General features: G+C 62.2%; 47 protein-coding genes, 1 pseudogene and 1 riboswitch (2 of these 49 cut by a window edge). Of the genes and pseudogenes, 17 read left to right on the plus strand and 31 right to left on the minus strand.

Going from position 1 to position 57,671, the window contains the following annotated elements:
• Positions 1–465 carry the 5' portion of a SulP family inorganic anion transporter gene (locus tag HJB91_RS00765; RefSeq protein ID WP_210632649.1) on the minus strand. It extends 1,197 nt beyond the left edge of the window, so 465 of the gene's 1,662 nt are visible here — the first part of the coding sequence; its start codon is at positions 463–465; its stop codon lies off the left edge, out of view.
• 750 nt (positions 466–1,215) lie between these two features.
• Between HJB91_RS00765 and HJB91_RS31210 the strand changes: the two are divergent.
• Positions 1,216–1,380 (plus strand): annotated as a pseudogene (locus HJB91_RS31210) (serine hydrolase); the annotation flags it as partial.
• A 197-nt stretch (positions 1,381–1,577) separates the two neighbouring features.
• On the opposite strand, the gene HJB91_RS00770 reads toward HJB91_RS31210, so the two are convergent.
• From HJB91_RS00770 to HJB91_RS00805, 8 genes are all read right to left on the minus strand, one after another.
• A complete protein-coding gene (locus HJB91_RS00770) occupies positions 1,578–1,934 on the minus strand; it encodes an RT0821/Lpp0805 family surface protein (protein WP_210632572.1) in 357 nt (118 codons plus the stop codon).
• Positions 1,935–2,093: 159 nt separating this feature from the next.
• Positions 2,094–3,107: a methyltransferase gene (locus HJB91_RS00775; RefSeq protein ID WP_210632573.1), complete on the minus strand. Its 1,014-nt coding sequence runs from the start codon at positions 3,105–3,107 to the stop codon at positions 2,094–2,096.
• 278 nt (positions 3,108–3,385) lie between these two features.
• Positions 3,386–4,132, minus strand: coding sequence for a ribonuclease activity regulator RraA (locus HJB91_RS00780; RefSeq protein WP_210632574.1), 747 nt, complete (start codon positions 4,130–4,132; stop codon positions 3,386–3,388).
• Between the two features lie 21 nt (positions 4,133–4,153).
• Entirely contained in the window at positions 4,154–5,314 is a 1,161-nt protein-coding gene (locus tag HJB91_RS00785; protein WP_210632575.1) for a mandelate racemase/muconate lactonizing enzyme family protein, read from the minus strand.
• Between the two features lie 33 nt (positions 5,315–5,347).
• The gene (locus tag HJB91_RS00790) at positions 5,348–6,445 is read right to left on the minus strand and encodes an ABC transporter ATP-binding protein (RefSeq protein ID WP_210632576.1); all 1,098 of its coding nucleotides are present in this window, start codon (positions 6,443–6,445) and stop codon (positions 5,348–5,350) included.
• A 10-nt stretch (positions 6,446–6,455) separates the two neighbouring features.
• Positions 6,456–7,346 (minus strand): carbohydrate ABC transporter permease, encoded by an 891-nt coding sequence (locus tag HJB91_RS00795; RefSeq protein WP_210632577.1) that lies wholly within the window; start codon positions 7,344–7,346, stop codon positions 6,456–6,458.
• A complete protein-coding gene (locus HJB91_RS00800) occupies positions 7,343–8,302 on the minus strand; it encodes a carbohydrate ABC transporter permease (RefSeq protein WP_210632578.1) in 960 nt (319 codons plus the stop codon). Before HJB91_RS00800 ends, HJB91_RS00795 begins: the two co-directional genes overlap by 4 nt.
• Positions 8,303–8,374: 72 nt before the next feature.
• The gene (locus HJB91_RS00805) at positions 8,375–9,853 is read right to left on the minus strand and encodes a sugar ABC transporter substrate-binding protein (RefSeq protein ID WP_221153294.1); all 1,479 of its coding nucleotides are present in this window, start codon (positions 9,851–9,853) and stop codon (positions 8,375–8,377) included.
• 209 nt (positions 9,854–10,062) lie between these two features.
• On the opposite strand from HJB91_RS00805, the gene HJB91_RS00810 reads away from it, so the two are divergent.
• From HJB91_RS00810 to HJB91_RS00825, 4 genes are all read left to right on the plus strand, one after another.
• Complete coding sequence (locus tag HJB91_RS00810) at positions 10,063–10,773, plus strand: GntR family transcriptional regulator (protein ID WP_210632580.1); 711 nt, start codon at positions 10,063–10,065, stop codon at positions 10,771–10,773.
• 39 nt (positions 10,774–10,812) lie between these two features.
• Positions 10,813–11,979 carry a mandelate racemase/muconate lactonizing enzyme family protein gene (locus HJB91_RS00815; RefSeq protein ID WP_210632581.1) on the plus strand — a complete coding sequence of 389 codons (1,167 nt, stop codon included), beginning with the start codon at positions 10,813–10,815 and terminating at the stop codon, positions 11,977–11,979.
• A gap of 61 nt (positions 11,980–12,040) precedes the next feature.
• Complete coding sequence (locus HJB91_RS00820) at positions 12,041–13,402, plus strand: mandelate racemase/muconate lactonizing enzyme family protein (RefSeq protein ID WP_210632582.1); 1,362 nt, start codon at positions 12,041–12,043, stop codon at positions 13,400–13,402.
• 12 nt (positions 13,403–13,414) lie between these two features.
• Positions 13,415–14,614 carry a mandelate racemase/muconate lactonizing enzyme family protein gene (locus HJB91_RS00825; RefSeq protein WP_210632583.1) on the plus strand — a complete coding sequence of 400 codons (1,200 nt, stop codon included), beginning with the start codon at positions 13,415–13,417 and terminating at the stop codon, positions 14,612–14,614.
• Positions 14,615–14,674: 60 nt separating this feature from the next.
• Here the strand turns inward: HJB91_RS00825 and HJB91_RS00830 are convergent, their stop codons facing one another.
• The 7 genes from HJB91_RS00830 to HJB91_RS00860 form a co-directional block, all read right to left on the minus strand.
• Positions 14,675–14,974: a hypothetical protein gene (locus HJB91_RS00830; protein ID WP_092751436.1), complete on the minus strand. Its 300-nt coding sequence runs from the start codon at positions 14,972–14,974 to the stop codon at positions 14,675–14,677.
• Positions 14,975–15,241: 267 nt separating this feature from the next.
• Entirely contained in the window at positions 15,242–16,219 is a 978-nt protein-coding gene (locus HJB91_RS00835) for an alpha/beta fold hydrolase (RefSeq protein WP_221153295.1), read from the minus strand.
• Positions 16,220–16,440: 221 nt separating this feature from the next.
• Positions 16,441–17,331, minus strand: coding sequence for a LysR family transcriptional regulator (locus HJB91_RS00840; protein ID WP_210632650.1), 891 nt, complete (start codon positions 17,329–17,331; stop codon positions 16,441–16,443).
• A gap of 139 nt (positions 17,332–17,470) precedes the next feature.
• Positions 17,471–17,788 (minus strand): hypothetical protein, encoded by a 318-nt coding sequence (locus HJB91_RS00845; RefSeq protein WP_247241788.1) that lies wholly within the window; start codon positions 17,786–17,788, stop codon positions 17,471–17,473.
• Positions 17,789–17,818: 30 nt separating this feature from the next.
• Positions 17,819–18,283, minus strand: a complete 465-nt coding sequence (locus tag HJB91_RS00850; RefSeq protein WP_210632586.1) for a DUF1348 family protein — start codon at positions 18,281–18,283, stop codon at positions 17,819–17,821.
• A 141-nt stretch (positions 18,284–18,424) separates the two neighbouring features.
• Positions 18,425–20,491 (minus strand): pyridoxamine 5'-phosphate oxidase family protein, encoded by a 2,067-nt coding sequence (locus tag HJB91_RS00855; protein ID WP_221144917.1) that lies wholly within the window; start codon positions 20,489–20,491, stop codon positions 18,425–18,427.
• Between the two features lie 60 nt (positions 20,492–20,551).
• Positions 20,552–21,163, minus strand: a complete 612-nt coding sequence (locus tag HJB91_RS00860; protein WP_221153296.1) for a glutathione S-transferase family protein — start codon at positions 21,161–21,163, stop codon at positions 20,552–20,554.
• 384 nt (positions 21,164–21,547) lie between these two features.
• On the opposite strand from HJB91_RS00860, the gene HJB91_RS00865 reads away from it, so the two are divergent.
• Both HJB91_RS00865 and HJB91_RS00870 read left to right on the plus strand, forming a co-directional pair.
• Complete coding sequence (locus HJB91_RS00865; RefSeq protein WP_221153297.1) at positions 21,548–21,736, plus strand: hypothetical protein; 189 nt, start codon at positions 21,548–21,550, stop codon at positions 21,734–21,736.
• Between the two features lie 214 nt (positions 21,737–21,950).
• Entirely contained in the window at positions 21,951–24,068 is a 2,118-nt protein-coding gene (locus tag HJB91_RS00870; protein ID WP_221153298.1) for a carboxy terminal-processing peptidase, read from the plus strand.
• A 131-nt stretch (positions 24,069–24,199) separates the two neighbouring features.
• On the opposite strand, the gene HJB91_RS00875 is transcribed toward HJB91_RS00870, so the two are convergent.
• From HJB91_RS00875 to HJB91_RS00905, 7 genes are all read right to left on the minus strand, one after another.
• The gene (locus HJB91_RS00875; RefSeq protein ID WP_210632591.1) at positions 24,200–24,541 is read right to left on the minus strand and encodes a cupin domain-containing protein; all 342 of its coding nucleotides are present in this window, start codon (positions 24,539–24,541) and stop codon (positions 24,200–24,202) included.
• Positions 24,534–25,202, minus strand: coding sequence for a cysteine hydrolase family protein (locus HJB91_RS00880; RefSeq protein ID WP_210632592.1), 669 nt, complete (start codon positions 25,200–25,202; stop codon positions 24,534–24,536). Before HJB91_RS00880 ends, HJB91_RS00875 begins: the two co-directional genes overlap by 8 nt.
• The gene (locus HJB91_RS00885; RefSeq protein WP_221153299.1) at positions 25,202–26,752 is read right to left on the minus strand and encodes an ABC transporter ATP-binding protein; all 1,551 of its coding nucleotides are present in this window, start codon (positions 26,750–26,752) and stop codon (positions 25,202–25,204) included. Before HJB91_RS00885 ends, HJB91_RS00880 begins: the two co-directional genes overlap by 1 nt.
• A complete protein-coding gene (locus HJB91_RS00890) occupies positions 26,749–27,450 on the minus strand; it encodes a cysteine hydrolase family protein (protein ID WP_210632594.1) in 702 nt (233 codons plus the stop codon). Before HJB91_RS00890 ends, HJB91_RS00885 begins: the two co-directional genes overlap by 4 nt.
• Positions 27,451–27,521: 71 nt before the next feature.
• Complete coding sequence (locus tag HJB91_RS00895; RefSeq protein WP_210632595.1) at positions 27,522–28,448, minus strand: ABC transporter permease; 927 nt, start codon at positions 28,446–28,448, stop codon at positions 27,522–27,524.
• Positions 28,448–29,578, minus strand: coding sequence for an ABC transporter permease (locus HJB91_RS00900; protein ID WP_210632596.1), 1,131 nt, complete (start codon positions 29,576–29,578; stop codon positions 28,448–28,450). Before HJB91_RS00900 ends, HJB91_RS00895 begins: the two co-directional genes overlap by 1 nt.
• A 21-nt stretch (positions 29,579–29,599) precedes the next feature.
• Positions 29,600–30,727 (minus strand): BMP family ABC transporter substrate-binding protein, encoded by a 1,128-nt coding sequence (locus tag HJB91_RS00905; protein WP_210632597.1) that lies wholly within the window; start codon positions 30,725–30,727, stop codon positions 29,600–29,602.
• A gap of 340 nt (positions 30,728–31,067) precedes the next feature.
• Here HJB91_RS00905 and HJB91_RS00910 point away from each other — a divergent pair, with 340 nt between their 5' ends.
• A complete protein-coding gene (locus HJB91_RS00910; protein ID WP_210632598.1) occupies positions 31,068–31,760 on the plus strand; it encodes a GntR family transcriptional regulator in 693 nt (230 codons plus the stop codon).
• Between the two features lie 247 nt (positions 31,761–32,007).
• Here HJB91_RS00910 and atzF read toward each other — a convergent pair whose 3' ends face one another.
• From atzF to HJB91_RS00945, 7 genes are read right to left on the minus strand one after another with little or no spacing between them, the layout of a single operon-like run.
• Positions 32,008–33,819: an allophanate hydrolase gene (atzF, locus tag HJB91_RS00915; protein ID WP_221153300.1), complete on the minus strand. Its 1,812-nt coding sequence runs from the start codon at positions 33,817–33,819 to the stop codon at positions 32,008–32,010.
• Between the two features lie 3 nt (positions 33,820–33,822).
• Entirely contained in the window at positions 33,823–37,362 is a 3,540-nt protein-coding gene (gene uca, locus HJB91_RS00920; RefSeq protein ID WP_221153301.1) for an urea carboxylase, read from the minus strand.
• Between the two features lie 2 nt (positions 37,363–37,364).
• Complete coding sequence (locus HJB91_RS00925) at positions 37,365–38,015, minus strand: urea amidolyase associated protein UAAP2 (protein WP_221153302.1); 651 nt, start codon at positions 38,013–38,015, stop codon at positions 37,365–37,367.
• Between the two features lie 10 nt (positions 38,016–38,025).
• Entirely contained in the window at positions 38,026–38,847 is an 822-nt protein-coding gene (locus HJB91_RS00930; RefSeq protein WP_221153303.1) for an urea amidolyase associated protein UAAP1, read from the minus strand.
• Entirely contained in the window at positions 38,844–39,668 is an 825-nt protein-coding gene (locus tag HJB91_RS00935) for an ABC transporter ATP-binding protein (RefSeq protein WP_221153304.1), read from the minus strand. Before HJB91_RS00935 ends, HJB91_RS00930 begins: the two co-directional genes overlap by 4 nt.
• Complete coding sequence (locus HJB91_RS00940; protein ID WP_221153305.1) at positions 39,665–40,483, minus strand: ABC transporter permease; 819 nt, start codon at positions 40,481–40,483, stop codon at positions 39,665–39,667. Before HJB91_RS00940 ends, HJB91_RS00935 begins: the two co-directional genes overlap by 4 nt.
• A gap of 57 nt (positions 40,484–40,540) precedes the next feature.
• Positions 40,541–41,614 (minus strand): putative urea ABC transporter substrate-binding protein, encoded by a 1,074-nt coding sequence (locus tag HJB91_RS00945; protein WP_221153306.1) that lies wholly within the window; start codon positions 41,612–41,614, stop codon positions 40,541–40,543.
• A 74-nt stretch (positions 41,615–41,688) separates the two neighbouring features.
• Positions 41,689–41,800: riboswitch (guanidine-I (ykkC/yxkD leader) on the minus strand.
• A 325-nt stretch (positions 41,801–42,125) separates the two neighbouring features.
• Here HJB91_RS00945 and HJB91_RS00950 point away from each other — a divergent pair.
• On the plus strand, positions 42,126–44,714 hold the full coding sequence (locus tag HJB91_RS00950; RefSeq protein WP_221153307.1) for a caspase family protein: 2,589 nt from the start codon (positions 42,126–42,128) through the stop codon (positions 44,712–44,714).
• 22 nt (positions 44,715–44,736) lie between these two features.
• On the plus strand, positions 44,737–45,408 hold the full coding sequence (locus HJB91_RS00955; RefSeq protein WP_210632607.1) for a tail fiber domain-containing protein: 672 nt from the start codon (positions 44,737–44,739) through the stop codon (positions 45,406–45,408).
• 68 nt (positions 45,409–45,476) lie between these two features.
• Here the strand turns inward: HJB91_RS00955 and HJB91_RS00960 are convergent, their stop codons facing one another.
• Positions 45,477–47,081 carry a hypothetical protein gene (locus HJB91_RS00960; RefSeq protein ID WP_221124010.1) on the minus strand — a complete coding sequence of 535 codons (1,605 nt, stop codon included), beginning with the start codon at positions 47,079–47,081 and terminating at the stop codon, positions 45,477–45,479.
• Positions 47,082–47,329: 248 nt separating this feature from the next.
• On the opposite strand from HJB91_RS00960, the gene HJB91_RS00965 reads away from it, so the two are divergent.
• From HJB91_RS00965 to HJB91_RS00995, 7 genes are all read left to right on the plus strand, one after another.
• A complete protein-coding gene (locus HJB91_RS00965; protein WP_210632609.1) occupies positions 47,330–47,920 on the plus strand; it encodes a hypothetical protein in 591 nt (196 codons plus the stop codon).
• A 150-nt stretch (positions 47,921–48,070) separates the two neighbouring features.
• Positions 48,071–48,448: a hypothetical protein gene (locus HJB91_RS00970; RefSeq protein ID WP_210632610.1), complete on the plus strand. Its 378-nt coding sequence runs from the start codon at positions 48,071–48,073 to the stop codon at positions 48,446–48,448.
• Positions 48,449–48,660: 212 nt separating this feature from the next.
• Positions 48,661–50,610, plus strand: coding sequence for a DUF4384 domain-containing protein (locus tag HJB91_RS00975; protein ID WP_221123116.1), 1,950 nt, complete (start codon positions 48,661–48,663; stop codon positions 50,608–50,610).
• A 21-nt stretch (positions 50,611–50,631) separates the two neighbouring features.
• Complete coding sequence (locus tag HJB91_RS00980) at positions 50,632–52,248, plus strand: caspase family protein (RefSeq protein WP_221153308.1); 1,617 nt, start codon at positions 50,632–50,634, stop codon at positions 52,246–52,248.
• Positions 52,245–54,791, plus strand: a complete 2,547-nt coding sequence (locus HJB91_RS00985) for a trypsin-like serine protease (RefSeq protein ID WP_221153309.1) — start codon at positions 52,245–52,247, stop codon at positions 54,789–54,791. Before HJB91_RS00980 ends, HJB91_RS00985 begins: the two co-directional genes overlap by 4 nt.
• Positions 54,792–54,805: 14 nt before the next feature.
• The gene (locus HJB91_RS00990) at positions 54,806–55,987 is read left to right on the plus strand and encodes a serpin family protein (protein WP_210632614.1); all 1,182 of its coding nucleotides are present in this window, start codon (positions 54,806–54,808) and stop codon (positions 55,985–55,987) included.
• 41 nt (positions 55,988–56,028) lie between these two features.
• Positions 56,029–57,671 carry the 5' portion of a protein kinase domain-containing protein gene (locus HJB91_RS00995; RefSeq protein WP_221153310.1) on the plus strand. 763 nt of this gene lie beyond the right edge of the window, so the window shows 1,643 of its 2,406 coding nt (coding positions 1–1,643); the start codon lies at positions 56,029–56,031; its stop codon lies off the right edge, out of view.

Raw genomic sequence — 57,671 nt, forward strand, 5'->3', positions numbered from 1 at the left:
AATGTGTATCCCGAGCAGTTTCGGGATTTGATCGACCACGATCACGAGCCCGATGCCCGCCTTGAAACCGGTTAGCACGGGAGATGATATGAAATTCGCGACGAATCCGAGGCGAAGTACGGAGGCTGCAATGAGGAGGGCGCCGGTCAGTGCCGTGAGGGTTGCGAGGGCAGTGATCAGCTTAGCGGGATCGCCATCCGGAACGGCGATGCCAAGCTCGGTCCCCGCCAAGATGGCAAGAGTCGTCGTTGAACTGACACTCAACACGCGTGACGTGCCGAGTAATGCGTAGACAATCATTGGCACGAATGCCGTATAGAGGCCGACGCTTACTGGCACGCCGGCAACCGTGGCATAAGCCATCGCTTTGGGCAGAACAATTGCAGCGGCCGTCAGGCCAGCCACGATGTCGAGTCGAAGGAACGCTACGGGCGAGGCATCGCCTTTGTCTCCGCCGATTGTCATGTTCGTTTCGGGGGTCACGACTGCTGCTCCATTCGACAATTTGTCTCTCGCCTTGCATTTTGACAACTGTCGCCGCTTCGTCCCAGCGAAGACCTGAGGCAACGCTTCAGCAAAGGCGGTCCCAGCCATCTTCGATCCACTCAATACAACCGAATAAACGATCCTCCGCACCGTGCCCGAGAGGGGGTCGTCGGCCGTAGCACCAAGCCGAGGTTCTCCGACCGACATGTCACTGTCCACTCTAAGTCGCGGCTCAATATTTTATGTCCCTCGCGTCCTGTCGACCGGTTTGCTTGGTCTGGCGCTTGTCTTGTCGGCAGGCGGCGTTGCTCTTCTCGTCGGCGGCGCGACATGCTTGTTTTGTACTGCGCGCGCCCTGCCGCGTCTCTTGCTTGACGTCTCGTCCGGCGCGCCGCTGTTGTGCCTGCTCTGTGGACCACGATAGATCCGGCAGCGTTGCGAGGAACATTGAGGCTAGCAAAGTGACAAACAGAGGCCTTGATCCGACCACTGCCTTACCTCCCTCGAATGCCGATCAACCGATGGAGATCGAACCAGACTATTATGCATCAACCAGCGGCGTGGAGGGCGTATATTACGGTATCGAACACCAGACGAGTCGGAATAGCTCGTCAGATGTGGACCGGCGGCGGGCTGACCGTGCCGAGCATATAAGGGTGAGTTGCCCTCGAAATCGGAAAGCAACTCAAATTAGCAGCGACGCTTTGGCTGCGACGGGGTCGCGACAACAAGGTTTCGGCCTGGCGGCAAGGTAAGGTCGATACTTTTTGCGGCGGAGGCGGGCTAGTTGGAACCATCGACGACTATTGGCGGTTCGCCGAAATGCTACGTGCTGGAGGTGAGCTCGACGGCGAACGCATCCTTAGTCCCCGCACTTTGAAATTCGGGCGTTGCTTGATGTCAAAAAAGCGCTCCGTCCTGACCGCCCCACTACAAAGCGGGTTGTTCAGATCCCCTGAGATGCTCGCGAGATTTGGGTCGGAAGCGATGGAGATTTCTATCTGGGCGCCGTTTCGCGATGCCACCTGTGTGGTGTGAACGCCGCCCCCGGGAAAAGGACCGTCTTTGGCAAAACGCCGCCCGTGGTTACGCTAGTGGGTCGTTGCTGCTAACTTCCAAGAATTCCCAGAAGGACAAACGACGCCATCGAAGCGCGCAGTACCCTCTAGGGACTGGCGACTTGTTACGAAACCACGGCATCCATCAACCCTGTCGTGGGTGTCGATCTGTTCGATAACTCCGGCGCTCCCGGTCGACGGATTTGCCCACGCGAGAGCTTTCGTTCCGACAGTTCCGCGGCCGACCACCTCTGCAATTACAGCTTGATCGCTGACTGGGGCGGCGCCGGGTGAAACGGAGGGCGCGGCAGACACTTCGAGAGGTTCGGTGCGTGAGCAGGCGGCGAGAAAGGCCATGCACGTGCACGCGATGACGACAATTCGTTTCATGCAGAGAATGATGGATATGAAGAAGACTATTTCAACCCACCGCGCATCAACTTTGGGGGAGGGCAGCGCCGCCTTCCCTGGTCCGGGTCAGGGCAAAGGCGATCGACATCGTGCCATTGATCGATCTTGCTGAACAACGGCCGAGGTCGCCGCTTCCGCTCAGCCGGGCTTGAATCCGATCACCATCGAGTCCGGCCCCAGCAACGGCTCGACGCGCGTGGACACGAAACCGGCGTCGCGCATCCAGGCTTGGCAGTCGGCGCCGGTGTAGTCGAACCCTCCGCGGGTCTCGATCAGCATGTTCAAGCTCATCAGCAGGCCGAAGGCGTTGCTTCGGCGCTCATCGTCGATGACGGCGTCGTAGACGATCAGGGCCCCGCCGTTCGGCAGCGCGGCGAAGGCTTTTTCCAGCAGCATCCTCTTCTCGGCAAGATCCCAGTCGTGGAGGATATGCCCCATTACGATCACATCCGCATTCGGCATCGGGCTGTCGAAGAAATTGCCCTGTTGGAAGCGGATGCGGTCGGCAAGGCCGTGCCGGGCGACGAACTCGTCAAATATCGGCTGCACGGCGGGCAGGTCGAAGCCGAGACCCTGGAGATGCGGATGAGCTCGGGCGATCACCACCGGCACCATGCCTTGCGCCGCGCCCACATCGGCGAAGGTCGTGTATTTCGACCAGTCGAACTTGGCGGCGATCGCCTGCGCCGCACCGGCGCTGATCCCGCTCATCGCCTCGAGGAACCCGCGCAGTCGTGCCGGCTCCGCATATATCGCCGCGAAGAAGTCCTCGCTGTGCTTGGCTTCGTTCTGCGGTTCTCCCGTGTGCAGGGCTTCGGTAAGCGAACCCCAGAAACCGTATAGCCGTGCATTGGCCATTTCGAGGATGCCGCCGATATAGGATGGCTTGGCCTTGTCGAGGAAGAGATCCGTATCAGTGGCATTGCGATAGCGGCCGTCCTCGCGTTCGAGCAGCTTCAGGGCCACCAGGGTGTCGAGGAAGTCGCGGGCTGAGCGGGGATGCAGTTTCAGCCTGGCCTGCAGCTCGGGCAGGTCGGCCGAGCCGGCCGCGAGCTCGGTGAAGACGCCGAGCTCGACCGCGCTGAGCATGGCTTTGGAGGCCCAGAACCCCATGCCAAGCCGCATGATGTTGTCTGGCGTGGTTGCGCCCATCGCTCGTCTCCTCGTAGATCGTGTCGTCGAACGGCACCCGGGATTGGTGCGGTAACCGAAGTGGTCCGACGGCGCTGTGAAGCAGAACGTTCCGTCTCGTCGAGGCACCCCGCAAGAAAAATAGAGCGTTTTAAGTTGGGGCACAATTAATCAAGAATCACTAGCCAAGAGCCCGCGGCTGAGCGGTGATTCCGACACCTGACGTTCACTGCGAAGTAGGCTCGCAGATCGCCGGCAACGCCTCACAAAGTTCGCCGCCCTCTGGAGCAATGCATTGTCTAGATTGTTCCCAGGCGGTGTGTTTTGCGCCATTCTTCGTATTCTGTCCGGGCATCGTCATGCAGCGGATAGTAGCGCTGCAACGAGCCGCCCTCCATAAGTTTCGCTCGCGAGAACTCCTCCCAATCGTGATGCATTTGCGATTCTTCGATTACCTTCGGGGCCATTGCGACTGGAAGCACCACCACCCCGTCATCGTCGGCGACGATGATGTCTCCGGGGATCACGGTGACACCGCCGCAGGCAATCGGAACGTTGACGGCGTTGGGATAGATGCCAGTCTGCACATGATAGTTGGGCGTCCAGCCGCGCAGCCACAAAGGGAGATCGAGCTTCTCGACATTGGGCCGATCGCGCATGCACCCATCGATCACGATGCCGGCGCCGCCTCTGCCTTTGAAATAGGTCGACATCATATCGCCAAAGACGCCCGAGCTCATGTCACCGCGCGCGTCGACCACGACCACATCGCCCTCCTGCACGTGATAAAGCACATGGCGGTGCAACTGCGTCTCCGGATCTGCATATTCTCCCTCGGTGAAAAGGTCGGGCCGCTGCGGCAGGAATTGAAGCGTCAGCGCCGGGCCGACGATGGACTTCCCGCGGCTCTGCGATACCGGGCCGACCATATGCGGATTGCGGAAGCCCATATGGCCGAGCGTACCGGCAATGGTCGCGGCGCCGATCTCCTTCAGTGCGTCGATCATGTCTCTGGGCGGTCGCGGAATATCGGGCGTATGCGTCATCTTAGGCTCCGGTGGATGAAACTACCAGTTTGTAACAGAACCGTCGCGGCGCTTGAGGTGAGGCGCTTCCCAGAAACGAAAGCTCTCCGCCTTGATCGCTTCTTCGTTGACCTCGACCCCGAGCCCCGGCAGATCGCTGACCGGATAGTCCGGGCCGTCGAGCCGTGGTTGCACGGGAAAGAAATCGGAATTGTCGAAGCCGAGCTTCGCTTCGGGCGCCCTGGTCTCGAGCCATGCGAAATTCGGCACCGCGGCGGCGAGATGGATGGTCGCGGCCGTGCAGACTGGGCCGAGGGGATTGTGCGGCATCAGGTCCACATAGTGCGCCTCGCTCCAGCCCGCGACCTTCATCGCTTCGGTGAGCCCGCCCACATTGCAGATGTCGAGCCGGTTGAACTGATGGATGCCACGCTCGATATAGGGCAGGAATTGCCACTTGCTGGCAAATTCCTCGCCGATGGCGAAGGGGATGTCGGTCATGGTGCGCAGGGATTCGTAGGCCTCTGGTGTCTCGTCTCGTATTGGCTCCTCGAGGAAATCAAGCACGCCACGGTCGAGCTTGTTACAGAAGCTCGCCGCCTCGGCCACCGACAGCCGATGATGATAATCGATGCCGAGGACGACGTCGTCGCCCAGCGCCTCGCGCGCCTTGTTCAGCATCGCTGCGGTAACGCCGATCGACTCCCGCGGCTCAAAGATGTCCTTGCTGTTTTGCCCGATGGGGAAGAAGCGGATCGCCTGCCACCCTTGTGCGCGGAGTTCGCGGGCTCGTTCGATGGCAACCTCGCCCTCGGCCTCGTCGCCGGTCGAGGCGAAGGTCGGAATGCGGTCGCGCTGCTTGCCGCCCAGCAGTTCGTAGGCTGGAACCCCCAGCGCCTTGCCCTTGATGTCGTGAAGGGCGATGTCGATCGCGGAAATCGCCGCCTGCAGAACGCGCCCGCCTTCGAAATATTGGCTGCGATAAATTTCCTGCCAAATCCGACCAGTCTGCATCGCGTCACGGCCCATGAGAAATTCGCGATAGTGTTCGATCGCACCGGCGACGGCCTTTTCGCGACCGCTCAAGCCGCTCTCGCCCCAGCCGAAGATGCCGCTGTCGGTCTCGACCTTGACCAGCATCTGGTTGCGCGTTCCTACCCATACTGGGTAGGGCTTGATCGCCGTGATTTTAAGCTTCGTCATCCACGCCCTCGTTTCACCCGCATCCGCCTGCTCTCAGTTGGCCTTGAGGGCCATTTCCGTTTCGCCGTCAAACAGATGCATTCGCTCCTGATCGAACTCGAGCCAAATCTGTTCGTCGGGCGTGACCGCAATGGTCGGCGGCACGCTGACATTGACGATGGCGCCTGATAGGAACGCCTGCACGAAGGTGACATCACCGGTCGGCTCCACCGTGTAGGCTTTGGCAGGGACGCTCCCAGGCGTCGCACTCTTGTGCAGCTTGATCGTCGAGTGGCGCGCGCCGAGCACGACTTTCTTGGTGGATGACCTTGCAACTTTCTGGGCATTTTTTGGCGAAAGCTCGAGGCGCCATCCCTCCGCGCTGATCAACACATTGTCGCCGCTTGCCGTTGATGCCTCCAATGGGACTAGGCTCATGGCCGGGCTGCCGACGAAGCTGGCGACGAACATGTTCACCGGATTGGCAAAGACCTGCGCCGGAGTATCGTATTGCTGCAGATAGCCGCCGTTCATCACCGCCATCCTGTCGGCCATGGTGACCGCTTCGAGCTGATCGTGGGTCACATAGATGATCGTCGCCTTGAGATCCTGGTGGAAACGCTTGATCTCCGACCGCATCTGCACCCGCAGCTTTGCGTCGAGGTTGGAAAGCGGTTCATCCATCAGGAATACGGCCGGATCGCGAACGAGCGCACGGCCGAGCGCCACGCGCTGCTGTTGGCCGCCCGAAAGTTCGCGCGGCTTGCGCTCGAGGAGCTGCGTCATGTCGAGCACCCGCGCTGCTTCCCTGACCTTCTTGTCGATCTCGTCGCGTGGCAGTTTGCGCATCTGCAGCGGGAAAGCCAGGTTTTTGTACACGGATTTCTGCGGGTAGAGCGCGTAGTTCTGGAACACCATTGCGATGTCCCGGTCCTTGGGGTCGAGGTCGTTGACCACCCGCTCGCCGATGACGATGTCGCCGGATGTGATAGGGATGAGCCCCGCCACAAGATTGAGCGTGGTTGTCTTGCCGCAGCCTGAAGGACCGACGAGCGCAACGAATTCGCCGTCATTGACCGTCAGCGAAACATCGTTGACAGCTTTGAAGCTGCCATAGGTCTTGACCAGATCTTTGAGGACCACGTGGGCCACCGGCAACTCCCTAGTGCTTGACCGCGCCTTCGGTGAGGGCGCGTACGAAGTATCGTTGAAGGACAAGGAACAGGACGACGACCGGCACGCTCATCATGAAGCTGGCCGCCATAAGACCCGGAAAGTCCGTCGTGTTTTCCGAGAAGAAGCGCTGGATGCCGACCGGCAGAGTCAGCTGCTCGTTCTTGGAGAGGAAGGTGTAGGCGTAGATGTACTCATTCCATGCGCCGATGAAGGAATAGATCGCGGTGGCGATGATTCCCGGCGCCGAGAGCGGCATGACGATCAGGAGAAAGGCCTGGAACCGTGTTGCCCCGTCGATGCGCGCCGCTTGTTCGAGTTGCACCGGGATGTTGTCGTAGAAGCCCTTGAGGAGCCAGATTGCCAGCGGCAGGCCGAATGTGAGGTAGGTCAGGACAAGCGACCCGTGCGTGTTCACCAGCCCGATCGCGCGCATCAGGATGAAGAGCGGCACGAGGAAGATCACTGCCGGGAACATGTTGCGAAGCAAAACGGCAAAGAACAGAAAGTTCCGGCCCGGGAAGGTGAAGCGCGAAAACGCGTAGGCCGCAGGAACGGCCACGATCACCGAAAGGATGGTCGTGGCGGTGGAGACGAAAAGGCTGTTCCAGAAGAAGCGCAGGAAGTCCTGGCCGACGCTGTTTTGCGGATCGAGCAATTTCTGGTAGCTGGCGAGGGTGGGTTGGTCCGGCCACCATTGCGGCGGAAACTGCATGGCCGCGAAGCCGGATTTGATAGAGGTGATCAACATCCAGATCATCGGTAATGCAGTGTAAAGCAGCATGAACACAAGGAAGATGCGTCCACCCCACCGCCATCCGTCGATGCGGATACGGCGACGGGCCTGGCTTCGATGAGCAGTCTCGGCGATCGCGCTCATGCGCTCCCATCCTTCTGCTCATTCCCGCTCAGCGCGCGGACGTAGAAGTAGCCGAGCGACATCAGGATCAAGAACAGCAGCACCGAATAGGCCGATGCCACCCCCCAGCGCTGGCGGCCGAAGGCGAGTTCATAAATGTGGGTGATCCAGATGTGCGATGCGTTCGAGGGCCCGCCGCCGGTCATGATCCAGGGGATGATGAAAGAATTGAAGTTGGCGACTGCCAGCAGAAGGATCGTCACCGTCGAGACGTTTCTCAAGTGTGGAAAGGTGACGTGCCAGAAACGCTGCCATGCGTTGGCTCCGTCGACTTTTGCGGCGCGCAGCAACTGGTCGGGAACGGTCTGCAGGCCAGCCATCATCATGATCATGGCAAAGGGAAACTCTCGCCAGATATTGACGACGATCAACGAGGGCAGCACTGTGCTGACGCTGTCGATGAAATTCGGCGGCCGATCGGCCCATCCGAGGCCGACCAGCACCGCGCCGATGATCCCGAAGTCGGAATGGTAGATCCACTTCCAGATGTAGGAGGCGGCGACCGCGCTGATGACCCAGGGAATGATCAGGATGGCTCGCAGAATTCCGCGGCCGAGAAAGTCGCGATGGAGCGCCAGTGCGCAGGCAAATCCCAGGACAAATGAAATGAGAGTGGATCCCAGTGTCCAGATAAGAGTGTTCGAGGTGACCTTCCAGAACACCGGACTTGTGAGGATGGCGGTGTAGTTGTCGAAGCCGACGAAGATCTTGTCCCGGAGCTGCAGGCCAGGCGGTGTATTGAAAAACGACAGTTCGATCGTGTAGTAGATCGGGTAGGCAATGACGATGAGCATCACGGCGATCGCGGGAAGCACGTACGCATAGTCAGCGCGATGCTCCAAGATGTTTCGCAGCACGCCGGACCGATCCGGTTGCAGTCTTCGGTGAGCCTCGGCCTTGCCAGTCAAGATCGTCACGGTGCGGTGCCCTTATTCTTCGGAACAAACCGGCTGCAATCGAGGTGCAGCCGGTCAGATCGTCAGGATTGACTAGAGTCCGCCGTCCATCAGGTCTTTTACCTTCTTGGCTGCGTCGTCCGCTGCTCGGTCGACTGTCATCGCCCCGGTGAGGGCGTTCTGCAGCATGTCTGGGACGATGATATTCATGATCTCAGGCGACTGCGGCAGCGCCGGGAACGGGATGCCGTAGGGCAGCATCGAAGTCGTGACATCAAGGAACTTGATGTTATCAAGACGTTCCTTCATCCACTTGGTCTTGAAGCCGTTCAGGTTGCCCGGGTTCGAGCCGGCATAGGCCATCTTCAGCGACCATTCGGGGCTCGTCCACATGCAGATGATGGCCTTTGCGGCCGGCTCGTCTACCTTGCCGCCCTCGACATATTCCGGCTTCAGGATGTGGATGTTGGAGCCGCCGAACACGACGGCACGCTTGCCGTCGGGGCCAGTCGGAATGAGGCCGTAGCGCATGTTGTCGATGACGGTCTGGGCTTTGTCCTTATCGCTGCCCGTCGTCTTCTTTTGCAGGTCGAGCATGACGTTGTAGTCGGACGGGTGCGAGATCATCATGCCGAGCTGGCCAGCGAGGAAGAGCGGTTGGTTGTCGGCCTGCTGGTTGGTGAGCGCCGAGACCGGAACCGACTTGTCGCGAACGTACATGTCGTAGGAGGCTTGCAATGCGGCCTTGCTCTGCGGGCTATTGAGCTGGACCTCCTTATAGGTCGGATTGGCGGTCGCTTCGTCGAAGACGCCGCCGCCATAGGCCCACAGCTGCGGCATGAACCGGTACGGCGTATTGCCGGCATTCTTGCGAGCCACGAGGCCGTAGCCGGCAATGCCGAGCTTGTCGTGGATCTGCTTGGAATATTTGACGACGTCGTCCCAGGTTGCCGGAGCCTTGTCCGGATCGAGGCCTGCACGCTTGAAGATGTCGGCGTTCCAGATGAACGCCATCGTCTCGTTGTTGGTTGGAATGCCGTAGGTTTCCCCCTCCCAGGTCACAGCCTTCATGGCGCCCGGCCAGAAATCCTCGGTCGAATAGCCTACATCCTCGGGCTTGAGCGGCTGCAAATAGCCCTTCGAGGCGAACTCGGTGCCGCCGAGGATTTGCAGGCGGACCGCCATGGGCGCGGCATTGCCTAAAAGCGCGGTCCGGAACTTGTCCAGCAGGTCGTTATAGGTGAGGGCTTGTTCCTCAAGCTGGATGTTTGGGTAGGTCTTGCGGAAGGTCTCGAAGAAGTCCTTGTAATACTGGCGCAGGAGGTCGGGGTCGCCCTCGAATACGCCCTGATACCAGAATGTCAGGCGGCCCTTATAGTCGAGCGGGGTAACCTTGCCGCAATCGGCCGCCGTGTCGAACTCCTGCGTGCCGGCGATGGAGCGCACATATTGCGGTGACCACTGGCTCAAGTCGACCGGCGCACTGAGCGCAGACACGGACATCAACGATACCATCAAAGCAGTGGATACAGTGCCGCGTACGACGACACCGCCGAGCGAAAGACTCGTCATAGGTATTCTCCCAGGTTTTCTCCCAAGCCGCTCTGCATCGAGGCGAGCGGTCTTGCTCCCAGGCCGTGGGATTCTCCCACTTAATGTATCCCTTCGACCTTATCATACGTTTTCATGTCAAGGATTGTCTGTCAACTGAAGAAATCGTACATTGTTTTGGGAGGTTTTGCATGATATCCCGAAAATGTATGTATGGATTGGGGACAGTCTTGACTGAAACAAGCGAATTTAAAGCACAGCCCCCTGAGGGGATCGATGCTACAGGGGCCTCGAGCGAGGGCGCGTCTGTTTACCAACTGATCAGGGACGACATCATCGAAGGGCGGCTCGCGGCCAACGAGCGGCTCGTCATCACCGATCTCGCCCGGCGCCACGGCACCTCGACCAACCCCGTGCGAGAGGCTTTGCAGCTGTTGCGCGGGGAGGGCTTTGTCACCTTCTTTCCCAACCGCGGAGCGCGCGTCCGGCCCATCGATCAGGACTTTGTTCGGGATATCTACGAGATCGGCGTTTTGATCGAGCCGTCACTGACGCGCTGGTTCGTGAATATGGCGACGGTGGAGGACATTGCTGAACTCGAACGCATCCAAAGCCTCATTGAAGAGAACAACTTTGCCGACACGGTAAGGCATAGCGAACTGGACACCGCCTTTCATACCGTCATGTACCGGAAGCACTACAACCGCCATGCCGCCGAGCTTTGGTGGAAGCATCGCGAAGTGCTTCGAGCCGTGAGCCGCCGCTTCGATTTTACGCTTGCCCGGCGTGCGGCGATCCTGAGCGAGCATCGCGAGCTCATCGCGCATGTCAAAGCCGGAAGGGCGAACGAGGCAGCCGAACTTATTGCACGCCACGTCGAAGGCTCAGGCCGACACATCCTCGAACACATGCGTGCGCGTAACGCCGCTCGCGCCGGATGAATATCGTTACCCGGAACACTTCAGGTAAAGGCAATTGAGATGAAGATCACCAGCGTTCGGCCGTGGCTAATCAAGTCCGATTCTTCCTATTGGGGAGAGTTTCTGTTTGTCGAAGTGACGACCGACGAGGGGGTGAGCGGCTGGGGAGAGATCACCACCACGACAAGGCTCGCCAATCGCGCCCTCTGCACGATCTTGCGGCAGATCGGCGCCGCTTTGATGGGCGAGGACCCGGCGCGCATCGAGTATCTTTGGCACAAGATATTCCGCAGCTTCACCTACATGGGCAGTCGCGGCGCCGCCGTCGAATGCGTGAGCGCCATCGACATAGCCCTCTGGGACATCCGGGGCAAAGTCCTTGGCAAGCCGATTTACGAGCTGTTGGGCGGGCCGGTGCGCGATGAAATCGCGCTCTACACCCATCCCAACCAGGCCAAGTTTACCAGCAAAGAGGCGGTGGTCAGGGAAATTCGAGACATCGTCGAGTCCGGGCACACAGCGCTCAAGTTCGATCCTTTCCCCTACCAGGGCAGCACCGCCGATGGACAGGCTCGCGAACAGCGGGACGGCTACCTCGATGGCAGCATGACGCGCAAGGATGAGCGTGAGGCCGCCGAGCTCACCGCCCTGATCCGCGAAACGGCGGGCTCTGATGTCGACATCCTCATCGATGCGCATGGCCGGTTCGACGTTCCCACCGCCATTCGCCTTTGTCGGAGCCTCGAGGAAGCTGGCCAGATCGACTGGTTCGAGGAGCCCTGTCCGCCGGAGAGCCTCAATGCTCTCAGACAGGTCCGCGACAAGGTCAGCGCCCCTATCTCGTGGGGCGAACGCGGCCACACGAAGTGGGATTTCGTGCCGGTGCTCGAAAACAAGCTCGCCGACTACATCATGCCTGATGTCACCTGGACCGGCGGCATTACCGAGCTCAAGAAAATATCAGCCCTATGCGAAGCCTACTACATCCCGGTATCGCCGCATGACGCCGCAGGACCGATCAACGTAGTTGCCGGAGCGCAGGTGATGATGACCGTTCCCAACTTCTACAAGCTTGAAACGTCGGAGTGGAACCTCGGCAAATACGACCACCTCATCGACACACCGCTCGATGTTTCGAACGGCAGCCTAAAGCTTACACCGAGGCCCGGTCTCGGCGTTGAAATGAACCGCGACTACCTTGAAAGCCACGAGATAGATCTGGCCTAGCAACGCTCTACGCCGCCGCCGTGTGCGGCAGCGATCCCGCCGACCGAAACGAGGATAAATCATGCCAGAGGCATATGCAGCCGACGAGGCGCTCAATCGGGTCAACACGCATTCCAAGCCTTCCGAGCTTCGCATAACCGACATGCGGGTAGCCGAAATTGTCGACGCGCCGTTCACCTCGGTGCTGCTGAAGATTTATACCAACCAGGGCATTGTCGGGCTTGGCGAGGTCCGCGACGGCGCCAGCGCCACCTACGCGCTGATGCTGAAGAGCCGGCTGCTGGGTGAGAACCCTTGCAACATCGATCGACTGTTTCGCCGGGTCAAGCAGTTCGGCGGGCATGGACGGCAAGGCGGCGGCGTATCGGCGGTTGAAATCGCCTTGTGGGATCTTGCCGGAAAAGCCTATGGCGTCCCCATCTACCAGATGCTCGGCGGACGATTTCGGGAGAAAGTGCGCGTCTACTGCGATACCGACGCCGCTGTGGCGAGCGGCACCGCAACCGGCAAGCGCCTCAAGCAGCGCATGGAGCTCGGCTTCACCTTCCTGAAGATGGACCTGGGGCTGATGCAGATCGCCGATGTGCCCGGTGCCGTCGTCTTTCCCGCCGGCTCACTGGAAGGATACCGCGACCGTCCCAGCCGCGGGCCGCTGAAGACCATTGAAGAGCGGCTTGTCCGCAATGCAGCCTACGATTTGCATAACGTCCAGCATCCGTTTACCGGACTCCACTTTTCCGACAAGGGCCTCGACCTGCTCGAGCAGTACATCGCCGAGGTGCGTGAGGTCATCGGTATGCAGGTTCCGCTTGCGATCGACCATATCGGCCATATCTCGATGCAGAACGGCATTCGCCTTGCCAGGCGAATTGAGAAATACGTGCCAGCCTGGCTCGAGGATGTGATCCCGTGGCAGTATACCGAGCAGTATCGACAGCTGCAGGACTCCACCACGGTGCCGATCTGCACCGGCGAGGACATATACCTCAAGGAGGGCTTCGAGCCCCTGCTCAAGAGCGGCGGCGTCTCCGTGATTCACCCGGATCTGCTCACCACTGGAGGCATCCTCGAGACCAAGAAGATCGGCGATATGGCGCAGGACCATGGTGTTCCCATGGCCATACACATGGCGGAAAGTCCGATCGCCGCAATGGCCGCCGCGCACGTCGCGACGGCAACCGAAAACTTCATGGCGCTCGAATACCACTCCGCCGATGTCGACTGGTGGGACGATATCGTTACCGGGCTTCCCAAGCCGCTGGTGAAGGACGGCTTTATCACTGTTCCGGACAAGCCGGGCCTGGGGATCGACGACGTCGTCGACGAGGTGATCTCGCAGCATCTGCAGCCGGGGGTCACCGGCATCTGGCAGCCTACGGATCATTGGGATGATGAGTATTCCTGGGATCGCACCTGGAGCTGAACGGACGGACCTATGAAGATCACCGACCTGCGCTGTGCCGTCATCGGCAAACACCCGATCGTCCGCATCGTCACGGACGAGGGCCTCTATGGCTTGGGCGAAGTCGAATTCACCAAGGCCTATCTCAAGCCCTGGGTGCTGCATTTCCGCGAGGCGCTGATCGGCGAGGACCCGACCGACGTCGAGAGAGTGATGCTGAAGATCCGCCAGCGCGGCTCCTTCAAGCCATACGGCGCGGCGGTGAGCGCGATCGAGCATGCGCTGTGGGATATTGCCGGCAAGGCCGCGGGCGTGCCGGCCTATAAGCTGCTCGGCGGCAAGGTGCGGGACAAGGTGCGGGTCTACAACGGCTCGGTCCGCCGGAAACGCTCCGGCGACCGGCCGGAGGATTACGCCGCTGACGTCAAATGGATGATGGAGCAGCCGCAGAACTTCTTCATGATCAAGCAAGGAATCTCCTTCCACTCCAACATGAAGGACACCATCGAGGGCTTCCACTACGGGGTGACGCAGAGGAAGGCCGGCTATCACGGTGCCATGGATCAGGGCGCAATCAGTGAGCGGGGTTTCAATCACATGCTCGACTGCGTGATCGCGATGAAGGAAGTGCTGGGCGATAAGGTCAGCCTGGCGCTCGACTGCGGCCCGGGCTGGATGCTGCCAGATGCGATCAGGTTCGCTCGCGCGGTCGAGAAGTACAATTTGATGTGGCTCGAGGACATGCTGACCGGCGACTACGTGCCGTGGGTCAATCCGCAGGCCTACCGGGAACTGACAACCTCCACTTCGACACCGATCCACACTGGTGAGCAGATCTACCTCCGGCACAATTTCAAGGAACTGATCGAGACGCAGGCAGTCCGCGTTATCGGCCCCGATCCAGCCGATATTGGCGGCATCGCCGAGCTCAAATGGGTCGCCGAGCATGCCTACATGCACTCGATCCTGATGGCACCGCACGGCACTGCCAACGGGCTGCTCGGTCTCGGCGCGCTGATCAATGTCTGCGCCACGTTGCCGGCAAATTATGTCGCCTTCGAATATCCGACTGCTTCGGACCCCTGGTGGGAGGATCTGGTCATCGGCTTGCCACCTGAGATCGTCAAGGACAGTATGGTGGATCTACTGGAAGCGCCGGGCCTGGGCCTCGATATCGACGCTGAAGCGGCAAGGAGATTTCTCCGGGAAGAGGATGCGGGCTTTTTCGACTGAACCTTGCTCCACCTGCCGTGCCTCCTGTCGGGCGCCAGGAAACAGGGCTTGCGCCAGTCCTTAAATGCCCGACCCGTCCAGTTGCTCGTCGTCCTCGCCTTCCCAGGGTGAGGGCATCGAGGTGCGATTGGCCGAGGGCATCGGCATCCAGCACTTCAACTCCGGCTCGGCATATTCGATGATGTGCCCGGGCGAGGAATCCGAGGCACGCCAGCCCTCTCCACCGAACTGATCGCCATGCGACCAGTAGGCGAGGTCGACTTCCGCCGGCCCCTGTTCGGACGCACGGATCGTCACCAGGATGCGGCTGCCGTCTCTCGGTGCGCTTGCCATCTGGCGCCAGCGGTCTTGCTCGTCCATCATGTTCCTCCTGCCTTGCTGCAGTGCAAGTGTTGCTTCGCCAACGAAAACGGTCAACTCAAACTTTGGGAAACCATCGCCCGTTGATCGACAACCGCGGCTGCGTGACGAGATGACCGAAGCCCAAGCGTTGGAGGCGGCCGAAGAGATGGGCATCCCCGTCGCCTGAGCGGGGTTGACGCTTCTTTATCGAAGCCAGAGGGAATGCATCCGAAGCGTAGGAATACGATGTGCCGCGCAGCCCCGTGGAGCTGCGCGGCACTGTCCTCAGTTCTTCTCGCCGAGTTTTCGGTCAAGAAAGTCGTGAATGAGCGGCGCCATTACGTCCAACTTGTCCTCCAGCGCGAAATGGCCGGTATCGAGAAGATGCAGTTCGGCATCCGGGAGATCACGGAGATAGGGATGCGCGCCTTCGGCCGGGAAGATTTTGTCGTTCTTGCCCCACACGATCAGCGTCGGCGGCTTGTGATCCCGGAAGAAGGCCTGGAACTGCGGGTAGAGCGGCACATTGGTGCGATAGTCATAGAAGAGATCCAGCTGAATGTCCTTGTTGCCGGGTCGATCGAGCAGCGCCTGGTCATGAACCCAGTTGTCGGGGCTGATGCGGCTCAGATCGCTCATGCCGTCCGTGTACTGGAATTTCGTGGTCTCGAGGGTGACCAGGCCAGAGAGCCCGTCGCGGCTTTCCTTCGAGCCGTCAGCCCAATATTTTTTGATTGGGTCCCAGAATTCGCGAAGGCCCTCATCATAGGCGTTGCCGTTCTGTACGATGAGAGCCGTCACGCGATCCGGATGCTTCAAGGCGAGGCGATAACCCACCGGCGCACCATAATCCATGACGTACATCGCATATTTTCTTGCACCAAGCTGATCGAGCAAACCGTCAACAAGGTCGGCATAATGACCAAAGGTGTAGGCGAATTTGGTGTGGTCCGGAGCGTCACTCTGCCCGAAGCCAGGATAGTCCGGTGCGATGACCCGATAGCGATCGGCGAGAAGCGGCATCAGATTGCGGAACATATGCGAAGACGTCGGGAAGCCATGCAGCAGAACGACGACCGGGCCGTCTTTTGGGCCTGCTTCGCGGTAGAAGATGTTCACACCATCGACCGTTGCGGTCCGATAGTTGACCGTGATGGCAACCTGCTGGACAATGGCGGCTTGGGCGGGCGTGGGCGATTCCGCAAAAGACATCGGGGCAAAGCTGACGGTTGCCAGCATCAGGGTCATGATCAGGCGTTTCATGGCGGTCTCCTTCGGGTTTGAGGCGCCAGTTGCGGCTGCCTTGGAGATCAACATAGCGTTCCACGAAAAAACGATAATCCGCTCAATGCGGAACTGATAATTACGGTGTGTGTAATAATCGGAGGTACGGCCCCTGCTTGATTCAGGAGCTGTGTCCCAACATTCCGGCCCGCAATGCTGAGATCTGGCGCTCAAGGCGGCTGGCGATTGCGGCGGTGGCGCTAGTTCAACAACCGGTTTTCGCGCAGGCGGGCCGTTGCCATATCCACGAAGGCCCGTACCTTGGCAGGCGCGTGTCGCCCTTCCGGATGAAGGATGTGAATGGGCATTGGCGGCTCTTCAAAGTCGCTGAGGACGATCTGCAGCTCCCCCGCCAGCAGCGCCGGGCCGATCTGGTAGTGCAGGACTCGGGTCAGTCCCCAACCTGCGCGGGCGGCTGTGATGACGGCGTCATTGGTGTTGCATTGTAGAAGCGGGTCGATCGTCACCCGCTGATCGTTTGCAAAACGCCATTCCGGCGATGCCCAGGCGCTTGTGGAGGCCGCGATGCGATGGTTCTTGAGGTCGGCCGGCGTGATGGGAACGCCGTGCGTCTCGAGGTAGCTTGGAGAGCCGCAGATCACATGCCGAACAGTTCCGACCTTTATCGCCGAGAAGCCTGAATCCCGCAGGTGGCCGATACGAACGGCGACGTCGACCCCTTCTTCGACAATATTGACCGGGCGATCGATGAAGAGGGTCCGTGCGTGCATGGTCGGGAAGGTGTTCAGGAACTCGGTCACGATGGGCAGCACATACATCTGCCCGAACAATGCTGAAGCCGTGATCGCCAGCGTCCCCGTCGGAGTGGCGTAGGAGCCACCCGCCGCAGCCTCTGCTTCGGCGATATCCGCCAATATGCGGCGGCAATCCTCGAAATATCGTGTGCCTGCCTCCGTCATCTTGACGGAGCGTGTCGTGCGAACGAAGAGGCGGGCGCCAATCAGATCTTCAAGCGCCGCGACGGCGCGGGTGACAGCCGGTGCACTCATATGCATGTGGCGCGCGGCATCTGCAAAACTTCCGGTTTCTGCAACCCTGGCAAAAATCCGCATTGCCTGCCATCGATCCATTCGCCCCTCAAAGATTGCTTGTGTTGCTCTCACGTGACCATCGGCCAGATATGTATCAATCGAGAAAGAGATCGAGCAAGGCCATTTCGAGACTGATACCAATGACATGACTGGAAGCGTCACGAAAGGATGGCGGTGGCTATGCCGATCGCAACAGAGATGGGTCGATATAGGACGCCGCCAGTTTTTCGATGTCGGCACAGGTTTGCCCATCTATGCCGGCTTTCATGGCGCGCTCGCGGTGTTCGGCGTCGGGTGCGAGCGCCACGGCTATCGCCTTGGACAGTTGGAAGTCGAAGCTCGAGCCCTTGCGGGCCATATCGATTTCAGCCCCGGACATGCCGAGTGCCTTAGCGTCTTTTTCCTGCTGATGAGCGATATCGGGATCGCCACGTCCGGCGGTAAGCGCGAGCTCGATCGACAGCCGTGCGCGCGCATCGAGCTTGAACCCTGCCATGGTGGCGACCTCCTTGATCTGGACCTGGCGTTAGAAGCCGAAGTCACTCAAGCCGGGGTGATCGTCCGGCCGGCGGCCGAGTGCCCATCGGAACTTGCGCTCGGCCTCGGAGATCGGGTGCTCGTTGATGCTGGCATGGCGCGTCCGCATCAGCCCGTCCTCGGCGAATTCCCAGTTCTCGTTGCCATAGGCACGAAACCACTGACCGCTGTCATCGTGATACTCATAGGCATAGCGAACGGCGATGCGGTTGCCCTGGAAAGCCCACAGTTCCTTGATCAACCGGTAATCGAGCTCGCGGTTCCATTTGCGCCTGAGGAAAGCTTCGGCCTCGGCGCGATTGGTCGCGAATTCGACGCGGTTGCGCCAGCGCGTATCGAGTGTATAGGCGAGCGCCACCTTGGCGGCATCGCGGCTGTTCCAGCCATCTTCGGCAAGGCGGACCTTTTCGATGGCGCTCTGTTCATTGAAAGGGGGAAGTGGCGGACGAGACATGGTCGGTTCCTTTATGGGCTGGAATGGAGAGTGCGGCGGTGGTCGCCACGCGGCGACCACCGTCCGTTATTCATGTTGCAAGGACGATGAAGGTTGAAAAAGAGCAAGATGCTGTTGCGTCGGATGCATCAATGGGAACCGTCAGAGTTCGAGCTGGATCTGGTTTTCCTCATCACTCTCCTGTTCGGCAGGAACCGAGCAGCACAGCAGCACTTCGCCTTCGCCAATCGCTGCCGTCGGCTCCTTGATGTAGGTCACCGCACCCTTGATGAGCTTGGTCCGGCATGTGCCGCAATTGCCTTCCCGACAACTGAATTCCGGGCTGAGGCCGCGCGCTTCCGCCAGCTCCAGCAATGTGCCAGCCTCGGGTGTCCAGCGGGCTTCCTTCAACGATCCCATGAAGGCGACCGGTACGGGCTTTGTGGATGGCGGTCGACGGGCTGGCGCGGCCACCCCGACGTCCAGCGTCCGCTTCAGGGATGACGGGCCGAAAGCCTCCGCGTGAATGCGCCCATCGGCAATATTGTAGTTGCGCAGGCCATCGTAGAGTGACTGCGTGAATTGCGGCGGGCCGCAGAGATAGAAGTCATAATCGTTGAATGGCAGATGGCGGGTGAGGAGTGACATATCGATCCGCCCGGTGGCGTCGTAGTCGGCGCCTTCTTCGGCGCCTGTGACATCGCTCAAGACCCGGATCAGCCTCACGGCGCCTCGCGCGGCGTCGACAAGCTCGGCGATTTCCCGGTCGAAGGGACGCTCCTGTCTGGAACGCGCCGCGTGAAAGAGAATGATCGGGCGAATGCGCTGCTTGCGCAGCCCCTCGTAGACAACGTGGCGCAGCATGGCGAGCAGGGGCGTGATCCCCACGCCGCCGGCAAGCAGCACCGCCGGACGGGTCACGCGGACGTCAACGGTAAAGCCGCCGGCCGGCGCGCGCGCCTCGATCGTGTCGCCGACGCTGATATGATCGTGGAGATAGCTCGATACTGCGCCATCGCGCTTGACACTGATACGATAAAGGCCGTCCGAGGGTGCCACCGACAGGGTGTAGGTTCTGATGACAGGCTTGTCCGCGCCGGGAAGGCTGATGCGGATCGGCAGATGCTGGCCGGCGACATGGGGCAGCAAACCTGCCCCATCGCTCGGCTGAAGGTGAAACGAACGGATGGAAGCGCTTTCCTCCACGATCCTGGTCACGGTGAGCGGGCGCCAGCGGGTGGCGAGTTCGGCAGCGCGCAGCCGGTCGGCCGCCTGCGCCCAATCGCCGGTCATCAGCGAATTGGCGGACCAGCCCTCGTCGCGGAAGGACCAGCGCAGGGCCAACGCGTTCCTCCGGCGGACGATGCGGCGTGCCTTGAACGTCCACAGTCGCTCGGCGCCCTGGAAGGCAGCTATCTCCGGTGAATCCAGGATAAGCTCGGCGTCGCCGGTCATCTGCAGCATGTCGCCGCTGGTATAATCAACGAAGACAAGCCCGGCCTTGCCGTTCAACAGGATGTTGCCGAGCGTTGCGAAAAAGAGGTTGCCGTCGAAGTCCGGGATCGTCAGTGACCCGTCGTCGGCAACGCGAACGAAGCCGGCCTTGCCGCCGCGATGCGACACGTCGACCTGACGGCGATCTTCGCGATCGGCATAAGAGGCGACGAAGAATGCATCCGCTGCCGCGATCATGGCGCGCGCAGCATCATCGAGGTCAGGTAGGTCTTCAACGGTGCCGGCAAAATCTTCGCCGGGATTTCGAACGAATTCGAAATCCCGGAGCTGAATGTAGCGCGGGCAGTTTCCAAAACTTTGGTCGACATCGACACGGAAGCCATCGGGCAAATTGGAGACGAAGCCGTTCATGCGGTTGCGCCGCCTTGTGTGCATCTCGATGCCAAGCAGGCCAATGGGCAGGCCCTCCGCCAAACCCTCGCTTGCCGGGTCTCTGGCATCTCTCCTGGCCGCAATATCCAGGGTCGTCGGCGATGGAGAGGACATGAAGCCCGGACGCCCTTCAAGGAAGGTCGCCCAGGCGTCGCCGCGGCTATCGACGCTGCCGAGCACGATGAACGGCAGCTGAGCGTAGAAGTCGCGGTGCTGGTCCGGCATGTAATCGCGAATGACACGTTGGCCGACGGCCGCCATGCGTTCGGCGACGCCCACCTTCTGCTGAATATAGGTCTCGCCTTCATGCCAGACCGGCAGCGTCTTCAAGGTCTCATTCATGTCCGTCTCTCCTCGAAAATGAAGATCGGGCGCATGCAGCCGCACGCCCGTGTGCTGGCGTCAGGCGGCTAGGCCAACGGGTGTTTGAACGAACGGGACGAAGCCCGGCAGCGCTTCGATACGACGAAGGAACGCGTTGACGGCGGGGTAGGTGGAGAGATCGACGTTGCCTTCCGGTGCACGGGCCACATAGCTGTAGATCGCAACATCCGCGATCGTCGGCGTGTGGCCGGCCAGCCAATTGTGATCGGTAAGCTGGCTTTCGAGGTTGCGGAGCAGGGCATGGGCGCGAGCGATAACCTCTTCGGGATTATACTTGGCGCCGAAGACGGTGATCAGCCGTGCCGCTGCCGGACCATAAGCCACTTCACCGGCGGCAACCGACAGCCAGCGCTGGACGGCGGCGGAGCCTTTGGCGTCTTCGGGAAGCCAGTCCGTGCGGGTCGCTTTCTTTGCGAGGTAGACCAGGATGGCGTTGGAGTCGGCGATCACGGTGTCACCATCCTCGAGCACCGGTACCTGGCCGAACTGGTTGAGCTTGAGAAATTCGGGCTTCTTGTGTGCGCCGGACTTCAGGTCGACTTCGACCAGCTCGTGAGGCAGGCCAAGCAGCGAGACGAACAGACGTGCCCGATGCGAGTGACCCGAAAGAGGGTGATGATAAAGTTTCATGATGCGCTCCTGCGAACTCTTCCGGCCGGGTCCATTCCCGATCCGCATGCCGAAGGTGCGATAGGCGGCCGTCAATGAGAACGGCCGCGTTGCGCAGTTCATAATTACAGATGACGCAATAATTCCGAAAAGCTGCCGGCGGGATCGACGCGACCTGACGTAAACTGCAGGGCCACGACTTCCTATTGATTATGACCCCCGAGCTTCGGAGCCCTTTGCGTTGTGTGATCCAGGCGTGCTGCGTGCGTTAAGAACTTTGTTCAGCGGCGCGGCCATTGCATTTCGATCACGCAACGAAATGATGTCTTGCCTGGATAACGTCTTCACCATCAGGACGCTTTGTCGGATTCTGCCGCCTGGAACAAGATTTCACGGGTGACAGAAATGTACGACGACATCATGATAGCCGAATGGATTGAAGCTACGCTCACGGCGCAGGCCATGCTGCCGGACGGAAATAATCTGGCAGAGCATCCCCAGGGTCCGAGCCGTAGCCCTAGCGAGCGTTTTCTGACCGACAACGATTATTTTGAACGCGTACGAAACACGTATGAGCAACTGCTAGCGCACTAAAGCGCCAGCCGTAGCTCCGTGACTGACAATATACGCGAGATCGATGATCGCTGGCGCCGCCGCAGCAGCAGTCTGCTGCCGCGAAGTCCCGGGTCGATCACGCCGGATACTTTTTCATCTCTTCCCAATTTTCCCACGTGCTTGCCAAAAAACCACAATTGCCTCACTTAGTTCACACATCCGCCCTCGGCATTAAGAATTGGATCAAGACTGAATGCGCATAGCCTATGTTTTTCTCGGTGCATTTCTTGCACTCGCCCCGTCCGCCTATGCCGAGGTCGCAGCGCCGCCGGTTTTGAAGCCGTTGACGCGGCAGGCGCAGGCGGCTGAGCTCAGCGCGCAATTTCTCTCGCGATACAGCTACAAGCCGGTTCCGCTCGACGATGCCTTGTCGGGCAGGGTGATGGATCAGTTCGTCAAATCGCTTGATCCCGACCGCATGCTCTTCCTGCAGGCCGACGTCGACAAGTTCATGTCCGACCGCAGCGAGATCGACGACGCCATCGAACGACAGGACCTGAAGATCCCGTTTGCGATCTTCAACGCCTATCAACAGCGCGTCGTCGACCGCATGACCTATGCGCGCAGCTTGCTCAAGCAGGGCTTCGATTTCAGCGGCAAGGAAGATTATGCGGTGCTGCGCGACAAGGCACCCTGGCCGCAGTCGGAAGCCGAGAGCAACGATCTCTGGCGCAAGCGCGTCAAGAACGACTGGCTGCGGCTGAAGCTCGGCGGCAAGGACGACGCGGCGATTCGCGAAACCCTCGACAAACGCTATGAAAACACGCTCGAGCGCGCTTACAAGTTCAAGAGCGACGACGTCTTCCAGTCGTTCATGGATGCCTATTCGAACTCGATCGACCCGCATACGGATTATTTCGGCGCGGCGGCTTCCGCCGACTTCAATGTCTCGATGAAGCTTTCGCTGTTCGGCATCGGCGCGGTGCTGCAGGAGCGCGACGATTACACGACGATCCGCGAACTCGTGCCCGGCGGGCCGGCGCAACTCTCCGGCAAGCTCGCCGTCGGCGACCGCATCACCGGCGTCGGCCAGGGCAAGGACGGGCCGATCAAGGAAGTGGTGGGCACACGCCTCGATGAAGTCGTGCAGATGATCCGCGGCAAGAAAGGTTCGGTGGTGCGGCTCGACATCCTGCCGGCCGATGCCGGCGCCGATGGCGTGCATCGTGTCGTCAACCTGGTGCGCGACAAGATTAGCCTCGACAAGCAGGCGGCCAGGAAAGCCGTGCTGTCGGTGAAGGCGGGCGAGACCACGCGCAAGATCGGCATCATCACCCTGCCGGTCTTCTATGAGGATTTCGAAGCCAAGAACAAGGGCGACAAGGACTACAAGAGCGCCAGTCGCGATGTCGCCAAGCTTCTTGAGGAACTGAACCAGGAAAAGGTCGACGGCGTTCTCATCGATCTGCGCAACAATGGCGGCGGTTCGCTTGACGAGGCGATCGATCTCACCGGCCTCTTCATCGGCAAGGGGCCGGTCGTTCAGCAGCGCGCCGGCAACGGCAAGATCGAGGTCAAGAGCGCCGACCTGACAACGCCGGCCTGGACAGGTCCCTTGGGGGTTCTGATCAACCGCGGCTCGGCCTCGGCTTCGGAGATCTTTGCCGCGGCGATCCAGGATTACGGCCGCGGCGTGATCATCGGCGAGCCCAGTTTCGGCAAGGGCACGGTGCAGACGGTCGTCGATCTCGACCAGGTGGTTCACAACAGCAAACCCGAATTCGGAGAGCTGAAGGTGACGATCGCCCAGTTTTTCCGGATCAACGGCGGCACGACGCAGCTGCGCGGTGTCACCCCCGATATCAGCCTGCCCGCATTGTCCGATCCCGCGAGCTTCGGCGAGACCAGTTATGACAATGCCCTGCCGTGGGCGGAGATCAAGCCGGCGAAATATGCGCCGGAAGGCGATGTTACGGCATTGCTGCCGGCCTTGCAGAGCCGCCACGATGCGCGGGTCAAGGGCGATCAGGATTTCCAGCGTCTGCTGCAGGACATCGCCGATCTGAAGGCGCAGCGCGAGAAGGGCGTCGTTTCCCTGAACGAAGCCGAGCGCCGCAAGGAAGCGGCGGCCCGGGAGGCGCGGTTCAAGGCGCGGGCCGAAGCCGGTGATGGCGAAGATCTTGCCGGCGACGACGGCCTGCAGGCGGACGAGCGCAGCCTGAGCGCCGATATCGCCATGGAAAACGCCCGCAAGAAGGCGAAGGACGTCCTGCTCGACGAAGCCGCCGCCATTGTCGGGGACGAGGCGGATTTGCAGGGCGGCGCTGTAGAGGCCGCCACGAAGCCGTCGGGAAAGGCGGAGCAGAAATAGGCGTAACCGGCGCCGATAAACCGTATTATGTCGCTTGGAATGCTCTAACGCTTTGATGATGCGAGATGTCCGTTTAACGACAGTTCGATCGACTCAACGTCGCGGCGGTATCGGTTGCCTCATACTGTTTTCTATTCCAGTATTCTGACGGGCCGGTCCCACTGGATGAGGACGACGCAGCCGGTTTCGCTCCAGACCGAATGCTCGGTGCCGGGGGCGTTGACGATGTAGCTGCCGCGGCCGTAGTCGCCCGCTTCATCCGATTGCACTCCGTCGAGCACGAGAATGGTTTCCAGCCCCTCATGCCGATGGCGGGGAACGCCGGCGCCGGCTTCATATTTCAGGAGCGCTACTCCTGGCTGATCGTCCTCAAAGGGTCGGATCCAGTGGATCGTCACCTGATCGCGGAAGGGTCCGAACTCCAGATCCCTCCAACCGCCCGAGGTCAGCAATTCGCGGGTGGTTTCAGGCATGGGCGATGCTTTCCAAAATGGCGTCGACATGGGCCGTCCAGCCGACGATTGCACCCTGGGCGCGGATCATGGCAATGGCTGCGGCCTTGAACTCCGGAAAATAGCTTTCCGTAGCCTGCTCGGCGAGCAGGCATTCATAGCCGCGGTCGTTCGCCTCGCGCATGGTGGTCTGCACGCAGACTTCGGTCGTCACGCCTGCGAAAACCAGCTGTTTGATACCCTTCTGCTGCAGCACTTCGTCGAGCTCGGTCGCATAGAAGGCGCCCTTGCCCGGTTTTTCGATGACGACCTCGCCTTTGATCGGAGCAAGCTCCGGCAGAATTGCTGTGCCGGGCTCGCCGGAGATCAAAATGCGGCCCATGGGGCCTTCGTCGCCGATCCTGAGTGTGGGATTGCCGCGGTCGCGTTTGGCCGGCGGCAGATCCGAAAGATCCGGCCTATGGCATTCCATCGTGTGAATGACCGGCAGTCCGGCATAACGAAAGCCCTGGATGAGTCGTTTGACATCGGGCACGATCCTGGTGATGCGACTGACGTCGTTGCCGAGGCTTGCGCCGAAGCCACCGGGCTCGGCGAAGTCTCGCTGCATGTCGATGACAATAAGCGCGAGCTGGTCGTGCTTCACCGGAAAGGCGAAGGGTTCTGCCTTGATCTCAGCCATCAGTGATGCCCCGCCATGTGGGCGCCGATCATGCCGATATCGGCTGAGCGGGCCGGCGTTTCGTAGACCAGCTTGCCTTCCGAAATCACCATGATGCGATCGGACATCTCGAGCAGCTCGTCGAGGTCCTCGGAGAGCAGCAACACGGCCGCGCCCGAATTTCGCGCCTTCATGATGCGGGCGCGGATTTCGGCGACGGCGGAGAAATCGAGGCCGAAACACGGGTTCGAGACGATCAGCAGATCCACCTTGCCTGTGAGTTCGCGGGCAAGCACGGCGCGCTGCACATTGCCGCCGGAAAGTGCCGCGATCGGCGAGGCAGACGAGGCTGTCTTCACCTTAAAGTCGGAAATCAGCGCCGCGGCGCGCTTCCTCATCTTGCCCTTGTTCAGCCAGACCGCGTCCTTGTCGTCGGTCGTGAGATCGAAGGTCCGAAAGGCGAGATTTTCGCTGACCGTCATGCGCGGCGCGCAGGCGTTCTGCAGCGGCTCCTCGGGAATAAAACGGACATTGTTCTTGCGCGTCTCCGGCCGTGACGCGCGGTAGGCGTCGCCGTTGACGATAACGCGGCCGGTCTCCGTCGGGCGCTGGCCGGCGAGGATTTCGGTCAATTCCTTTTGGCCATTGCCTGATATTCCGGCGATTCCGACGATCTCGCCGGAGCGGACCATGAGTTCGTCGATTTCGATGGTCTTGAGACCCGAGCGGTCGGCCGCCTTGACCTGCTCGAGCTTGAGGACCGGCTTGGCGCCCTGCGGGGTGGGAACGCGGCTGTCGAGCTCGGCGAGCTTGACGTCGCCGATCATCATCGTCGCCATCTCGGCCGTGGAGAGTTCGCCGACCATGCCTGTGCCGACCAGCTTGCCGCGCCGCAGGATCGAGACGGCATCGGCAAATTTCGTCACCTCGTGGAACTTGTGGGAGATCATCAGCACGGTCAGTTCGCCTCGCTCCGTCATCCCGCGCACGAGGCCGAGCATCTCGTCGGCTTCCGCGGGCGTCAGCACCGAGGTCGGCTCGTCGAGGACCAGAAAGGAGCGGCCGAGATAGAGCTGCTTGACGATTTCGAGCTTCTGCTTCTCGCCGGCGGCCAGTTCGCTCACCGGCCGGTCGAGCGGGATCTGGAAGGGCATGCGCTCCATGAAGGCGGCGAGATCCTTCCGCTCCTTCGCCCAGTTGAGGATGGCAGGGACTTCAGCGCGGCTGATGACGAGGTTTTCGGCACCCGTCAGCGAGGGGACCAGCGTGAAGTGCTGATAGACCATGCCGAGCCCATAGGTCGCCGCATCCCTGGGCGAGGCAATCGCCACTTCGCGACCATCAACGGAGAGCGAACCCGATGTTGCATGATAGAAACCCATGATGCATTTGACGAGCGTCGACTTGCCGGCGCCGTTCTCGCCGAGCAGGGCATGGAAGCTGCCGGCGGGGACCTTGATCGAGACATGGTCAAGCGCGGTGAAGCTGCCGAAGCGCATCGTCATATCCATGGTGTCGATGCCGACGGCCTTGCCGGCCTGCGGAAGGGGCGTGTCGCGGATTGTGCTCATGGCTGCTGGCTCACGAACGTTTCGGAATTGGAGACGGAGCCGAAGACGCCGCCCTGCATCTTCACCATCTTGATGGCGGCGAGATGATTGCCGTAATCGGTCGCCCCGCAGCAGTCTTCCAGCAGCAGGCATTCGAAGCCGCGGTCGTTCGCCTCGCGCATCGTCGTGGAAACGCAGACGTCGGTCGTGATCCCGGTCAGGATGATGTTCTCGACGCGCTTCTGGTTGAGGATCAGCTCCAGGTCGGTGGCGCAAAACGAGCCCTTGCCGGGCTTGTCGATGATCGTCTCGCCTTCGATCGGGTAGAGTTCCGGGATGATGTCCCAGCCGGGTTCGCCGCGTGTGAGGATGCGCCCGCACGGGCCTGGATCGCCGATGCCTGCGCCGATGCGTTGTGAGCGCCAGCGCTTGTTGGCCGGCAGATCGGCGAGATCAGGGCGATGGCCCTCGCGGGTGTGGATGATGTGATAGCCCTTGGCGCGCATGGCGGCCAAAACCCGTCTGATCGGCTCGATGGGCGCCTGAACCAGCGACAGGTCGTAACCCATGTGGTCGACATAGCCGCCCTTGCCGCAGAAATCGGTCTGCATGTCGATGATGATGAGGGCCGTATTGTCCGGGCGCAGGGCGCCGTTATAGGGCCAGGGATAGGGATCAGCGTCGATATAATGTCCTTTGGTCTCGACCATGGCGTCCATCGTCTTCTTCTCCTATTCACCCGCAAGTTTGAATGTTTTGATGCCGCGGTTGGACATCAGATGCTCCCTCCTCACTTCGTCAGCGAGAGCGCGCCCGGCGCACCGGCAAGCGAGCGTGTCGGTGAGGAGGTCGCGATCATGATGACGAGGGTGAGCACGTAGGGCGCGGCGTAGAAGAGGTAGTAGCCCTGGGTCACGCCGATCGATTGCAACGCCGGCCCAAGTGCGCCGGCGCCGCCGAAGAGCAGGGCGGCGAGGAAGCACCCGATCGGGTTCCAGCGGGCGAAGATGACGAGTGCGACGGCCATCAGGCCTTGGCCTGAAGAAATGCCCTCGTTCCACGATCCCGGATAGTAAAGCGAGAGATAGGCGCCGCCGATGGCCGCCAGCGACCCGCCGACGGCGGTGGCCAGCAGGCGCACCCGATCCGGATTGATGCCCATGGCGCGCGCCGCATCGGTGCTGTCGCCGACGACGCGCAGGATGAGGCCCAGCCGCGTATTGCCGAAGGCCCACCAGAGGGTGAAGGCCAGCAAGGCGCCGAGGATGAAGAGCACGTTGATGTTCAGCGCTGCCTGAATCTGCGGCAGGCTCGACCAGAAACCGAAGGGAATCGACGGCAGATGCGGCGCTGCAGGCTGAATGAAGGACTTGCCGAGGAAGAAGGCGAGGCCCAGGCCGAACTGCATCATAGCGATGCCGATTGCGATGTCGTTCACCTTCGGCCACTTGCAGATCCAGCCGTGAACGAGACCGAAGATGGCGCCGGTCGCCATGGCCGCGAGCACGCCGAGCCAGGGCGAATTGGTCATGACGGCGACGGCGTAGGCTGTCATCGCACCGAAGACGAGCGTACCTTCCAGGCCGAGATTGATGCGGCCGGAGCGCTCGGTAATCGTCTCGCCGAGGCTGACGAAGATGAAGGGGGTTGATACGCGGATGGCGCCCGCCAGGATCGCGAGCGGCACGCCCCAGATGCCGATGCCTGTCTCTTCCATCATGGGCTCCTTTTCCAGAGGTCGGGATTGAAGATCTTGAAGCGCCCGTAGAAGGTCTCGCAGAAGAGGATGACGATGAAGAGTGTGCCCTGCAGCACCAGCACCGTGGCATCAGGCAGGCCCATGCGGCGCTGGATGAGGCCGCCGGAAGCATCGATGCCCCCGAGCAGGATCGCAACAGGGATGATCGCCAGCGGATTGTGGCGGGCGAGGAAGGCGACGAGGATGCCGGTAAAGCCATAGCCCGCGGCGAGCGAGGCATTGGCGCTACCCTGGACGGCCACGACCTCGATCATGCCGGCAAGACCTGCGAAGCTGCCGGCGATCGCGGTGAAGCCGGCGATCAGCCTTCCGACCGGCAAACCTTGGATCTGGGCGGCGCGCACATTGCCGCCGGCGATGCGGGCGGCGAAACCGAAGCTCGTCACCTCGATCAGGATCCAGGAGAGGATGCAGGCGAGGACGCCGATCACAAGGCCCCAATGCACATCCATGCCAGGAATGTTGCCGAGCATGTATTCGGGCGGCAGCGGCTTGGTCGAGGGCTTGTTGAGACTGGCCGGATCGCGGAGCGGCCCCTCGACGAACTGATTCATCAGGGCGATGGCGATATAGGAAAGCAGCAAGGAGGAAATGGTCTCGTTGACGCCGCGGTAATGGCGCAGGAAGCCGGCAAGGCCGATCCAGATGCCGCCGACGACCATGGCGGCAATCGCCATCAGAACAAGAGCGGGAAACACGGGGGCCGCGCCGACAAGCGGCATGGCCATGGCTGCGGCGGCAACGCCGCCCAGCACGACCGCTCCTTCCCCGCCGATGATGACGAGGCCGAGGCGGGCGGGCAGGGCGACGCAGAGTGCCGTCAGGAGAAGGGGTGCGGCACGGCTTAAGCTGTTCTGCACCGAAAACCAGCTGCCGAAGCCGCCGGTATACATGAGCTGGAAGAGCATGGCCGGCGATTTGCCGATCGCCAGGATGAAGAGGGAGAAGAGCCCGAGCCCGATCAGGATGGCCGCAAGGCCGATGACCACAGGTTCGGCCCTGCGCGCGGTCCATTCGAGCAGGGGACGCAGCGCGGCTGGTTCACCGGACGCGACTGATATTGCGGGATCATTGGCCTGAACGGTCATGGCGCTTCTCCCTCACGCGGTCTACGCGGTGGACCCGACGACACCCTCGACCAGATAGTTCATGCTTTCGAGCTCGATCGCGTCTTCCGCGTAGCTCTTGTCGGCCGTCACGACGGTGTTGCCCTTGTTATCCTTCAGCGGCCCCTTGAAGACCGAGAAGCCGCCCTTCATCATGTCGGCATGCGTTGCCTCGAATGCCTTGCGGCCCGCCTCGGAAACGCCGGGGCCGAGCGCGCTCATCTTGACGAAACCATCCTTCAGGCCACCACGCACGAAGTTGCCGAGCTTTTCGCCGGCCTGCGCCTTCTTGACGAAATCGCTATAGACATTGCCCCAGGCCCATTCAGCGCCCGTGAGGTATTTCTCGGGCGCAAGCGGGCTCTGATTGGCGTGGTAGCCGCAGACGAAGGCGCCGCGGCCGGCGGCGGTTTCGACGACCACCTTCGGACTGTCGACATGGCAGGTGATGACGTCCGCGCCCTGATCGACCAGAGCGTTGGTGGCTTCCGCCTCCTTGACCGCAAGCGACCATTCGCCGGTGAAGATCACCTGGCAGGTGATGGTCGGATCGACTGCGCGTGCGCCGAGCAGGAAGGCGTTGATGTTCTGCAGCACCTGTGGGATCGGCTTGGCCGCGACGAAGCCGATCTTCTTGCTCTTCGTCGCATGGCCGGCAGCGATGCCATTCAGATACTGCCCCTGGAAAATATAACCGAAATAGGAGCCGGTATTGGCCGGGTGCTTGCCCTCCTGCCATAACCCGCCGCAATGGCGGAACTGGATATCGGGATATTTGGCGGCCATCGCCAGCATATGCGGATCGAAATAGCCGAAGGAGGTCGGGAAGAGCAGGGTGGCGCCATCGAGATTGATCATCGATTCCATCGTCTTCTGAACGTCGACCGTCTCGGGCACGTTCTCTTCTTCGACGACGGTCATCCCAGGCAACGCCTTGACGGCCGCAGCACCCTCGGCATGCGCCTGATTGTAGCCATAGTCATCCTTGGGACCGACATAGACGAAGCCGACGGTGAGAGCCGTCTGCGCAAATGCGCGCGACGAGAGGAGACCGGGCGCCGCGCCGACGAGGGTGGCGGCAGCGGAAGCCTGAAGGAAGTGGCGGCGTTTCATGGAAAGGAGTCTGGTCATCGGAATGCTCCCCTGACGGCGGTTCTGCCGTTTTCAAAATTGGTAACAGAAAAGTGTATGCAATGGTCATGCCAGATTTTATCGCATTGATTTTATGATCGAAATTTTTCTTTCGCCGACTAACGTCGGAGAAGTGCATGCAATTTCATCTCGAAATTGGATGAAAAATATGCAGGGCCTATAAAATCGTCCGATGTCCGTACCGTTGGACTTCAAGAGCTGACTAGGCCGGCAGGGCAAAATGCATTTTTTCCAGTTACATCAATAATATATACTGCTGTTTGACTTTGCCGGCTTGAGCGGGCATGTGTATGCAACCTCAACAATGCAGAATCGGTCCTTGAAGCAAGTCAGGCGCAGAGAAATCATCAGGGCAGGGACGACCGTCGAGCAGATGGTGCGGGCGATTGCCGACATGATCGTGACCGGGCAGATGCTGCCGGGCGAGAAGCTTGATGAAGTCTCGCTTGCTGCTCGTTTTGAAGTGTCGCGCACTCCGGTGCGCGAGGCGCTCCGTGAGCTCGGGGCGATGGGGCTTGTCGACCGCGAGCCGAACCGCAGCGCCGTCGTCACCACGGTGACCGAAACCTATCTTCATTCCATGTTCGAGGCGATGGCGGAACTCGAAGCGATCTGCGCCAGGCTCTCGGCCGAACGTATGACAGTCGACGAGCGGCGCACGCTGGAGTTGGAGCATAAGGCCTCAATGAGGCTCGTGCATGCCGGCGCGCAAGAGGAATATTCGGCGCATAACACGGAATTCCACACCCGCCTTTACCGCGGGGCGCATAATGATCATATCTTTGAAATGGTGACGCAGACACGCGCACGGCTCGCCCCATTTCGACGGGCGCAGTTTCGGCTGCCCGGTCGCTTGGCAAAGTCCTACGAGGAACACGGTCGGATCGTGATGGCAGTCATGCGAGCGGACGGCATCGCTGCCGCACAGGCAGCCTATTCCCATGTGGAGATGGTCAGCGATGCGAGCGCGGTGTTTGCAACAACCGAGGAGCCGAGCGCGCGCGGCACCTGAAGTCTTGCAGGGGCATCTGCGACTAGGCTCAAGCCATGGCGGCCGCAACTGCGGCAGCCGCCCTTTGTCCGCAACGCAGCGAACTTCTTGTTTACGATCGTCCTCAGGCGTCGACGCAAATATGACAGGTCCTATATCGTCTCGGTCTCACCTCGTCCGGTAATCCTGTGGTGGCCGAGCCGCCTTGAGGCGCTTCGTGCCTCAAGGCCAGCAAGTATCGCCAGCAGGATTTTTTTGAGACAATGCTTCATGCTCTTGTCATTTGATCTGCGACGTAGGCGCGCCAGCCTCCCAATTCGGTGATTTCGCGCGCGCCTTCGATGGCGTGAGCCTCGCAGAGAAAACCGGAAATTTGGGAACCGTCATCGAGCGCTACCTTGCCGATTCCGAGCGGGGCCGGGATGTTCTGCACAAAGCGCCCGAAAGTTTCCGGAGTGACCTTCCAAACCTCGACTTCGAGGCCCTTGCCGTCGAAACCGGGTTCGCGGACCAGGCCTGGCTTCGGCGGGACGGTACCGGGCAGAACGAAGAGGCGATAATCCGGTGCAGTACGGCAGGATTTGATGCGCCTGCCGCCCGGTCGCGTCAGTTCATGGTTGAGAGGCATGCCGGTCAAATGTGCCCCGACGACGACGATCGGCACCAAGCCGTCATCGGCCGGCGCCACGCGGCTCGCCTCGGGAATCGCCGACAGACGGTCCATGCCCATTCCCGCGTTCGCCGCCCGGTGCATGGCGTCGGCGAAGGAGGCCACTGCGTCATCGGTGAAGGCGGGGCCGATCAGAGTCACGCCGGCGGGGAGATGACCGTCGGCGTCGAAGCCGGCTGGAACGGCAATCGCCGCGCAATCGAGCAGATTGACGAAATTGGTGTAACGGCCGAAATGGCCGTTTTTCACAATGGGATCCGCCATCATTTCTTCGACCGTGTAGGTCGTCGGCGAAGTCGGCAGCATCAGGATATCAGCCTTTTCCCATTCCTTCCCGGTCTTCTGTCGCAGCGCTTCGAGCTTGTACCGGCCTTCGAAGGCGGCGACCGCGTCATAGGCTTTCGCGCCCTCGATGATGGTGCGAACCGTCGGGTCGAAGTCGGCGGCATTGGTGGCAAGAAAATCCTTCACCGCCGCCAGCCGTTCGGCGACCCAGGGGCCGTTATAGAGCAGTTCGGCTGCCTGCCGGAACGGCGCGTAGTCGAAGGCAACGATGGTGGCGCCGAGGGCGCGTGCCCGTTCGATTGCGGCGTCATAGAGAGCCTCGACGTGGCTGTTGCCGAAGAATTCCCGCTCGGCTCCGTCGAGCACACCGATCCGCAACCCGGAGGTGGGCAGGCTGGCTGGAACGGCCTTGCGCGAGAACGGATCGGCGGCATCGTAGCCCTCCATCACCTTGCGGATCGCGACGCCGTCGCCGACCGTTGCAGCAAAGACGGTGACGACATCGACGCTGCGGCAGGCAGGCACGACGCCGACATTCGGCACCAGTCCCGGCGTCGGTTTGATGCCGACCAGATTGTTGAAGGCCGCCGGCACACGCCCGGAGCCGGCCGTGTCCGTGCCGAGCGCGAAGCTCGCCAGGCCCGAGGCGACGGCAACCGCCGAGCCGGAGCTCGAGCCGCCCGACACATAGTCCTTGTCGAAGACCGAGCGCGGCGCTCCATAGGGCGAACGCGTGCCGTTGAGGCCGGTGGCAAACTGGTCGAGATTGGTCTTGCCGATGACGATTGCGCCTGCGGCCCGCAGCCGCGCAACGACGGTAGCGTTCGTCTCCGGCTGGTAGGAAAAGGCAGGGCAGGCAGCTGTCGTCGGCAGGCCCGTCACGTCGATATTGTCCTTTACCGCGAAGGGAATGCCCCAGAGCGGCAGGCTGTTCGGCTCAGGCGCCCGTTCCATCAGAGCGCGTGCTTCGGCGCGCAGCGCTTCGTCAGGCGTCGGGGTGATGAAGATAGCGGGATCCGTCGCGTCATTGCGACGGGCAATGACGATCTCGATAATATCGAGCGGGCTTTTGCCTGCCTCATAGGCTGCGCGAAGGCTGGTCAGATCAAGAATGGTCGGCAGCATGGGTCAGCACTCCTCCAGAACAACAATGATATCGCCCGCTTTGACGTTTCGTCCGGGCCCGGCGCGCAGGTCGCGGACACGGCCTGGCGCCTGTGCGGTGACGTTGATTTCCATTTTCATGGATTCGATGATGGCAAGCGTGTCGCCGGTCGCGACCGGTGCGCCCGGCTCGACCAGCAGTTTCCAGATATTGCCGGGCACGGCGCTGGCGACACCGAAGCAGCCTTGGGGAATGTCCCCATCCGGGCTTTCGCCGGCGCCTTCGTCGGTAACGAAGCTGTCGAGACCCGCCGCCTTCCAGCGCTGGCGTTCGGCGTCGAAGGCGGCCTGCTGGCGCATCTTGAAGGTCGCAATCGAGGCGGCATTTGCCTGCAATTCCTGCTCATAGGCGGCGTAGGAAAATTCCGTCTCCTCGATCTTGACGGGATAACCGCCATGCGGAAAGGCGCTGCGGGCCTCCGCCAATTCCTGATGGCTGGCCGGAAAGAAGCGGATCTGATCGAAGAAATCGAGCAGCCACGGCTTGCCCCTGGCAAAGACCGGCGTCTGCCGCCAGGTGTTCCACACCTGGATTGTGCGACCGAACAGCTGATAGCCGCCAGGACCTTCCATGCCGTAGATGCACATATAGGCCCCGCCGATGCCGACGGCATTTTCCGGCGTCCATGTACGGGCCGGATTGTACTTCGTCGTCACCAGCCGGTGGCGCGGATCGACGGGGGTCGCCACCGGCGCGCCGAGATAGACGTCGCCGAGACCGAGCACAAGATAGCTGGCGTCGAAGACGATGTCGCGCACGGCCTGTTCGTCGGTCAGCCCGTTGATGCGGCGGATGAACTCGATGTTGTCAGGGCACCAGGGCGCATTCGGCCGCACGAGTTCCTGATATTTGCGCATGGCAAGTTCCGCATCCGGATCGTTCCAGGAAAGCGGCAGATGCACGATGCGACTCGGCACGGTGACGTCCTGGGCCGCCGGCAGACTTGCTTCGATTTCGGCCAGCAGGCCAAGCAGGCGTTTGCGGGTCAGCGTCGTGCCGTCATAATGGATCTGTAGCGAACGGATGCCGGGTGTGAGATCGACGATGCCGGGCAGACGGGCCTGCGAGACGGCCTGCATCAGCAGGTGCACTCTCAGCCGCAGAGCGATATCGAGCGTCATCGGTCCGTACTCAACCAGCAGATTGTCATCGCCCTGGCGGCGATAGACGACGGAGACAGGCCCGTCGTCACTCTTGCCGATCACAGGTGAGCCCATTTCTTCCTTCGCCCGATGCACGACCGGGCCGGCAATCGGATCATCCGATCGCGTGACGGGATGAAAGCGGATGCGATCGCCCGGCTTGAACTGGCCCATTTTCCACTGTTCGTCGCGCGCAATGACCGCCGGGCAGACGAAGCCGCCGAGGCTCGGGCCGTCAGGCCCGAGAATGATCGGCATGTCGCCGGTGAAATCGATCGCGCCGATTGCATAGGCATTGTCATGCAGGTTCGAGGGATGGAGACCAGCCTCGCCGCCATCGCTGCGCGCCCATTTCGGTGCCGGGCCGATGAGACGAACGCCGGTGCGGGCGCTGTTGAAATGCACCTCGTAATTTGTCGAGAACAGCGTCTCGATATCGCCGTGCTGGAAGAAATCAGGCGCGCCATGTGGACCATAGACAACGCCGACATCCCACTCGCGCGTCAGTTCCGCAGGCTCGGTTGCCGGCTTTGCGGCATCGGCGGTCGCCTGACGGGCAAGATGCAGCACATGGCCGGTCTTCAACGTCCCGGTGGCGTTGCCGCCGAACTGCCCGAGCCCGAAGGTGGCGCGTGAGCCGAGCACGACCGGAGCGGCAAAACCGCCCGCCACGGCGAGGTAAGCCCGCTGCCCCGGTCCATCGATGCTGCCGACGACGAGGATCTGGCCGGCGCGGATGGTGACGGCCTCGCCATGCGGCAATTTCACGCCGTCGACGCTCATCGCCATCCCGGCGCCGGCAAGGGCAACTGTCGTATCGGTATGGAATTTCAGCATCGGACCGGAGACCGTCAGCTCCAGCGCCGCAACCATGTCGCCATTGCCGACGAGGCGGTTGGCATGGCGGAAGGAACGTTCGTCCATCGGCCCGCTCGGCGGCACGCCGACATGCCAGAGACCAAGCCGGCCCGGCAGTTCCTGGATGCTCGATTGCGCGCCCGGCGCGATCACCTCGATGACATCGGCTACGAAGGAAAAATCGCGCAGCGCCGTCGTCGCCACCTTGCCGCTCGCCAGAAGTTCGGAGCCGGCGATGGCCCTGAGATAGTCGAGATTGGTTTCGATGCCCGATATCGATGTTTCCGTAAGTGCCGCCTTCAGCTTTTCGATCGCAGCCGGGCGATCCTCGGCTGACACAATCACCTTGGCGAGCATCGGATCGTAGAAGGGTGTGACCTCCGTGCCGGTCTCGATCCAGCCGTCGATGCGCGCGTCCCTGGGGAACGCCACTTCCGTCAGGAGGCCGGCGCTCGGGCGGAAATCGGCATGCGGCATTTCTGCATAGATGCGCACTTCAATCGCCGCTCCCTTCGGCTGCAGGGCCTCGGCGCTCGAGAGCACGTCCTCGCCCGCCGCCTGACGGATCATCCATTCGACCAGATCGATCCCGAAGACGGCTTCGGTGACGGGATGTTCGACCTGCAGGCGGGTATTGACCTCAAGGAAGTAGAATTCCTCGCGCAGGGGATCGTAGATGAATTCCACGGTGCCGGCGGACTCATAGGAGACGGCAGCACCAAGGTCGATGGCGGCCTTGTGCAGGCGGGCGCGGGTCGCGGCAGAAAGTCCGGGGGCCGGGGTCTCCTCGACCACCTTCTGGTTTCGCCGCTGCAGCGAGCAGTCGCGCTCGCCGAGCGCGATGACCTTGCCTTGGCCGTTGCCGAAGATCTGCACTTCGACGTGCCGTGCCTCTGCCACGAAACGCTCGATATAGACGCGCGCATCGCCGAAGCTTGCCCGTGCGGTGCGCTGCACGCTTTCGAAGGATGCCTTCAGGCTTTCGGCATCGGCGCAGAGCTGCATGCCGATGCCGCCGCCGCCGGCCGTGCTTTTCAGCATGACGGGATAGCCGATCGTTTCTGCCGCAGCGAGCGCTTCATCGGCGCTCGACAGCAGGCCGGTGCCAGGCAGCAGCGGCACGCCGCTCGTCCTCGCGAGTTCCCGCGCCGTATGCTTCAGCCCGAAGGCAGAGAGGTGCTCGGGCCGTGGCCCGATGAAGGCGATGCCTTCGGCGGCGAGGCGTTCGGCAAAACCGATGTTTTCCGACAGGAAGCCGTAGCCGGGATGAACGGCCTCGGCCCCCGTCGCCTTGCAGGCGGCAATGACGGCATCGACATTGAGGTAGCTTTCGCCGGCGGGCGCCGGCCCGAGGCGCACCGCTTCATCCGCCATCAACGCAGGCTTGGCGAAGCGGTCGGCATCGGAATAGACGGCGACAGAGGCAATACCCATCCGTCGCAGCGTCTTGATGACCCGGATGGCGATTTCGCCCCGGTTGGCGATCAGGACTTTCTTGAACATGCTCAGTCCTCGCCGTCCCAGATCAGCACCCGGATCGGCGTCGGATCGAAGCCATTGCAGGGATTGTTGATCTGCGGGCAGTTGGAGATGACGCAGAGCACGTCCATCTCCGCGACGAGTTCGACATAGTCGCCGGGTGCGGAAATGCCGTCGACGATCGTCATCTCGCCATTCGGCTTGATCGGCACGTTCATGAAGAAATTGATGTTCGGCACGATGTCGCGTTTGCCCATGCCGTGTTTCGAAACTTCGAGCACAAAGTTGTCGCGGCAGGCATGCAGGTATTTCGTGCCATGACCGAAGCGCACCGTATTGCTCTCGCAGGAGCAGGCGCCGGCGGAGGTGTCATGGCGGCCGCAGCTGTCGGCCGTCATGGTCAGCATGACATTGCCTTCGTTCGACATGATCTTGGTGCCGATGCCGATATAGGCAGCACCCTGCATGCGCATCGTATCCTGATTGGAATAGCGCTCGGAGAAATCATCGGCACGGTAGAAGAGCGTGTCGATCGCCTGCTGGCCAAGACTGTCTTCGATGCGGATCGTCTGGCCCTTGCGCACAAGGCCGGACCACGGAGCTTCGGCCGGAATGAAATGATCCTGCGCGACATTCAGCAGGGTGCGGGCAGGGGAGGTCTGAATGAAATCGGACATCGTCATCTCCTCAGGCCTGCATCAGGGTGTTGTTTTCGAAACCGCGCGCGGCTTCGGCCGTCGCCGTGCGGCAGAGATCGTCAGCAGCAGGGATTGCCGCCTTGTAGCGCGTGATGACGACAGGCTTCGGCTGATAGGTGGGATCAGGATCGAGCGGATGAGGGCAGGTGGAAAAGCCGACCAGCATGTCCATCTCGGCACGCAGTTCGACATAGTCGCCGCTGTTGGAGCGTTTGCCTTGCCAGCCGAACCCACCACTCTCGGCCAGGCGGACGGGCGCGAAAAGATTGAGGATGCCGGGAATATCGCGCCTGTCGAGGCCGAGCTTGACGGCGACGAGGATCAGATTGTCACGGGTATTGCGCGTCTTCTCACTCGGATATTTCGCGGCATTCGAGGCGGCCGTCGAGCCGCCCATCAGGCAGTCATGGGCGCCGGAACTATCCTCGATCATCGAGAACATGACGCGACCCATATCGGAGAAGATCACCCGCCCCTTGCCGAGTGCCGTCGTCCACTGGACCTTGGCGGTATCGACGAGATTGATCCGCTCGCTCGTATCGCCGGCATTCCAGGCGATGAGCGCCACCGTGGAATTTCCCTCTGCCTGATCGATGCGGATCGCCTCGCCGCGCAAGAGTTTCGTCGACCAGTACCAGCCGCCGGGAATGGTCTCCTGGTGGATGACGGCGGCGGCATCGATGGCCGGCGCCGGCAGCGGGCTGGGGCCGGGCAGGACCTTGGGCGCGAATTCCAGCCCCTTCTTCTGGTGCTCCTCGTAACGCGCGCGATTGGAGGCAATTTCTTCGGGGGCGCGTCTCACATGCATCATAGCGTCTCTCCTGATGATGCCAGGTCGTCCCGGCCATGCCCCAGGGAAGCGACCGGGCCGTCCCGGTCAGGGCTGAAGATCGATGGCTGGCCGGCAAGGCGCGGCGGCCAGATGGCAATATCCTTGGTGATGGTGGCGCCGTAGCGCTCCTTTTCCTCAGGCCGGTCGCGGCGGCGTTCGAAGGCGACGACGCGGTTGGCCAGCGTGAAAGCCTCGCGCATGTCATGCGTGACCATGACGACGGTCATCTGCGTTTCATGCCAGAGCCGCTTCATCAGCGTGTGGATCTCGGCGCGGATGCCGGGATCGAGCGCGCCGAACGGTTCATCGAGCAGCAGCACCTTCGGCTTCATGATAAGCGCCTGGGCGAGCGCCAGGCGCTGCTGCATGCCGCCGGAAAGCTGGGCCGGATATTTGTTCTCCGAACCGGCGAGCCCGACTTCGGCAATCAGTTGGCGTGCTTCCTCGATGACGCTGCGGCGTGCGGCGCCGAAGAGCCTGGCCTTGTAGCGCGCGGCGGAAAATTCCCTGCCGAGCAGCACGTTGGCGAGCACCGTCAGGTGTGGAAAGACGGAATAACGCTGGAAGACGACCCCGCGATCCGGTCCCGGCTCCGCCGGCAGAGCTTCGCCGTCGAGCAGGATCTTGCCCTTCGTCGGTTGCTCCTGGCCGAGCAGCATGCGCAGGAAAGTGGTCTTGCCGCAGCCTGATGGGCCGACAAGCGCGACGAAGGCACGCGAAGCGACTGTCAGTGACACATCCTCGAGGACGATCTGGTCGCCATATTCCTTCCAGACCCTTTCGATCTTCAACTCGCTCATGCCTGCTTCTCCAGTTCGGACCAGGGGAAGACGGCGATGCGCAAGCGATCGAGCAGGGCGTTCATGACCACCGCAAGCAGGGTGATCCAGACGACATAGGGAAAGATGACATCCATCGAGAGATAGCGGCGGACGAGGAAGATGCGGTAGCCGAGACCGGAGTCCGACGAGATCGCCTCGGCCGCGATCAGGAACAGCCAGGCCGGGCCGAGCTGCAGTCGGAGGCAAGTGATCAACCGCGGCAGGATTTGCGGCAGCACGACACGCAGACCGATCTGCCAGGAGGAGCCGCCGAGCGTCTCGGCCTTGACGATCTGTTCGCGCGGCAATTCCAGCGCCTTCAGCGCCAGATCGCGGATCATCGTCGGCGCGACGCCGATGACGATAAGGGCGATTTTTGACGTCTCTCCGAGACCCATGACGATGAACAGGATCGGCAGCAGCGCCAGTGGTGGCACCATGGAGATGACGGCGACGAAGGGGGAAAGCAGCGCTCTGAGATAGGGCAGCATGCCGATCAGCATGCCGATGATGAGCGCTGTCGCCGTCGAGATGCCGAGGCCGGAGAGCAGGCGGATGAGGCTCGCGCCCGTGTCCGACCAGAGCAGAAACTCGCCGGTGCGCGGGTCGGCGACGAAGGCCAGACGGTTGATCGCATCGGCAAAGCCGGCAAGGCTCGGCAGAAGCTTGTCGTTGGCGTTATCAGCCAGTCGCGCGGCCGAGCCGAAGGCATAGGCAAGGGCGAGCAGCACGAAGGGCAGCATCGTCAAGGCGAACTGGGCGCCCCGGCTCGGCCTCGTGTTGATCCAACGCATGGGAAATGCTCCGCTGATGAAGGGGAGGGAGCGCGGGCAGACCGCGCCCCATTGCGATCAGAGCGAACCGTCGGCGGCGGCCTTCATATAGGCATCGGTGAAGCGCAGCTTCACATTGCCGGCGTCGCCCAGCACCTTGCCGTCAGGCATTTCGATGCCGATGACGTCGGCGGACGGCGCGCCGTTGCCGAGCAGACCCTTCTCGAAGAGGAAGTTGCGCACCAGATCCATGGTCTTCGGCAGGCTGGGCGAAGCGGTGAAGGCAACGGCATCAGCCGGCTTGTCGAAGAGCTTGGTGGCGGCAAGCTGGGCTTCGAAGCCGGAAAGATCGGTGCCCGAAGCCGAGCCCATGGCCTCGCGGGCGGCCTTACCCTCGGCGGTGTCGGCGCGCAGCAGTGCGGCCGTCTCGTACCAGATGCCGGCAAGCGCCTTGCCGAAGTTCGGATTGTCCTTCAGCACGCCGCTATTGGCGACCATCAGGTCGATGATTTCGCCCGGCACTTGCGAGCTGTCGAAAACCTTCTTGGCCGAGGGATCTTCGAGGATGGTGGAGACCAGCGGGTTCCAGGTGACGACGGCGGTGACGTCAGGCGTCTTATAGGCCGCGACCATGTCGGCGTCGGAGGTGTTGACGACCTTCACGTCGCGTTCCGTCAGCTTGATGCTTTCGAGCGCGCGGGCGAGCAGATAGTGCGATACGGAGAATTCGACGAGATTGACGTTCTGGCCCTTGATATCGGCAAGGCTCGCCTTGTCCTTCAGGATCACGGCGTCATTGCCGTTGGAAAAGTCGCCGACGATCACGGCGGTCGTATCGACGCCGCCGGCGGCCGGGATCGACAGCCCATCCATATTGGTCAGCGTCACTGCATCGAAGGCGCCGGCCGTGTACTGGTTCATCGATTCCACATAGTCGTTGAATTGGGTGACCTCGATCTTGATGCCGTATTTGTCGGCCCATTTCTTGACGATGCCGTGGTCGGCCGCGTAGCCCCAGGGCATCCAGCCGACATAGATGGACCAGGCCACCTTGAATTCCGTCTTCTGTTCCGCCTCTGCGACGGAAGCAAGGCCAAGCATCAGCGATAGCGCCAGCGCTGTGGTGGAAACAATCTTCGAAAAAGTCTGCATTGAAATTCCCCTTCTGCTTTTCTTCAAAAGGGATCGGCAAAGACCATCGTGCCACCAATCCCTTGGCTTACGAGGTCTCCCGGGCTTTTGTCCCGCCGTGCACCCGGCGGGATTTCTCCTCCGCCGGTGGTGGCTCTCGGACCAGTCGCGCTTCAGAAAAGTGCCGGAACCCTAGCCACCAACTCAGCACATTCTTTGCAAGAGGTGTGCCAGCTTATAAATCTTTGATTTTTCTAGCGCCCGTTCCTTGGTTGCCTGTTACTGTGTACACTTTGCGGCATTTGCTAAATTTTTGAGCAGCGATCGGCGCAGCCATCCAATCGACCTCGTCCTTTCGATCGACCGGCACATCCGGTGCGCCGGCACCGTACCTATGGATCCTTGACGACACATTTTTTGGAAGCCCTCCAATTGCCTTGGAAGTAACCAAACTTGCTTTTTTACAGTCGCAGGAATACTTTTATTTGGTCGGTCAATAAATCGTCCAACCAGTACTGTCTGCGGTGGAGCTATGCCCGAGTTTCACGGAAAGAACCGCCTTGCGGCTATATTGCTGATCTTCCTGACGGCATTGGTCTTTCTCGGGCTTGACCAGCCCGCTGCCGCCGCATCCGCTGAACAGGATGGCCGGCGGGTTGCCCTGATCGTCGGCAACTCCGTTTATAAGACGCTGCCCTCATTGCCCAATCCTGCAAACGACGTCCAGGAAGTCGCAAACACGCTGCGCAGGGCCGGCTTCGACGTGACGATCGGCATCAATGTCGACCGCATCGGACTTGAGAATACGGTGCGCAGCTTCCTGCGCTCGGCGAACAATGCCGAGGCCGGTCTCATCTATTATTCCGGCCACGGCATCCAGGTCGGCGGACAGAATTTCCTCGTGCCGGTCGATGCGACGCTGGAAACGCCCTATGACGTCGAGACGCAGACCATGCCGCTCGACCTGATCCTGAACCATCTCAAGCAGAATTCGCGCGTGCAGCTGATCTTCCTCGATGCCTGCCGCAACAACCCGTTCAATGCGCAGAAATTCTGGATGGCGGAAAAGCTGGAGCCGGTCGGCGCGACGCGCGGGCTGGCGCGCATCGACAGCGATCTCGGCAGCCTGATCGCCTTCTCGACCGAGCCGGGCCAGGTGGCGCTCGATGGCGAGGGGGCGCTGAGCCCCTATTCCGAATCCTTCATCAAGCGCGCCAGCGAGCCGAACAAGGAAATCCGCCAGGTCCTGACCGATGTGCGCCGCGATGTGATCGCCATGACCAATGGCAAGCAGGTCCCGTGGGAAAACTCCTCGCTGATGGACAGCTTCTATTTCATCCCCGCCCCACCGCCGCCGAGCGTCGAGCCGATGCAGCAGGTGAGCGTACCGGAAGGCGCCTCCGCGACCCCGCTGCCGATCGCTCCGCCGCATGACGAAACCGGCGCGGCGCTGCTCGTCACGCTCAACCAGCTGCCCCAGACCGGCAAGCTCAGTTTCGACGGCAAGCCGGTGGAGCAGGGCGCCAAGCTGCCGGCCGCGGCGCTGACGGCGCTGAGCTATGATTCATCGGGCGTTGCCGCCGGAACGATCGGCCTGATCGGCTATACGGTCAGCGATCCCTATGGCCAGGCGACGCAGGGCGTCGTCGCCATCACCGTCTCGGCCGATGCCGGCGCCAAGCTCGCCCAGCTCGAACAGGAAAAGCAAGCGCGGCTTGCCGATGCCGGCGCCTATCTGAAGGCGCTGCCGCGCGACGTCGATGCGACGATCGGCGTCGGTCCCGTCGAAGCCCGTCTGCCTGAAGTACCGGTATCGGCCGCGGACATGACCTTCAAGGTCGCCGCCCTCCCCGACAAGGGCACGCTGCGGGCCGGCGACCGGGTGATCGGGCCCGGCCACGTGCTTGAGGCAGCCGATATTCCGGCGCTATCCTACGAGCCGCAGATCGGCACCGAAAACCAGCCTTTCGCCCTGACGCTGCAAGCCGCCAACGACGACCTGCCGCCCGCCACCGTCACCTTCAAGCCGACGCTTGACGCCTGCGATACCGCCGCCGCCGCACCGCTCGACCTGCAGGGCGTCACCGCCGGCAAGCTGCCGAATGAAATCGATCCAGCCATCGCGGTGCCAGCCTGCACGGACGCAATAAAGACCTATCCTCAGGTGGCGCGCTTCGTCTACCAGCTCGGCCGCGCCCAGCTTGCCAACCGCGACACCAAGACGGCCTTCGGGACGATCAAAAAGGCGATGGATGCCGGGCATATCCGGGCGATTTCCGAACTCGCCTCGCTCTATCTCGTCGGCGCATCCGTCCCGGCAAACCTCGGCAAATCCAGCGAGATCGCCGCCATCGGCGCGAAGAAGGGCGATCCCTACGCGCTCTATGCCTATGGCAAAAGCCTCTATTATGGCCGCGGTGTGAAAGCCGACACCGAGGAAGGCCTGAAGCTGATGCTCCAGGCAGCCGACCTCGGCCACACCTATGCAATGAACGAACTTGGCTACATCTTCTCGAACGGCGTCAACGTCCCGGCCGACATGGAACGCGGCATTCGCTTTTACGAGTCGGGTCTCAAGAGAGACGACATCTATTCGATGAACAGCCTCGGGATGATCTATCGCGCAGGCAAAGGCGTGCCGCAGGACCTCGAGAAGGCGCTGGAGCTTTTCAAAAAGGCAGCGGACGGCGGCCAGCCTTACGCCCCGCGGAACATCGGCCTCATGTACAGAGACGGCTTGGGGGTGCCTAAGGACGAGGCCGCAGCCCTCTCCTGGCTGGAAATGGGCGCGGAGCGCGGTGATTATTGGAGTGCGTTCGAGCGGGCCAAGATGGCCAAGGGCGACGGTTCGGATGCCGACAGCCTCGTGACCGCCGCTCACTATTTCGCTCTTGCAAGCGCACTCAACAGGCCCGGAACCGGCGATCCCAAGAAGCAGTCGGACAAGGAGCTCGCATCCTTGGCTGAGCCTGCCAAAAAGAAGGCCGCAGAAGCGTTTTCGGCCGAATTGACTGCACAGGAACTGAAGGCTCTGCCGAAAACGAAGTCCCTTAACGAGAGGCTGACGCTTCTTGCGAAGGCGACGTGGGCAAAGCGAAATCCGCGATATGATCTTTTTTAACCGGTGATTTGGGGCGCCTGACATGACCAGCAAAGTCTTCATCCGCGTACTCCTCTGCTCGACCTTCATCGCCGGCTCCGGCGTCATGCTGCAGGGCTGCATCTTCGATCCGGGCGGCAAGACGCTCTTCGCCCATCAGGAGCCGGCGCAGCCGACCCGCAACAAGACGCCGACCGTCAAAAGGGTTGTCGCTAGAAGTGATGACCAGGAGTCGACTTTCGCGCGATCGGACAAGAGTTCCAGCGGCTCAAGCAGCTCATCCGGAATGGGCGGCGGCTCTGGCAATGACTCCGGCGGCAGCGACTCCGGCGGCAGCGATCCTGGGGGCGGCCCCACTGGCGGGTGGAATTCGGATCGGCGTCTGAAGACGGATATTCGTCGCCTCGGCACATCTCCTGCCGGCATCCCGATCTATGCATTCCGCTACATCTGGGGCGGACCGCTCTTTGTCGGCACGATGGCGCAGGATCTTCTGCTGATCAGGCCGGATGCCGTGCATCAGGGTGCAACCGGATACTACACGGTGGACTACGCCAAGCTCGACATCAGAATGATGTCGATACCCGATGAGCTTTCGCTGGCCTCACCGGCGGCAGCCGCTGCAGTCGCGGCGCTTTCGATCGACGCTGCGAAGGCGCAGCCCTTGATCGGACTTGCGGATTTCGTCTTGCAAGATGTTCAGTTGGCAATCTGATTCAGACGCCCGTGCCGGGCGCAATGCTTGTTTGCGCCCGGCACGAAAACCGTGCCCTGATCCCAGTCTCAGCCATCCAGCCCCTTGAAGCGCACCGGCTGATAGCCGCGCAGCAGCAGGATTCCGAGTGAATAGGTGTTGCGGCAGACGCGGCCCTTGCAGGCATTGGGCGTTGCCTCCATCACCTCCACCTTGCGGTCGTCGGTGAAGCGCATGAACAGCATCACATGCGAACCCGGGCGGTTCAGCGCGTCGCCCGGCTGCAGCGACCAGGGGTCGGCAAGCCGTCTGGTAATGCTCGGGATCGCCCGGGTCGAGACATGCATCTTCAGCCCCCAGGCTTCGCTGACGAAGCCGGAGCAGTCGACGCCGAGAATATTGGTTTGCGGCGCGCTCTTGGTGCAGACATTGCCGGCCGTCTGGCCGTCGACGACACCCTCGGTGAAGTCCTCGAGCGGCGTCTTGCAGCCCCAGCAATAGGGCACGCCCTTCACCGTCTGGCCGCGTTTGCCGAACAGGTAGAACGGCCGGCGCAGCCGGTTCATGTTGTCGCAAGCCGGCCCCGGATCCTTGCCGTAGGCCGCCGGCGTCACCAGCCAGTTCAGCGTCTCGAAGCCGATCGCCCGCTCGATGACGTCGCCGCGCGATTTCGGCAGGATGGCGACCTTCGGCCCCTTTCCGGGCTTGGCCGCCATCGATGGCTTTGCCGGCCTGGCGACGGCGAGCTTGCGGCCGGGTTCGCGCCCCTCGAGTTTCAGCACCTGCGCCCGGCTCTCCCCGGAGCGCAGAAAAAGCACGTCGCCGCGCGGGCCGATCGCCACGAACCGCCTGGAGAAGACCGTGCCGGGTTCGATCGGCAGGTCGTAGACGCGCTCCAGCACGCCGTTCGGCGTGAAGCGCACCACCAGCATGCCGGTCCGTTCCGGCCGCTCGGCGGGCACGAGTTCGACCAGCGCATAGGGCCTTCCCGTCGTGTCGATGTCGAGCAGTTCGACGGTGCCGATCCGGTTTTCCCCGGTGAGCTGAAGCGAGAGGAAATTCTCCTCCGAGCTCGCGCGCCGCAGCAGGATTTCCGCCTTGTCGTTTGCCGCCGAAACTTCTGCAACGATATCGCCGAGGCCGCGGCTCGGCACGTATTGAACAACCGGCGGGCGGGCTTGCGGCCGGCTGGTGCTGCGGCCGATCTCGTCGATGATGCTGTTCAGCGGACCGGGCGGCACCGAGCCCATCGAGGCGAAGACCGAGCGGGTGTAGTCGTCGGCATCGCCGCCGTCGATGGCGCGCAGGGTCTGCGAGCGGCCATCGGCGCCGGGGGAGCGCTCGAGCGGCACGATGCCGTCAGACCAGAGGTAGAGTTCGTTATGAACGACGGCGAGATCCTCCGGCGCCGCATTTTCGGGCAGCGGCAGGATCTCCGGATCGGCCTGCGAGCGTTCGCCGTCGACGGCGAGCACGCGGCCATTGTTCTGGTCGAGGATGTAGACGGTGCCGTCGTCGCCGACGGTGATCGCCGCCGGTCCGGATGCCTCGACCTCCTCATTGGCGGAGATGATGCCGACCGAACGGGCGCCGTCGCCGCTCGGAAGCTCGATCATCACCGTATCTTTTGCGAGCACAGGCCAGGCGATTGCGATCGCCGCGGCCATCAGAATATGCGAGCTGAAACTGCGCATTGCCGTGAACCCCGGAACAGGATCATCTTGGCCCTGGGGGCCTCGGTCTGAAGCCTGTTCACAATTAAAGAGTGAGAGAATGATGTCGCCCGAAAACCGTTCACAACTTTCGGCATCATGCCCCAAGTCCTTAAAATGTTAGGATAGAAGCGGCTCGTCAGCAAGGCGTTGCTTTCCAAACGATTTGGAGATCGGCGTCGACAATAGTACAACTTCATCGTCTTGGAGTTTTACTGGCAGGGAAGCCGATGCTGGACTGGAACGGTGACGAAGTGGCGCTCGACGTCAGCCTGCTGGAGCAGGTGCGCGCGGCAAGGATCGGCTTTTCCGATCGGGTCTGCGCCGCCTCGGCCAGCAAGGACGAAAAACATCTGGCGCAGTTGCGCTCCGAGCCGACCTATCTGATGGCCGAGTTTCTTTATTCGATGAAGGTGTTCGGCATCAACACGGCTGAAGATGTCGAGCGCTTCGCCGATCTGCACAATGATTACGTGGTGTCGCTCACCCGCGATCCGGCGAAGCTGCAACGCCTCGGGCTTTCGCAGGAGCGGGCGCTCGCTTCGATGTTCACCGCCGACACCAAGCCGCGGCTGATCCAGAACTGGGCTGAAAAATCAGGCGCCATCGATCAGTCCAATCTCGCCCGTTTCCTGGTCGCCGTCATGTCGAGCGAGACCTGCCGCAAGACGCTGATCGATTTCGAGACAGCCGGCTTCATGCAGCGCAGGCGCTCGCCCTATGGCACCATGGTCGTCTGGTCGACCGGCAGGATCGAGGAAATCTTCGGCGAAATGCTGCGCAATCTCCGCCTCGCCCTGCAGCAGCTGAAGATCCTCTGACCTCTCTCCAGCCGATTTCACCCCTCCCAATCGATTGGCGCCGAGCGCCGTTGCCTTCCATTCGGGCTCTCCCTATTGTCGTTCTGGAGCAATTCCAGCAAAAGTGTGCAGCGGTTGCGTTATGGCGCCCCTTGGACGGATGTGACGACGATGAAGAAATCCCGGCTCATAAGCGTGTCGATCGGCCTGCTGCTTTCGCTTGGGATGGCCGGCATCGGCTATGCCGGATCGGTCGAGGATGCGCTGGCGGCGCGAAACCCCGCGCTTGCGGCGCTGCGCCGGCACGATGAAAAGGCTTTTGCCGCCGCCGTTGCTGTTATCGCCGACCATGAACGCGCCGAGGGGCTGACGCCGGGCCAGGGCAAGCTGCCGGAGACGACCTCGCCCGGCCGCGACATGGGCTCGGGCTCCGGCAAGGAATTCACATCGGACAATCCGGATATTCTCTGGCTCTACAATTCCTCGCCGGAGGGAATGAGCGACCTGATCTCGATTCTGAAATCCGCCGGCCAGAAGCCGAAGAACTAACCGTCTTTCTCCAATCCGGTCCGACTATAAACGGACGGCGGATATTGCCGGCCGTGGGTCTTGCCGCGCCTCTGCCTTCGCGCAATCTTTCCGGCTCCAAATAATTTGTAACCCTCCCTCAAGCAAGACAGCCAAAGCCATCCCAATTTCACGGGTCGGTGCTATTCTCATCTTCAGCACAGTGTGAGATTGTTTCGAAGGGGGAGGTTCCGATGCTCAGCCGCAAAGCCATCCTGGCCGCAGCCACATGTCTTTCGCTTTTCTCGCCGATCCCCGAGGTCGGGGCGCAGAACGAACGCACGCTGACGGAAGCGCCGGCTCAGAGCGGGCCTGTCAGCATCACCTTCGATCGCGCCGAGGCGAGATATGCCGTCGGCGAAGTCGTCGGCCTCTTCATCCAGTCGAGCGAGAACGCTTATGTCACGGTGCTGAACGTTTCGCCGAACGGCTCCGTCACCAAGCTCTTCCCGAACAAATACCAGACCGATGCCCTCGTTGCCGCCGGCAAGCGCGTGCAGGTGCCGGATCCGGCGAGCGGCGCCAGGCTGCAGGTTTCGGGCCCGGTCGGGCAGGAGCAGATCAAGGTCTTCTATTCCTCCAAGCCGCTGACCATCTTCGCCGATCTCGGCGGCAGCGGCAGCGGCATGTTCCGCTCCATCGACGGCGGCATGGAGGCCGTCTCCCGCAGCCTCGAAGAAGCCCGCAGCCTCGGCACCAAGATCAGCAGCAAGACGCTGACGCTGACCACTGTCGACAGCACGGCCGCCCTGCCGCCTTCCGTCGTTCCGCCCGTCGCCGCCGTTCCCGCCGCAAAACCCGCGCCGGTCGAGCAGGCGGCAAAGCCGCCGGTTGCGCCGAAACCGCCGGCCGCCCCGAAGCCGAAACCGGTCGTCAAACCCGAAGTCGCCAAGAAGCCCGAGGCGATCGAAAAGCCGAAGCCCGCGCCCAAACCGGTCGAACAGGCCGTGACGCAGCCGCCGAAGAAATACAAGATCGTCACCAACCTGGCGCCCGGCCAGCAGCTTGCCGCCGATGAGCTGCAGCTGATCGGCCCCGCCGACACCACCGCCTCCACCCGGCCCAGCCAATATAAACAACCGAGCCAATATCAGCAGCCGTCCCAGTCTGCCCAGACCAAGATGCCGAAACTGCCGATGCCGCAGATCAAGATGCCGCAATTCAAGCTTCCCGGCGGTTTCAGCATCAAGATGCCGCCGATGAGCTTCGGCCGGTCGGCCGAACCCGGCCAGTCCGGCGAGGAAATCGAGGTCGCCAATGCCGATAGCCCGGCCTGCAACGCCCTGCTCGACAAGCTGAACACCGCCGTTGCCGCCAAGGATATCACGGCTGCCGCCTCCGAGGCCGATGCCATTGCCGTCAGCGCCGAATGCGGCCAGTTCCAGATCAACGCCCAACGCCGCGTCGCAGCCCTGAGGCTCGCCGCCGCCCAGGAAATGATGGCCGCCGACAAGCCGGTCGCCGAGTATGAACCGCTGCTCGTCGCCGCCGACAGCCCGCAGGTGCTCTGGCAGGCCTCCGCCACGCTCGGCGAGATCTATTTCTCCGCCCGCCGCTTCGCCGATGCCGCCGCCGATTACCAACAGGCGATCGAGATCATCAAGAACGAGACCCGCACGCCGAAGGCGCCGCCGGCCGAGACCATCTCCGATCTCATCCAGCGCGCCGCCCAGGCCCGCATTCTGGCCGCCAATCCCACCAGCGACAACCCGCAGGGCAGTTTCGTGCCGGCCGAGAAGGATCACCGCAGCGGCGTGCTCGGCGGCATCTATTCAGAAAATGTGCGCGGCATCGTGCCGGTCTCCATCCCGGTGCCGATCACCTTCGATTTCGACAAGTCGACCTTCACCTCGATTGGCACCGAGGCTGCCCAGGAATTGCTGCAAGCGCTGAAGGAGCAGAAGCCCGGCCGCGTCATCCTGATCGGCCATACCGATCGCAAAGGCGGCGACGATTACAATAAGAAGCTCTCCGAGCGCCGCGCCCAGGCCGTTGCCGATTTCCTGAAGAAAAACGGCATCGACGCCACGATCGACGCGGAAGGCCGCGGCGCCTCCGAACCGGTTGACGTGACCGCCACCGCCAACCTCACCGAAGACGATATCGACGCGCTCAACCGCCGCGTCGAATGGCGCCGCGAATAGAGGGGCGAGGGGGAACCGGCCATGTCCACATTCGCTCCCATGGCCGCCGCACTCGCCCTTCTTGTTCTGGCGGGCACGAACAGCCTCGCCAGGACGATCGAAGCTCCCGAGCGCGGCACGGTCAGAGCCGTTCTGATCGGCATCGATCTCTATCGCAATGTCCCGCCGCTGCACGGCGCCGTCGCCGATGCCGAGGATCTTTCCCTGTCGCTGCGCTCGCTCGGGGTCGAGGACATGACGCTCTTGAAGAACGGCGCGGCCGACCGCCAGGGCATCTTCGATGCGATCGGCGCCGTCACGCAAAGGGCAGGCGAGGGCGATCTCGTCGTGCTCGGCATCGCCGGCCACGGATCGAGCGAGCCGGAGCGCGTCAAGGGCTCGAAACCCAGCGGCCGCGACGAGGTCTATGTGCTGGCCGGCTTCGATACGAGGCTGCCGGGATCGCGCGAACGCATCTTCGGCGACGAATTCAAGGTGCTGATCCACAAGCTGGAGGAAAAAGGCGCCGAGGTGCTGTTTATCGCCGACACCTGCCATGCCGGCGGCCTCACTCGCGATGTCGACCCGCGCGGCGGCGAGATCACCTGGCGCCAGGCGCCGTCCTATACGATCGAGGAGGATGACCTGGCGCCGATTTCGACCACGGCCGATGCCCTCTCCACCGGCTTCGATTACAAGCGGTTGACCTTTCTTGCCGCCGTCGACGACCATACCAAATCGCCGGAAATATCGATTCCCGGCATCGTCCAGAAGCGCGGGGCGCTGAGTTATGCCACCGCCCGCGCCTTCGAAGGGGCGGCCGACCGCAACGGCGACGGCACTGTGACCCGCCGCGAGCTGTTCGAATATGTGCGCCAGTCGGTCTATCAGTTCACCGACCAGCGGCAGAACATCTTCACGCAAAGCCCGCCCGGGGCGGATCTCGACCGCGCCGTCGTCTATGCCTATGACAAAGCCGGCCCGGCGGAAGGGCACAAATCGAATGTGCCGCCCCCGCCGCCCGAACCCGCCCCGATCACCCTTGCCGCCCTCGGTTCGGAGCCGGTGCTGGAGGCTGTCGCTCCCGCCGTCACGCCGTTCAAGCTGACGGACGATGCCAATGCCGAACTCGTCTTCGATCCGCAAAAGCGCGAGGCGATCGCCGGCGGCGATGTCGTCGCCTCCGAAGTCGGCGCCGGCGACATGCCCTTCGTCGTCGACCGGATGGCCGCGCTCGACACGCTGAAGCGGCTGTCGGAGATCAACCCGCAAACCGTGCGGGTGACACCATCCGACAAGGTTCATCGCGACGGCGAGCGCGTCGGCGTCACGGTGTCCGAGCTTGCCGGGCGCAAGCTCGTGCTGTTCGACGTCACCGGCGATGGCACGGTGCAGTTTCTCTATCCCGGCGACAGGGAAGCCGATGCCGAGATGTCTGCGACCTTCGATCTCGATCTTTCCGTCGTCGCTCCCTTCGGCACGGACCTGCTCGTCGCGGTCACCTCCGATCAGGCGATGCCTGGTTTGGTGGAATTCCTGAAACAGAACGACCGGCGCCGCACCGCCGGCAACATCGCCAGACACCTCGGCGAGCTTCTGCCCGAGGGCGCGCGCGTCGGATTTACGGTCCTCTATACCTCCGCCGGAGCCAGGCTATGAGCACGTCGATCAGCAAGGTCTTCAACATTGCGGCCGTCCTTCTGCTGCTGGCCGCGCCGACGTTTGCGCAGCAGGATACCGATTTTGCCGGTGAGGATGGCGGGCGGGTGATCGGCGGCCAGGCGGCGAAGAAGGGCGAATGGCCCTGGCAGGTGAAGATCCTGGCGCCCGATCCCGAGCAGCGCGGCCGCTTCGGCGGCCATTGCGGCGGCTCGCTGATTTCGCCGCGCTGGATCCTGACCGCCGCCCATTGCGTCACCAGCGGCCGTTCCGGCAAGCAGGATCTCTTCGCCCGCGACCTCCTGATCGTCGAGGGAAAGCAGAAGATCGACAAGGTGATCTCGGTTGACGGCCCTGATAAGCCGGGGCTGTCCGTCGAGGACGTGATCATTCACGAGGATTTCGACCGCAAGGTCTTCGCCAACGACATCGCCCTCATCAAGCTTGCCGAACCTGCCGTCTCGAAGCCGGCAATCCTCGCCTCCGCCGCGGACGAGGCCGTGGAAAGCCCCGGCCACACCGCCGTCGTCACCGGCTGGGGTTACACCAAGGCCGATCACGGCTGGGATGACAAATACCTGCCGACCGAACTGCAGGAGGTCGAGCTGCCGCTCGTCTCGCGCGAGGATTGCCGCGCCGCCTATCGCGAGAGCTCTATGCGCATGAACCCGATCGACGAGCGCAATGTCTGCGCCGGTTATGCCGAGGGCGGCAAGGATGCCTGCCAGGGCGACAGCGGCGGGCCGCTGGTCGCGCAGCGCCCCGACAAGCGCTGGATCCAGCTCGGCATCGTCAGCTGGGGCGCCGGCTGCGCCGAGGCCGAACATTACGGGGTCTATACCCGCGTCGCCGCCTTCCGCGACTGGATCGCCGCCAGGACGGACGGTGACGTGCCGAACGCGCCCGACACTTCGGCTGCTGCCGCCGAGGATCAGGTGGCGGCAATCGACACCAAGCGCCGGCCTGCTGCAAGCGAGACGACGGCCGGCACCAAGCAGAAGCAGACGCCGGCTGCACAGCTCGAGGCCAACCTTGCAATTACGACGCCGCCCGGCAGCACGACCGCGCCTGCGGAAACGACGGAGACTCCAGCATCGCCTTCGCCCGAAGGCAGCCAGCCCGAGGTTCAGGCGCCGGCCGCCGAGCTGCCCATGGCAGTGCGTTCTCCCGGCGACCGCGCGCTTCTGATCGGCATCGACGATTATGAGATGCGCGAGGCGAAGCTGACCGGCTCGGTCGACGATGTGAAGGCGATGCAGCTCTTCCTCGTCAAGACGGTCGGCTACCGTCCGGAACAGATCCACACGCTCACCAATCGCAAGGCCACCCGCGCGGCGATCCTTGCCGAGATCGACGACTGGCTAGTGCGCCAGTCTCAAGCCGGCAGCCGCGTCTTCCTCTATTTCAGCGGCCAGGGCTCCGAGGAAATGGGCGCCGAGGCGACGACGAGCCCGACGCTGGTCGCCGCCGATGCCAGGCTGGTGCGCGAGGGGGCCAAGGTGACCGTCACCAACCAGATCCGCGAGACCGAAATCGCCGCCCGGCTGAACAGCCTCAGGGACCGCCGCGTCACGCTGCTGATCGATGCCTGCCATGTCGGCCCCGGCAGCCGCAGCGCGGTGGCCGCGCCCGCCGGCGGCACGGTGCGCTGCCTCGGGCCTGCTTTGGCGTCGCTGCAGCCGCCGAACCGCTCCGGCAAGGAGGCGAAATTCTCCTTCGGCGGCGAAACGGCGATGGTCTGGTCGGCGGTCAATGCCGGGCAATGGGCGCTGGTCGATACCGAGGCCAAACCGCCGCTCGGCGTCTTCACCCGCCGCTTCATCGAAGGCGTGCAGGAAGGGGTGGCGCGCGCTTCCGACAAGCCTGACGTCAGCAACGCCGCCCTGCTTGATTATGTCAGGCGCAAATCGGACGAATATTGCCGGGCCCATTCCGAGGACTGCCGCTTCACGCCGGTGCCGCAATTCTACGGCCTCCCGGATGCGCTTGGCCGCGACGTCGTCACCGGAGAGGAGGCGAAGACCCCGGTCGCCGCCGTCGAAAACACGCTGAAGACCGACAATGAGGCGGGCGTGGCCGTCGACGTGCTGCCCGGCACCTCGGTCAGCATCGGCGACAAGGTGGCGATGCGCGTCTCCACCAAGAAATCAGGCTACCTGATCCTCGTCGATATCGACGCCGCCGGCAAGCTGACGCAGCTCTATCCCAACAAGCGCTCGATGGGCCTGAAGCCGACGGCGAAGGGCGGCGACAACCGGCTCGATCCGGCCCGGCCGGTGGTCGTGCCGGATGCCCGCAATCCCTATATCGGTTTCGAATATGTGGTGGAGGGGCCGGCCGGCGTCGGCATGGTCGTCGCCATTCTCAGCGACAAGCCGATCGAAGTGCTCGACCTGCCTGACGTGCCGACACCGCTCGTCGGCCAGCGCGCCGCCTTCAACTATGTCTACGACCTCGCCCGCAGCCTCAGGATCGTCGGCGACGACGAGACCGGCGTCCAGGGCAAATGGTCGTTCGATTCCAAATTCTATCGCATCCGCTGAAAGGGAGGCGAATGATGTCGAGATCCATTCTGCTGGCGGGCCTTTCCGCTTCCCTGATGGCGCTGGCGCCCGCCCATGCGGGCGATGCCACCGACACCAGGGCGGTCCTTGCCGCCCAGGCCGGGCTTGCCGTCGACCTGATCGACCGCACGCTGGCGAAAGAGGGGGCGGCCAACATCATGGTGTCGCCGGCAAGCCTTGCCGCCGCGCTGGGTCTCGCGAGCCTCGGCGCCTCGGATGCGGGCAAGGCGGCCATCGCCCGGGGGCTGGGTTTCGGCGATGCGGTCAAGGGGCCGGAGAAGGTGCTCGACGAGATGAACCCGAAGACGCCGCCGGCGGCGGATGCGCCGCTGGCCTCAGGTGTTGCGATCGTCTTCGACGACAAGCTGGCGCTCCTCCCCGATGCCCTCCCCATGCTGGCCGGCCACCGTATCAAGCCGTCGATCGAGGATCTCGATCAGCCCCAATCCGTCGAGCACATCAACGGCTGGGTCAGGCAGGCGACGCGCGACGCCATTCCGGCGATCCTGGAAACGCCGCCCGGCGGCGGCTTCATCAGCCTCGGCGCGCTCTCCTTCAAGGCGCGCTGGAAAACCGCCTTCGAGGCTCAGAGCCCGGCCGCCCCGTTTCGGCGGCCGGACGGCTCGACGGTCTCGGTGCCGATGATGCATCTTGCCGGCGACGGCCAGAAATTCCGCGTCGACGATCGTTTCGCAGCCGTCGACCTCGCCTATTCTGGTGAAACCTACCGCATGGTGGTGATCGCGGCGCGCTCGGAAAAGGGTGTCGGCGGTTCCGATCTCAAAACCCTTGCCTCCTGGCTTCAGGGCGAGAAATTCGAAGCCGCCAAGGGGGAAATCTTCCTGCCCCGCTTTTCCCTCAATGACGGGCGTGATTTGATGCCGACACTCCATGCCATGGGCCTTTCGCCTGATAAGGCGAGCGATGCGGCTTTTCCCAGGTTCACCACGGAAAACATCAGCTTGTCGCGCGTTCTGCAGAAGACGATGATCAAGGTCGATGAGAATGGCACGGAAGCGGCGGCGGCAACGGCCGTGGTCACCGAGCGCAGCATCGATCCGAAACTGGTGCGGGTGAGCGCCGACGCCCGTTTCGCCTTCGCGCTTCGCGATACGAAGACCGGCCTGTTTCTCGCCGCCGGCCTGATCGGCGATCCGCTTCTGGCGGGTGAATGACATGCGCTTTGATGAAGACAAAATGGCAGGGGGACACGTGCATGAGAAGTGATCTGATCGCCCGCTACACGATCGGCGAGCCGGTCTATGAAAACGAGTTCATCGTCTATCCGGCTCAGGACAAGCGGATGGATCGTTCGGTCTTCATCGTCGCGCCTGACGTGGCGCTGAAACTGGACAAGGCCCGCTTCGAGCGGGTCTGGACCTCGGTCAACGAGGCCAAATCGCTGACGGCGCGGCGCTTCGTCGAGATCGAGGATCTGATCCCGCCATCGCCGGAAGACGACAACTTCTATATCGTCGAGAAGCGGCCGTCGAAGACGCTGCACCAGTATCTCGAGGAAACCGAGATGGTCGCCTATGACCGCGCCATCGAGATCGGCCGCCATATCCTCGAAGGGCTGGCGACGCTGCACGGGGCCGGTTACGCCCACAATGCCCTGACCGACCAGTGCATCTACGTGTCGGAGGATTATTCCGGCCTCTCGGTCCGGATCGGCAACCTGCACCTGATCTCCAGGATCGGCGAGCACATCATCCCGCCCTATGCGCCGGAATTCGGCGCGCCGGAGATCTATGCCAGCGGCACATTCTCGGCCTCCGCCGCACTCGACATCTATGCGATGGGCATGATCGCCTACAAGCTCTTCCTGCCGCGGCAGACCTATGCCAGCGTCTTCGACAGCGTCATGGTCTGGGAGGACGAGCACCAGCGCGAGCAGAGCTGGAAGAACATCCATCTCGACCCCTCCAACATCTTCCCGCGCCTCGACGTGCTGATCCCCGGATTTCCCGAGGGCCTGGCCAGCCTGATCGAGAGAATGCTGAGCCGCGATCCGGCACAGCGACCGCGCATGGGCGCCGATGCGCTCGGCGAATTCAGCCGCGTCACCACGGGCATCCAGCCGATGGCCTGGGACCCGCGCGGCGGCATGCCGCAACAGCCGGAAGCGCCGAAGCGGAAGAAATGGACGCTGGCGCATTTCTCGATGATCGGTGCGCTGCTCCTGATCTGCATCGGTGTCGGCGTCGTCACGATCCCGAAGCTGCTGCGCCCCGATCCCAAGCTCGTCGCCGATGTCGGCACCTGGAAAAAGGAGGCCGAAAGCCGCAGGGACAAAGCCGTCGCCGCCAAGGCGCCGGAACGCCCCTCCGGCGACGAGGCGAAGCTCTCCTATGATGCCGGCGCCGCCGCACTGACCGAGGCTAATGCCGCCCTCAAGGATGAGGACTACAAGAAGGCGCTTCCGGGCTACCAGAAGGCCGCCATCAGCCTTGGCAAATCGCTGATCTCAATCTCGAAAGAAAACGCTGAAAAGGCCAAATCGGCCGCTGCCGCCGCCGGCGGCGACAAGGCCCCGAGTTTTGCCGAGGCCGACAGCAAGATGAAGGCCGCCGCCGACAGCGCCGCCGCCCAGCAGATGCATGGCGCGGTCGACAACTATGAAGCAGCGAAAACGGCTTACGACGATCTCGCCAAGGGGCTGACCGCGCTGTCGGCAGCCGAAAAGGACGCCACGGCAAAACGCGAAACCGTCACCCGCATCGGCGCCGGCGACAGCCCCGACGTCGCCAAGGCGAGCGGCCTGATGACCGAGGCCAAGGCCAAGGCCGAGCAATGGCAGCTGCCGGCCGCGACCTCCGGCTACGGCGACGCCGCCAAGCTCTTCGCCGCACTGATATC

This window comes from Rhizobium sp. NLR10b (assembly GCF_019685435.1).
Taxonomy (GTDB): domain Bacteria; phylum Pseudomonadota; class Alphaproteobacteria; order Rhizobiales; family Rhizobiaceae; genus Rhizobium.

Bases quoted from the DNA above. Each gene is read 5' to 3' on its own strand.
- HJB91_RS00770 (WP_210632572.1), bottom strand. From the start codon at position 1,934: ATGAAACGAATTGTCGTCATCGCGTGCACGTGCATGGCCTTTCTCGCC.
- HJB91_RS00775 (WP_210632573.1), bottom strand. From the start codon at position 3,107: ATGGGCGCAACCACGCCAGACAACATCATGCGGCTTGGCATGGGGTTC.
- HJB91_RS00780 (WP_210632574.1), bottom strand. From the start codon at position 4,132: ATGACGCATACGCCCGATATTCCGCGACCGCCCAGAGACATGATCGAC.
- HJB91_RS00785 (WP_210632575.1), bottom strand. From the start codon at position 5,314: ATGACGAAGCTTAAAATCACGGCGATCAAGCCCTACCCAGTATGGGTA.
- HJB91_RS00795 (WP_210632577.1), bottom strand. From the start codon at position 7,346: ATGAGCGCGATCGCCGAGACTGCTCATCGAAGCCAGGCCCGTCGCCGT.
- HJB91_RS00805 (WP_221153294.1), bottom strand. From the start codon at position 9,853: ATGACGAGTCTTTCGCTCGGCGGTGTCGTCGTACGCGGCACTGTATCC.
- HJB91_RS00815 (WP_210632581.1), top strand. From the start codon at position 10,813: ATGAAGATCACCAGCGTTCGGCCGTGGCTAATCAAGTCCGATTCTTCC.
- HJB91_RS00820 (WP_210632582.1), top strand. From the start codon at position 12,041: ATGCCAGAGGCATATGCAGCCGACGAGGCGCTCAATCGGGTCAACACG.
- HJB91_RS00825 (WP_210632583.1), top strand. From the start codon at position 13,415: ATGAAGATCACCGACCTGCGCTGTGCCGTCATCGGCAAACACCCGATC.
- HJB91_RS00830 (WP_092751436.1), bottom strand. From the start codon at position 14,974: ATGGACGAGCAAGACCGCTGGCGCCAGATGGCAAGCGCACCGAGAGAC.
- HJB91_RS00835 (WP_221153295.1), bottom strand. From the start codon at position 16,219: ATGAAACGCCTGATCATGACCCTGATGCTGGCAACCGTCAGCTTTGCC.
- HJB91_RS00840 (WP_210632650.1), bottom strand. From the start codon at position 17,331: ATGGATCGATGGCAGGCAATGCGGATTTTTGCCAGGGTTGCAGAAACC.
- HJB91_RS00845 (WP_247241788.1), bottom strand. From the start codon at position 17,788: ATGGCAGGGTTCAAGCTCGATGCGCGCGCACGGCTGTCGATCGAGCTC.
- HJB91_RS00850 (WP_210632586.1), bottom strand. From the start codon at position 18,283: ATGTCTCGTCCGCCACTTCCCCCTTTCAATGAACAGAGCGCCATCGAA.
- HJB91_RS00855 (WP_221144917.1), bottom strand. From the start codon at position 20,491: ATGAATGAGACCTTGAAGACGCTGCCGGTCTGGCATGAAGGCGAGACC.
- HJB91_RS00860 (WP_221153296.1), bottom strand. From the start codon at position 21,163: ATGAAACTTTATCATCACCCTCTTTCGGGTCACTCGCATCGGGCACGT.
- HJB91_RS00865 (WP_221153297.1), top strand. From the start codon at position 21,548: ATGTACGACGACATCATGATAGCCGAATGGATTGAAGCTACGCTCACG.
- HJB91_RS00870 (WP_221153298.1), top strand. From the start codon at position 21,951: ATGCGCATAGCCTATGTTTTTCTCGGTGCATTTCTTGCACTCGCCCCG.
- HJB91_RS00875 (WP_210632591.1), bottom strand. From the start codon at position 24,541: ATGCCTGAAACCACCCGCGAATTGCTGACCTCGGGCGGTTGGAGGGAT.
- HJB91_RS00880 (WP_210632592.1), bottom strand. From the start codon at position 25,202: ATGGCTGAGATCAAGGCAGAACCCTTCGCCTTTCCGGTGAAGCACGAC.
- HJB91_RS00885 (WP_221153299.1), bottom strand. From the start codon at position 26,752: ATGAGCACAATCCGCGACACGCCCCTTCCGCAGGCCGGCAAGGCCGTC.
- HJB91_RS00890 (WP_210632594.1), bottom strand. From the start codon at position 27,450: ATGGACGCCATGGTCGAGACCAAAGGACATTATATCGACGCTGATCCC.
- HJB91_RS00895 (WP_210632595.1), bottom strand. From the start codon at position 28,448: ATGGAAGAGACAGGCATCGGCATCTGGGGCGTGCCGCTCGCGATCCTG.
- HJB91_RS00900 (WP_210632596.1), bottom strand. From the start codon at position 29,578: ATGACCGTTCAGGCCAATGATCCCGCAATATCAGTCGCGTCCGGTGAA.
- HJB91_RS00905 (WP_210632597.1), bottom strand. From the start codon at position 30,727: ATGACCAGACTCCTTTCCATGAAACGCCGCCACTTCCTTCAGGCTTCC.
- atzF (WP_221153300.1), bottom strand. From the start codon at position 33,819: ATGCTGCCGACCATTCTTGATCTGACCAGCCTTCGCGCAGCCTATGAG.
- uca (WP_221153301.1), bottom strand. From the start codon at position 37,362: ATGTTCAAGAAAGTCCTGATCGCCAACCGGGGCGAAATCGCCATCCGG.
- HJB91_RS00925 (WP_221153302.1), bottom strand. From the start codon at position 38,015: ATGTCCGATTTCATTCAGACCTCCCCTGCCCGCACCCTGCTGAATGTC.
- HJB91_RS00930 (WP_221153303.1), bottom strand. From the start codon at position 38,847: ATGATGCATGTGAGACGCGCCCCCGAAGAAATTGCCTCCAATCGCGCG.
- HJB91_RS00935 (WP_221153304.1), bottom strand. From the start codon at position 39,668: ATGAGCGAGTTGAAGATCGAAAGGGTCTGGAAGGAATATGGCGACCAG.
- HJB91_RS00940 (WP_221153305.1), bottom strand. From the start codon at position 40,483: ATGCGTTGGATCAACACGAGGCCGAGCCGGGGCGCCCAGTTCGCCTTG.
- HJB91_RS00945 (WP_221153306.1), bottom strand. From the start codon at position 41,614: ATGCAGACTTTTTCGAAGATTGTTTCCACCACAGCGCTGGCGCTATCG.
- HJB91_RS00950 (WP_221153307.1), top strand. From the start codon at position 42,126: ATGCCCGAGTTTCACGGAAAGAACCGCCTTGCGGCTATATTGCTGATC.
- HJB91_RS00955 (WP_210632607.1), top strand. From the start codon at position 44,737: ATGACCAGCAAAGTCTTCATCCGCGTACTCCTCTGCTCGACCTTCATC.
- HJB91_RS00960 (WP_221124010.1), bottom strand. From the start codon at position 47,081: ATGCGCAGTTTCAGCTCGCATATTCTGATGGCCGCGGCGATCGCAATC.
- HJB91_RS00965 (WP_210632609.1), top strand. From the start codon at position 47,330: ATGCTGGACTGGAACGGTGACGAAGTGGCGCTCGACGTCAGCCTGCTG.
- HJB91_RS00970 (WP_210632610.1), top strand. From the start codon at position 48,071: ATGAAGAAATCCCGGCTCATAAGCGTGTCGATCGGCCTGCTGCTTTCG.
- HJB91_RS00975 (WP_221123116.1), top strand. From the start codon at position 48,661: ATGCTCAGCCGCAAAGCCATCCTGGCCGCAGCCACATGTCTTTCGCTT.
- HJB91_RS00980 (WP_221153308.1), top strand. From the start codon at position 50,632: ATGTCCACATTCGCTCCCATGGCCGCCGCACTCGCCCTTCTTGTTCTG.
- HJB91_RS00985 (WP_221153309.1), top strand. From the start codon at position 52,245: ATGAGCACGTCGATCAGCAAGGTCTTCAACATTGCGGCCGTCCTTCTG.
- HJB91_RS00990 (WP_210632614.1), top strand. From the start codon at position 54,806: ATGTCGAGATCCATTCTGCTGGCGGGCCTTTCCGCTTCCCTGATGGCG.